Source organism: Paenibacillus sp. Marseille-Q4541, assembly GCF_018310695.1.
Classification (GTDB): Bacteria; Bacillota; Bacilli; order Paenibacillales; family Paenibacillaceae; genus Paenibacillus.
In genome coordinates this window covers 57672-102125 of the sequence record NZ_JAGXCY010000016.1, presented here as the reverse complement: position 1 = coordinate 102125, position 44454 = coordinate 57672, and the positions used below count along the sequence as shown (strand labels likewise).

Here is a 44454-nt window from a genome sequence, read left to right as displayed (position 1 = left end):
AAATCATTTGGCTGATCCTTTACCGGCTATAGGATTATTTTTGATCATGGCGGGGTTTGTGCTGATTAGTAGCTTATTTGTGCTCATGGAAAAAAGTCTGCATTTGCTGTCTTCAGCTAGAGAGTCTACCCACCTTTATGCGAATGCTTGCAGAATAGGCATGATTTTACCACTGATCGGAGTTGGGATGATGGTTGAATTCGTAATTTCAAATCATCATCTGAGCTTATGGATTATGGACACAGGGATGAATGTAATGACTGCTGAATGGATATTTCGTATCCTTGCTGCTGGTATCGTAGCTTTATTATTTATCACTTGTTGCAAATTTGTCCCTAAAGTGTTATTTGAAAAACTCAGTGGGTATTTTTTAAATCGAAGAAGGAATACACCCGATTTGGATCTTAAGAAGAGTTCTTTGCTAAGCCAGAATATCCTTGATTTTTCCTCAAGGACGGCTAGAGAAATTATGATTCCGCGTACCGAAATGATCTGTTTAAATACGGATTGGACCATTCATGAAAATCTAAAAATCGCAAGTATAGAGATGCGTACACGCTATCCGGTATGTACTGGAGATAAGGATCACATTATTGGATTTGTCCATATCAAAGATCTATTTATGTCAGGAATAGAGGATTATGCAGCTACAATCAGGCCTATTCTAAGTGTTCCAGAATCGACTTCCATTGATCTGTTACTGAAACAAATGAAGGATTCCAAGACTCAAATTTCTATTGTTATCGATGAATATGGGGGAACTTCTGGCCTTGTCACACTGGAGGATATTGTGGAAGAGATTGTTGGGGAAATTCAGGATGAGTTTGACAATGAAAGGCCGCTTGTTGAATATCTAGGTGATGACACCTACTCCGTTGATGGACTGATGTTGATTGAAGAACTTAACGCTCATCTTGATCTGAGTCTAACTGACTGTCAATATGATACTCTTGGAGGGTGGTTATTTTCGGAGTTCGAATCCTTTCCACCTCAAAAAGGGGACTGCATTATTAATGGGAGTTATCAATTTTGTATAGAAGAGATGGAGCATTTACGGATCTCAAGAATACTTCTAACAAGACAACATGTCTCAAATGAGCAAACAGGGACGTAGTATTAACAAGATTTATATAAAGAAATCTTATAAATAGAGTCTATTCCATTACTTCCTTCGAGCGTTATAATGTAGTTTACGAAGGAGTGTGGAGCTATGAGTTATAATATAACCGTTCAGTTTAAACCCGTACATGAGTTTATGAACAGCCTTCATACTTTTATTTGTCGCAAATCACATAAAAAAATTGAACTCTCTCCTAGTTGGGTCAAGCAGACGAACAGTATGCTGACAACTGAGTATCGTTCTTTTATTCACGAATGGCAAATGGACGACGAGTGGAAGTATGCCTATCTGTTGTTAGAACTTGAAGACATAAATACGGCGGAAGATTACATAAACTTTTTGGAAAACACATCGGATAAAGCATTGCTTGACCTGTTCGTATATCTTTGCAGGCGATGGGATTATGAAGTTCCAGAATTTGAAATGGCTTTGTTCAGAGTCAGGTATAAGCAATTATTATACGGATGGAATGAACAATATTTTAAACAGATGAACCCGGACATTATGAATGCTCTCCAAGCAGAATATGCCAATCGATTAGTCGCAAAAGAACAGAAGTCAGCGGATTCCTTTCTCGACGAAACGACCCGAGGACTCATGTTTGGCAAGACAGAGGGTCTCGTTCAAATTGTGCTTATTCCTCAGTACCATTTTCAGCCGCTAAATATTTTTTGGCAATACGGGAACACCATTGTATGTCATTATGCTGCTCGCATTTATCTAGGGGATGATTCTGTTATACCGCCTCAAGATTTACGAGTAATTCGGAGTCTAGGTGAGAAAAATCGACTGAAAATTTTGAAGTTTTTGCACCAAGGTCCGAGATCTTTTATTGAAATTGTTAGACACCTAGAATTGTCCAAGGGAATTACCCATGATCATATTTCCAAGCTACGCAGTGCTGGACTCTTATATGCTCATTTTGATGGAGAAAACCTGGTAGAATACAGCATCAGATCACAAGCGCTGCGTCAGGTAGAGACAAATCTAATAAATTACATAGAAGGATGAAACAAGAAATAAAAACCATCAATTTCCTTGCGCGACAAGGTTTTTGATGGTTTTTATTTTGAACGAAAAGAAAATACAAGAAATTTTTCCAAAAAAATAATCAGTTCTCTATTTACAGAACCGTAAATGATTCCTATAATATTGACTAATCGATCAAAACATACCTAGTTCATCGGAATTAAAAGCACCTGTGTTCTTGTAAGAGTGATCGGCGCCAAAAAAATTGTGTAAAGAGACGGAGAGATGTTTTATGAAAAAAAGGATAGCTTATGCGTCCTCATTATTGCTTGCTAGCTCACTTGTGTTATCTGCATGTTCAGGAGGAGAAGATGCTTCACCTGCCGATAACGGCTCCGGGACATCTGTTAATGCTCCGTCTGGTGAAGCCGGAGAGTCTCCTGCAGCAAGCACTGTGTTATCAGAACCTGTAGTCGCATCGGATATGAGCAAATTACCTCAAACCGCAGTTCAAAGAACAGATACGGTTATCGTAGGACTTACCGATCCGAGCGGATCGTTTACCCCTTATTTTTCTCAGAGCGGATATGACGGTAATGTTGCATCCCTTTTGTATACTTCGCTTGTGACATCGGATGCAGAAGGACTTCCTGTCGCAGATTATGCAGACAGTTTTGATGTATCTGAAGATGGTTTGACATACACGTTTCACTTACCTGAGAAAGGTAGTTTTAGTGATGGATCACCGCTTACATCTGAAGATGTAGCCTTTACTTGGACTCTTCTGCATGATAAGGCATACGACGGTGATACCGACATTACCCTTATGAAAGTAAAAGGCGGTCTTGCTTATAAAGAAGGTAAAGCTGACAGTATTGAAGGTATAAAAATTATTGATCCATATACGATCTCCGTTACGCTTGAGGAACCAAATGCAACAGCATTGCTTAATCTGGGTGGTAATGTACTATCGAAAGCTTACTACGGGAAAGATTATAAATTTGGTCAACTGGACTATTTACAAAAACTTCATTCCACGCCGATTGGTAATGGACCTTACATATTAGAAAAATTCCTACCAGGCCAAGAGGTTCGTTTCACAGCAAATGAACACTACTTGAAAGGAAAACCAGGGGTAGAGCACTTTATCTACAAAACTTCTCAAGGGGATACTTGGCAGTTCCTTGAAACGGGAGAAGTAGACCTCGCTTCCTACACAGCAACACAGGAAAATATCGATAAACTGAAAGGCCTTGGTTATGTAGATATACTTCCATACACACCAAGCACTTATGGTTACTTCCAATTGAATCTTGAGAATGAACAGCTGAAACAAAAAGAAGTAAGACAGGCGATCACTTACGGTTTGAACCGTCAAGCCATTTATGTAGATGCCAACCAAGGAGCAGGTGAAGTTGCGAACATTCCGGCAGCACCAATCTCATGGTCTTACACGCAAGAAGGAATCAACACATACGAGTATAATCCGGAAAAAGCGAAGGAACTTCTGGATGCAGCGGGATGGACAGTAGGCGGAGATGGAATTCGGGAGAAAGATGGTAAAAAATTATCCATCCATTATCTTGGTTCGAAGAGCCCGGCAACAGACATCTTTATCGCAGTAGCAAAAGAGAACTTTGCTGAAATCGGTATTGAGTTCCAGCCGGAAGTATTCGCTGACTTTAATGCTCTAGTATCGAAAGTAGAAAGTAAAGACTATGATATGGCTGCTTTCTCTACCCCAATGCTAACAGATCCGTCCGATGGGGTGTATCAGTTCATTGATGGCTCTCTTCCTGGGTACGACAATCCAAAAGTAAAAGAGCTATATGCAAAAGGTCTAGCTACCGTAGATACAGAGGAACGTAAAGCAGTGTATCAGGAATTGTATCAAATTCTGAACGATGAGCTACCGGTTATCTTCACATCTTATAAAAAATCCGTTTATGCAAACAACGGCCGATTGAAAAATGTAAGTATCAGTCCTTACCGTGGAATTGCACAATCACTGCCTGAATGGAAAATCGAACAGTAGAATTTGGTCTGAGAAACAAGGAGTTAGCTTATGTCCGTCCTCAGTGTGAGGCGGATATAGGCTAAACAGATAAGGAGCGTAATATGAGCACATACCTTGTCAAGAGACTTACCTACATATTTGTTATTCTTCTGGCAGCTTCATTTCTGATCTTCAGTCTGTATGCACTTACGCCAGGAGATTATGTATCAAGTAACATTAAGCTGAGCCCAGAAAGAAAAGCGGAACTCAGGCAGTTATATGGACTTGATAAACCTTTGCTTGATCGCTATGTGATTTGGATCAAAAATGCACTTCATGGTGACTTCGGTTATTCGCTTGCACAGCAGAAACCAGTACTCACCCTTTTTAATGAATACATTTGGAACTCATTTCTGCTTGCTGCCGTGTCGACCTTTTTTACATGGCTTATTGCGGTTGTCATTGGAGTCATTTCTGCTTACAAACAGTATTCATGGTTTGATACGATTGTAATGCTGATTATTTTTGCTGCCATGTCGATTCCGTCATTTTTTATTGGACTTTATCTGATCAAGATGTTTGCGGTCGATTTAAAATGGCTGCCTCCAGGCGGGATGACAACGACAGGAAGTAATGCAACCGGACTTGCATATGCAAAAGAAGTGATCCGGCATATGGCACTCCCAGTGACTGTAATGACACTCCTCGGTATTGGCTCACTGACAAGATATATTCGAAGTAACATGATTGACGTCGTTAAGCAGGACTATATCCGGACGGCAAGAGCCAAAGGTCTTACAGAGCGAAAAGTATTGTTTACTCATGCTCTTCGTAATGCATTGCTACCTGCTATCACATTAGTAGGTTTTGAACTTCCAGGATTATTCGGTGGCTCACTTATTATTGAGAAGATTTTTAACTGGCCGGGAATCGGGCAACTATATATGTCTTCCTTTTCCTTACGAGATTATCCGCTACTGATGAGCTTTACTGTATTTATTGCTATTCTAACTGTCCTCGGCACCTTGTTGTCGGACCTGCTATATCGATTGGCAGATCCGCGTGTCAAGCTGGATTAAGGGGGGCGCCGAATGTCAACAATTAGCGGGGCTACAAAAACAGGTACAGGATCTCACGTCAAAGTGAAATCTTCTTTATGGCGCCAATCCATTCGTAAATTGCTGCGGAATAAACTGGCTATTTTCGGTCTGATCGTTGTTGTATTTATGTTTCTTATTTGCTTTATCGGCCCTCTTTTTTCACCTTTTGCAGATAACAAGATCAACATGCTGGAGATGAAGAAGGCACCAAGCGCGAAGCACTGGCTTGGGACAGATAATTTGGGAAGAGATGTTCTAACTAGAGTTATGCAGGCCGGACGTATTTCCCTCACGGTAGGCCTTGCCTCCATGATGTTGTCTGTTCTCATTGGAGCGACGTTAGGGGCAGTAGCTGGGTATTATAGGGGAGTTGTGGATCAAATTATTATGAGAATAGCCGATCTGCTGCTTACGATTCCCAGTCTTCCACTCCTATTTATCATTGGTGCTCTCTTGTCAGAATGGAAAGTACCTCCAGATTACCGGATGTATATCGTTATGCTCATGCTAGGATTCGTCAATTGGCCAGGACTTGCCCGAATGGTAAGGGGGCAGATGCTGAGCTTACGAGAAAGAGAATTTATGCATGCAGCAACGGTGCTTGGGCTAAGAGATCGTAAAAAACTGTTTCATCATCTATTGCCTAATATTTATCCACTTCTCATTGTCATGGCGACATTAAGTATTGGTGGCGCTATTCTAAGTGAGTCTGTGCTGAGCTTCTTTGGATTAGGTGTAATGCCGCCGACTCCAACCTGGGGGAATATGATCGATGCAGCTAATAATTTGATTGATTTTCAGCAGCATCCATGGTTATGGGTACCTCCGGGATTTTCTATATTTATTACAGTGATTGCCATTAATATATTTGGGGACGGTTTGCGTGATGTACTGGACCCTAAACAGAAGAGGTAGGTGAACACAATCTATGGACTCCTTACTACAAATTAACCACCTTAAAACTCATTTTTATACTGACGAAGGGCCTGTTAAAGCGGTTGATGATGTGAGTATTTCTGTACCGGAAGGACAAACGGTTTGTATTGTAGGGGAATCTGGCTGCGGGAAAAGTGTGACCGCCATGTCCATCATGGGCTTGATTGAGGAGCCTGGGGGCAAGGTTGTGAACGGACAGATCCATTTTAATGGCCAAGACCTACTGAAAATGGATAAAAATGAATTTCGAACGATTCGCGGGAACGACATTACGATGATTTTTCAAGAACCGATGTCGAGTCTGAATCCGGTAATGAAGATCGGTGAGCAAATCATGGAACCGCTGATCATTCATAAAAAAATGAAAAAAGAAATGGCTAAAAAAAGAGCAATTGAGCTATTAAAAGAAGTAGGAATCTCACGGTCTGAGCAAATTGCAGAATCTTATCCTCATGAACTTAGTGGAGGAATGTTGCAGCGGGTGATGATTGCCATTGCGATTTCCTGTAATCCCAAATTGCTTATTGCAGATGAACCGACAACAGCGCTTGATGTTACCATTCAGGCACAAATTCTCGAAATGCTTCGTAAAATCAAAGAAGACTCTAATATGTCGATCCTCATGATTACTCACGATTTAGGTGTGGTAGCGGAGATGGCTGATTATGTTGTCGTTATGTACTCTGGCAAAGTGGTCGAAGAAGGAGAAGTCGTTGAACTATTCCGTTCTCCTAAACACCCATACACACAGGGGCTGCTTAAATCGAAGCCAATCATTAATCAACGTCAGGAAGAACTATACTCGATTCCAGGGCAAGTTCCGAATCCTTTAACGCTTACGGAATCTTGTTATTTCAGCGACCGCTGTGCACACTGTATGCCAATATGCGGAACGAATGAGCCGCAGCTAAAAGAGGTAGCTCCTTTGCAAAAAACCGCATGCTGGTTATACGAGGAGGTGGCTAGTCATGTCTGAAGCTTTACTTGAAGTAAAGTCTCTGAAAAAGTATTTTCCAGTGAAAAAGGGACTGATGGGCCGAACCGTAGGATATGTAAAAGCGGTTGATGATGTGAATATCACACTGTATCCGGGGGAAACGTTTGGTCTCGTTGGTGAATCCGGTAGCGGAAAAAGTACGGTTGGAAGAACGATCTTACGTTTACATGACAAAACGGCAGGGGAGATTCGTTTTCAAGGGAAAGATCTACATGCTTTATCTCCTCAAGAGTTAAGAGAGTTAAGACCAAAGATGCAACTTATTTTTCAAGATCCTTATAGCTCTCTGAATCCACGGATTCGAGTGGGGGACGCCATTGGTGAAGCTCTTTTGGATCATAATTTGGTTTCAAAGGATGAGGTTCGTGAGATCGTTACGGAAGTATTGAAGTCTTGTGGATTATCTGAATATCACTATGATCGATTTCCGCATGAGTTTTCCGGCGGTCAGCGTCAGCGGATCGGGATTGCCCGGGCGCTTGCCCTCAGTCCAGAACTTATTATTGCGGATGAACCTGTATCAGCTCTTGATGTATCGATTCAAGCTCAGATCATAAATCTGTTCAAGAAACTTCAAGTTTCTAGAGGACTAACCTATCTATTTATTTCGCATGATCTGAGTGTGGTAGAGCATTTGTGTGACCGAATTGGAGTCATGTATCTGGGGTCCATGGTGGAGACGGGAACAAGAGATGATCTGTTTCTGCGTCCTCTACATCCTTATACCAAAGCCCTATTATCAGCTGTGCCGATTCCGATACCGAAGCTTAAAAGAGAGCGTATCGTACTTAAAGGAGATATTCCCTCTCCTATGAATCCGCCTTCTGGTTGTAAGTTTCACACTCGTTGCCCCTTTGCAGTAGAACGGTGTTCTTCTGAGATCCCTTTATTCAGAGAAGTGGAGAAAGGGCATCAGGTTGCTTGTCATTTAGTATAAAATCATTTCAGTATGATGGACTTGATAATACCAAAAAAAGCTGTAAGCCGTTTCCAAAAAGAGACGGTTTTTTTATTTTGAAATTTTTTCCATAGAAGTGAAACCTGTGATAAATCTTGGCGTAATACTAATTATAACGCGCGTTAAATTACATAGTGAGGCAGGGAAATGTTATGAAAAAACACATTCGTGGTAACCGATTTAATGTTCTATTTTTGCTTGTATTTCTTCTTTCTTTGGGATTTGCTAGTGTTGCTGGTGCCGAACCCGTTAAGGAAGAAGGAGCGCTCACAACAAAACCACCAGAAGAGATGAACGATAATCAGATGCTAGCTGCGTATAAGTATTTAAGCGTATACAGTAGTGATATAGCGTCTGCTGGAGGTGGAATGGGTTCTGTTTTTGGTACAACGGGAGCTATAAGTGTTGCTGACTTTGTTGGTATTGATGCAGCCATTCAGCGCTGGACAGGAGAGCAGTGGGTTGGGGTTACGAGTAAAACCGCATCAAAAAATGCATCAAAATCGGTCAGTTTGAATGAAAATTTTGCTGTAACTAGCGGGTATTACTACCGTGTCGTATCGACACATACAGTAAGAATGGGGTCCGAGCTAGAGAAAACGACGTATACGAGTCCATCTCATCTGATGAAATAATAAATTCATTATAATGAAACGTCCCGCTTTACAGGGGATACAATGACCCAAAAAGCCCAGCACATTTATAGTGCTGGGCTTTTGATAATAGGTGCAATTTAAGGTTTTAATTCAAAGTTATTACTAGCTTGAATGGCATTGGCTGTAGCAATCATATCTTCTTTAGCTAATGTGCCAGTGATAAGTACAAAGACGAGATTGTTCCGATAAGCAATCTTATCAAAATTAGATAATGGACTACTGTCATAATAAATAGCAGCTGTCCCATCTTCAAGTGTAATTGGCTCTGGATCTCCCGTAATGACCATGTTGACAGAGTTTTTATTCTTATTGAATTTTTGATTGATTTGTATCGTTAGTAAGTTTTCGTCATCCTTGTAATATTCCAAGATTAATTCTTCTGAGTGATAAATATTGTCAGGATCCACAGGATTGTTCTCGTCTAACAGAAGCTGGTAATCTTTCTTGTCCGGGGTAAACGGAACTTCAAAATCATGATAGACAAACGTAAGTCCATCTAATGCAATTTGTCTAGAAACGGTTACTGGTTGTAAGTCATGACTGCTGATTATCGTTCCCTCTGGAAGCCCTGTTCCCTCAGGAGGTTTTGCTTCTGATGGAGCAGGGGGAGGCAATGTTAATGCACCCGTGGTATCTTCTGCTTCTTTTTCTGTATCCTTACCTGTAAAAGAAAGAATAAAGTCGTCTCCCATCTTCTCCAACTTTTCAACAAAAAGCGTATCCGCCTGAAGTCCTGCCGGAATACTGAAAATTGTTGCTCCGAGTGTGATGGAAGCAGCGATGACGCCACCGAGCTTCCAGCGCATTAATCGACGCTTTCTTCTCCCCATTTTCTGAAGTTCGGCCTGCACGTTATGCCATGAAGCCTCCATACTTTCCTTGTCTACTGAGGTGGAGGCAGCAGCGGCGTTCTCAAAAGCAAGGTCAAAAGCATCCTCAAATTCTCTGTCATACACGGTTTCCGAATCATCAGCGAACATATTATCGGACTTTTCGCTGCTCATTAGCTGCACCCCACTCTCTATGCAAGAGTTTCTTGATAGCTTCCCTGGCTCGGAAAAGGCGCTGCTTAATAACATCTTCACGCAGATCCAGAAGCTCTGCCATCTCCCGATAACTGAGGCCTTCTTTCCAGCGAAGCTCAATGAGAGATCTGTACTCCGGTTTCAGCGTTTCCATATAGCGCTCTATGGATTCTTGCATCAACTTCGTCTCTACGATCGATTCTATCGATACAGAGGTTTGTTGTACAGTCTCTACATCTAAGAAAACACTGTCTGCGTCCAAAAGGTTACGATTTTTTTTATTTTTTCTTAAATAATTAATTGCAGTATTTTTTGTGACTACTTTGAGCCAAGCTTTTAGTTTCATTTCATTTTCAAATTCAGGTTTATTTTTAATGATTTTGATGAATGCTTCCTGGATAATGTCTTCAGCCGCGGAGCGATCTTTTACAATATATACGATAAATCCGTACATCATTTGGTAGTATTCATAGTAGATCTCTCTCTGCAGGGACTCGCCTAGATCATTATAGTCCGCAGCCAACAATAGTTGGATCCGGGTAGACATGATTATCCCCTCTCTGGTAAATCTCTCTATTTTTGAATATACATTCCGTTATTTTACTATATTATGAAAATATTCTCCATAAATTTCATCTTCTACCTATCGACCGCTATTCTTAATTGCAGCACTCAGGTATGTCTATGATTCAAATTACAAAATAATGAACTAAGAAGTAATTAATGAATCTATGAAGTTTAAAATGAGCTAAAGTGGTTAAATATGGACAATTCAAAATTTCCAGAAGGAGTGTGGGAAGAATAAAAGTTTTAACGTGAGTCTTGAGGATGCAATAGCGGGGATACGAAATATTCTCAGAGAAAGAAGAGAACTGCATGAAGGTGTTCTTAAGCCATAAATATTTTTCGATGAGAAAAGGGTTGCCCCGTCTAATGAATAGACATGAAGGCAACCCTTTTTAATAGAAATTATTGTACTCATGATGGATGGATTATCGCACGCATTCTAATTAGAATGCCCAATTTCCTTTTAGGAAGATAGGTTCTTCTGTTCCATCTGCAGTAATTCCGTAAATATCCATTTCTCCTGAACCAATCATAAAATCAACATGCGTCAAACTTGTGTTGAGTCCTGCCGCTGCGAGCTGCTCCTGGTTCATGTTTTTGCCGCCTTCTAAGTTAAAAGCGTAGGCACTTCCGATCGCCAAATGGTTAGAAGCATTTTCATCAAATAGCGTATTGTAGAACAAAATATTGGTGTCCGATATTGGGGATTGATGAGGAACCAATGCAACTTCTCCTAGATAATGAGATCCTTCGTCAATGTCGACGAGATTTTGCAATGCTTCCAGACCTTCTTCGGCCGTTACTTTAATAATACGTCCGTTCTCAAAAGTTAAAGAGAATTTATCGATCAGATTCCCACCATAGCTAAGAGGTTTCGTACTGCTTACCGTACCGTTTACTCCTGTTTTCAGCGGAGCGGTGAAGACTTCCTCTGTAGGCATGTTTGCAACAAAGGTATGACCTTGTTCATTAATGCTGTCTCCTTGTGCCCACAAGTGCCCTTCAGGTAGTTCAATCGTGAGGTCTGTGCCGGGTGCTTTGTAATGTAATTTCTTATATTTTTTTTCGTTTAGGACTTTGGATTTGTTTTCAAGATTCGTCAGATGAGTCTGCCATGCAGCTACAGGATCTGCTTCTCCGATACGTACTGTCTTGAAGATGGCTTCCCAGAGCAGAGATACTTGTTCTTGTTCAGGTGCATCCGGGAATACTTTGGCAGCCCATTCTGGGGAAGGGACGGCAATCAGACACCAGCTGAATTTGTCAGCTTGCTGATATGCACGGTATTTGGCCATTGCTTTACCTCGTGCCTTTTGAGCAGCGACGATTCGGTTTTGATTAATGCCTTTGAGAAGGTCAGGATTCTCGGATAAAATATGTAGTACGGCAGCGCCTTCTTCCACCATTTCAGTCATTTCACCTGCATACCATTTCGGTTCTTTTTCAAACACTTCAGCAGAAGCAAGGTCATACTGCATGCGAGTAACCTTCTCATCATTCCATTGAACTTTGACAAAACTTGCACCGGTATCATATGCTTCCTTCACAATGAGACGTACAAAATCTTTGGCTTCAACAGGAGCATGTACAATAAGGGATTGTCCAGGTTGAATATTCACTCCGACCTTTACAGTGAGTTCAGCATAAGCTTTCAGTTTTTGGGCAAAATCAGACATTTAAAAGTCCTCCGTTTCACACTATGGGATATTTTTTTACCTTTGGTAAATAAAAGCGATGAGATTAGCATGCCCGGATGAGTTATTCCAGACTCTTTCGCAAAGCTATTTTATTATTGTACAATATACGTAATAATAATGAACTACTGCAACACTTTTTTTAAAAGAATGTTATTAGGAATATAAGGAGAGAAAAACGTGAGTTACAACATAATTAGAGCATCCATGCACAAGGATGAAGAGAAGCATTGGTTAGGGCAGACGGTTTTTACGATAGGCGATAGCAAAACTGAATATGAGATCTCTTTTTTCAGTAAGAACGGCAAAGACTGGGATTACAGCTTGCATTTTGCTGGGGAACCTGGGGTTGAGGAAGAATTTTTGAAGCTGGATGAAAGATTGGAAGTAGATGATGAGCTATATGATGATCTTCTGGATGCAGCCATTGATTCTATTCCTGAGTAAAAGGGATAAGCAGTAGGGGCTTGTTCTGGTGAAAGGTTGTTCTATTCCTGTGACATGCAGACTATAGATAGTAGGGTGAGGTTTCTTACAAAAGAGCACATATTTTCTGGCAACTTGGGAATTCTACAGATGATTGATTGCACATAGGGGCGCATTCCAATAAGAATGGGAGGTATCCGTCACATGGCATCTGAAAATCTGATTACGGAAGGCAAGACGGCTCTGGAGGAGGTTGCACCCGATCTATTGTGTCTGCGAACATTATTTGTTAATGTCCTTTTTGTCGGAACACCGGGTTCAAGGCAATGGATACTGGTGGATACAGGGATGCCGGGATTCGCAAAAGATATTATTCACGTTGCTGAAGAACGTTTTGATGGTCCACCCCTAGCCATTGTGTTAACACATGGGCATTTTGATCATGTTGGTAACGTCATAGAGCTTGAGCAACACTGGGGGACACCGGTTTATGCTCACAGGCTGGAGCTTCCTTACCTTACAGGTCTAACCGATTATCCTCCTGCTGATCAAACAGTTGGTGGTGGTTTCATCGCAGGTACTCCCTTCGTTTTACCTAACGAAGCTATTCATCTGGATGACCGCGTCGATGCGTTGCCTTCTGATCATAGTGTACCAGGTGCACCGGGCTGGCGCTGGGTTGCTACCTCTGGCCATTCACCAGGACATATATCCTTATTTCGAGAGCAGGATCGTGCGCTCATTGCAGGAGATGCGATCATAACCGTCCAGCAAGAATCGCTGTGGCATGTTATTTTTCAAGATAAAGAACTGAATGGACCTCCGGTGTATTTCACTACAGATTGGGAAGAAGCTAAAATTTCGGTTCAAAAGCTCGCTGATCTTAAGCCGGAACTTGCCATTACCGGACACGGGCATATGATGGTACAGACGGAACTTAGAGGTCAACTAGAACGGCTCGCCCGTGACTTTGACCGATTGGCACTTCCCAAACAAGGGAAATACGTTTGATAGGTTGATAAAATAGAGTGAAGAGAGAAAGTGTTTCCTTTATAAGGAAGTGGCTTTCTCTTTTTTTGCTTTACATTGAAAGTGGTATGATAGAAATTTTTTGGATAACATGATATATTCGTCAGGAGGAACTTGCTTCATATTAGATATGAAAGCGCTACATATAGGAGGCGTAAAAGAAACGATGGCACAAGAAACGCATAAGGCATATGAAGGCACATATGGCAGTTTTTCCGCTATTATTTTGAAATCTGGCCCTTACGAAGCTAGGATGATCCCGGAAATAGGGGGGAACCTTGTTTCTTTTCGTGATGTAGAGCGAGGTCATACTTACTTAAGAGAACCTGGCGAAGAACAGGCTCAGGAATTAAAAGAAAATCCAGGTATATATGGAATTCCAGTATTATTTCCGCCGAATCGTTTTGAAGATGGGAAATTTCCTTGGAACGGTAAGGTATACGAACTGCCCATAAATGAGGAAGCAACGGGGAACCATCTTCACGGATTTATGCATTATATTCCTTGGGAAGTCGTAAGTTATGGTGCGAATGACCAGGAGAGCTACCTTGTTGTCGAGCAGATTGTGCGAGAGGGTCATGAGTTCTATGGGTACCTCCCGTTTGAATATACGATTCGCCTTCGTTATACTTTGAGCCTGCTAGGTTTACAGCAGCAAGTTACGATTGTGAATGAAGGCAAGGAATCGATGCCGAATCTATTAGCTTTTCATACTGCAATACAAGCTCCATTCGATGAAAATAGTACGGCGGCTGATTATAAAGTCAAAGCAACCATTGGTGAGCGCCTTGAACTTAATGAGCGCAGTCTACCAACAGGTAACACACAGCCTTTAACGGAAGATGAAATCCTCCTTCAGACAGACGGAGCGAGTCCGTATTTTGCTGCAATGGATAATCATTATACTGCCCAGCCTCAGAATGGTCGAAATTATATGGAACTCACCAACACGAAGACAGGGGTTAAGCTTGTTTATGACGTAGGTACTTCGTACAAGCACTGGATGATTTGGAACAATAATGCCTGCAACCAGTTTTTCTGTCCTGAACCGCAAATGAACTTGGTGAATGCTCCGAATGTTACCGGGAAATCGGCCGAAGAAATAGGTCTTGTTGCCCTTGAGCCCGGATTTGTTTTTGAACAAACTAGCAGGTTGTATGTTATAAACGGTTAAGCAAGTTGCTGATGAATTGAGCAACATTCGGAGTAATTAATTCTAAAAAAACTGCCAAGGAGGAATTGCAATTGGATTACCGCATTGAGAAAGACACATTAGGTGAAATGAAGGTTCCAGCTGATCGTCTGTGGGGTGCACAAACACAACGCAGTAAGGAAAATTTTCCGATCGGTCAGGAAAAAATGCCGCTTGAAGTTATTCGCGCATTCGCTATATTGAAAAAAAGTGCAGCGAAAAGCAACTTACAGCTAGGTAAGCTCTCGGAAGATAAAGCAGCAGCGATTGGCTACGCAGCAGATGAGATTTTGGCTGGAAAAGTTGACGATCATTTCCCTCTCGTTGTATGGCAGACCGGCAGCGGTACACAGTCCAATATGAACACGAATGAAGTCATTGCAAACCTCGGGAATAAGTGGCTTGCTGAGCAAGGTAAAGAAGAGCGCCTGCATCCGAATGATCATGTCAACATGTCACAAAGCTCTAATGATACTTTCCCTACGGCACTTCATGTAGCAGGTGTTGTAGCCGTTGAAGATCAGCTTCTTCCTGCGATTCAAGTGTTGAAAGAAACGCTCCATAAGAAATCGATAGAATTTATGGATATCATCAAAATCGGTCGTACCCATCTTCAAGATGCGACTCCCATTACACTCGGTCAAGAGATCAGCGGCTGGGAAGCAATGCTTGCCAAAAGTGAGCGTATGATTGCTGCCAGTGTAGAGTCTATGAAAGAGCTCGCTATTGGTGGAACAGCGGTCGGTACTGGAATTAACGCGCACCCTAAGTTTGGTGAAATGACAGCAGAAGAGATCAGCAAAGCGACGGGTAAAAACTTTACCTCTGCAGAGAACAAGTTCCATGCACTGACAAGCCATGATGAAGTGGTTTACACTCATGGTGCAGTAAAAGCGCTGGCTGCTGACCTGATGAAGATCGCAAATGATGTACGCTGGCTCGCAAGTGGTCCTCGTAGTGGACTTGGTGAAATCTCTATTCCAGAGAATGAACCAGGAAGCTCCATCATGCCTGGGAAAGTAAACCCTACACAAAGTGAAGCACTTACCATGGTTGTTACACAAGTGATGGGAAATGATGCTGCTATCGGCTTTGCCGCGAGCCAAGGCAACTTCGAGCTGAATGTGTTTAAACCGGTTATTATTTATAATTTCTTACAATCAGTACAACTGCTTGCAGATTCCATCCATGCGTTTAATGACAAATGTGCAGTGGGAATTGAACCTAATCGACAAGCGATTGAACATAATCTGAATAATTCACTCATGTTGGTTACGGCGCTCAATCCGCATATTGGATATGAGAATGCAGCGAAGATCGCGAAGCTTGCGCACAAGAATGGCTTGACATTGAAGGAAGCAACCTTGCAGTCGGGACTGCTGACAGAGGAACAGTTTGAAGAGTATGTGGATCCGACTAAAATGATCGCTCCAAAGGCGTAATACGGAAAAATGTCAAAGAACTGTATAGATACTAGTTTATATCTGAAAAATAAGACCAGAAACCTCTACCCGGTTTCTGGTCTTATTTGGTTGCCTTTTCGCTTATAGAGCCTGTATGATTAGAAATGCTGTATGTAACTTTTAGACAGAAGGAGGAGCGGAAGTGAAAGGAATTCTATTTGCAATTCTGGGAGGAGCTTGCATTACCCTGCAGGGGATAGCCAACACCAGTATTAGTGAAGATATGGGGACCTGGCAGGCTGCCGCCATTACACAAATTACGGGATTTGTGATCGCGCTGATCATCTTGTTGTTAGTGCGTGATGGAAGTTTTGGTGAGCTTAGAAAGGTGAAGCCATTATACATAACGGGTGGACTGATGGGAGCTATCATTATTTTTAGTGAAGTGACTGCTATTCAACATATTGGTGTAACTCTCACGATATCGGCCTTGCTTATTGCACAACTTAGTCTTACTTATCTTATTGATATCAACGGCTGGTTTGGTGTCATAAGACGCAGAATTACCATTCCGCAGTTGGTCGGTATAGGTATGATGATTGCTGGAGTCGTAATCCTAAAGCTGTAAGTTAACTAGACAAGAAAGGAACATGTAATAAGATGACATTAGGAATCATTTTGGCCTTAGTGGCAGGCTCCTTTGTTGCTCTTCAGGTTATTTTTAATAGCAAAATGGGAGAGCATACAGGTTCGTGGTTAACTACGACCATCGTGCTGGGTTTAGGAGCGGTTGCGGCTCTTACGGTAAGTTTACTTTTGGAAGGAACCAGTGGATACCACATGGAAAATATGAAGACATGGTATTGGATTAGTGGTGCTATCGGTGTTGGTGTTGTATTTAGTTTGATGCAGGCAATCAAGGCGTTAGGTCCGACTTTTGCTACTTCTATTGTGTTAACATCTCAACTCAGTTTTGCGTTGTTGTGGGATTCACTCGGTTTATTTGGACTGGAAAAGATTGAATTCACTTTTAATAAGTTCCTTGGTGTGCTCGTGATCATTGGAGGGATTCTTGTCTTTAAATATGGAGAGCGTCAAAGTCAGGCTCGTAAATCAGCTGAACACAAATGATTACAACATTACTGAGTATAAATGATCTAAAAAACACAATCTTTCGTGCATTTTACGAAGGTTGTGTTTTTTTAATTTTGATTAAAGGGATATTCGAACTGCTACATCATTAGAAAATTTATGATTCCTTGTAAAAATATTCTGCTTCTCTCTTTCCAAAACCGTTTTTGATGTTATAATAATTAACAATATAAGAGGTAATATTACATTAAATGTTAGATATAAAGGGGTGCCGTGTATGCAGCTTACTGTTAATGAAGCCTTAGCTATATATCCTCTCTCGGAAGCTAAATTGGTCGCTGGAGCACAGGGAACAACCAGATTGCTTAAATCGGTTAATGTTATGGACGCTCCGGATATTGCGGATTGGATTAAATCTGGCGAGTTGTTATTTACGACAGCTTTTGTGATGAAAGATAGTGAGGAAGAAGCCGTGCTGCTCCTACGTAAGTTGAATGAACGAGGTTGTGCGGGACTCGGTGTAAAGCTAGGGAGGTTCTGGCAGCATATACCGGACCAAATTATAGCTGAGGCGAACAACCTTGGGCTGCCGCTTATCGAACTGCCTTTTCAATTTACTTTCTCTGATCAAATGAATGCCTTGTTTAAGGCTGAATATGAGCGTAATACGAAAACGTTGCAAACTGTTGTTGATAAACAGAAAAAACTGATGCAATTTGCGCTTGATCAAGATCATAAAAAAGATGTATTTGCTAAGCTCGTTAGTATTTTGGGGCACCCCATTGCGGTTGTCGGTTCGAGGGGGCATTTGCTTTTTGCAAGTGAAGAGACAAAAGAATTGAATGTGCAACGAGGATGGCCGTTTAAACCTATGTTCCAAAGAGTGAAATGGGATCATGGAAGTTGTTATCGTGTTCCAATTATTCAAAAGGACGAGGATTTCGGTTTTTTACTTATTTATACCGATGGCGCGTATGCGTTAAAGGAAGAGGAAGAACTTTTTCAGCAAGCCGCAGAAGTTCTTGCGTACGACATGGATATGACATATCGCGAACATATTAATCCGACCCTACAAGATGAGATGTGTCTTCTTATGAAGCGATATCTGGATCGCAAGATGAGTGGGGATGAGCTGGTGAGACGTTCGGAAGGACTGGGAATTCACCTGTTCCAAGGTAATTATCAATGCGTACTGACAACAGTGGAGCCGGAAGTGTTTGCCGAAGGAAAAATACTGAAGCAAATTCACCGAGAATTACAGTATAACCCGATGATGCAGCTGACGGTTTCTCAGCATATTCAAATTGACGAAGGCATCTTGTCTATTTATTTATGCCCTGGCGGAAAGGATTGTGGTGAAGAACTGTCTAGGTTTTTTCTGAGTCGTTTTGAAGATATGATCAGGCCTGGTCTATCCTCTGGAGGATCGATACCGAGATTCTGGATCAGCAAAATGAAGTATGAACTAAAATCACTTCGCGAAGCTTTTCAGGAGTGCTTGGATACACGTTCGCTTGCGGGTCGTTTTGGTATGAAAGAAATAGCACTTCAGTTCGAAACTGTAGAATTTGCTTATGTTTTTGGCCATGTGCCTGAATCTATTATGGAAAATTACTGCAATAAGGTACTGGAACCTCTGCTTATCGAAGGGGGAGATCCCAGTCAAATACTCATGAATACACTCGAAGCGTTTATAGAAAATGATGGACTTATTAATGAAGCGGCGAAACAACTTTTTGTACATCGTAATACAGTTACTTATCGTATGGATAAGATCAGCAATCTCCTGCAAATGGACCTCAAAAAATCTAATGACCTTCTCAAACTTAAACTTGTGTTTACCTTTCGGAAATTTCTACACGATCAAGAATCAACTCCAACACCTCAATATGTGAAATAGAATACGTGCATGGAACACAAATCAAGAGCTTTATGTTAGTTTATATAACAAAAATAAATAATCTATATTGTCATGTCATCCTTTAACACCATAAAATGCAAATATAAAGTGAATGAGGAGGTGTAAGTCACTGAACCTGACATTGGGAGATATAAACTCTTTCGCTAAGGAAGAGTATGTTATTTCATTCGGTACTTTATTTGAACATTCACCTTGGGTTGCTGAAGTAACATATACGAAACGTCCGTTTTCCTCCTTGGCACAAATGCATGAGCTCATGAAAGAAGTAGTGGAAAAAGCAGAATACGAAAGTAAATTGACACTGCTTCGTCATCATCCTGATCTCGGATCCCGTCTTACCATGAGTGAGCACTCTGTAAATGAACAGAAAGGTGCTGGGCTTGATGCGCTATCTGTTGAACAACGTCAGGAGCTTGCTGAACTAAATATGAGGTATACCGTAAAATTTGATTTTCCTTTTATTATCGCTGTAAAAGGCAGGTCCGCAGAAGACATTGTGCAGGCCATGAAAGAACGCTTAGAGCATGTCAGAAATGACGAATTCCGAACGGCACTGGAAGAAGTGTATCTCATCAGTTGGTATCGACTTGAGTCTTGGATCGAACAAAACATGGCAGAGGAGACGGTGTAAATGACATTCGAAGCATCGAAGGAGAGAACCATGTATTACGGTAAGGGTGATGTGTGGGTATTTCGTTCATATGCTAAACCACTCACTGGGGTTAAGGCCATACCTGAATCCGCTTTTCGTGGAAGAGAAAATGTACTGTTTGGAATGAATATCAAGGTCGCTGTAAAAGGTGAAAAGTTCATAACTTCCTTCACAGAAGGAGACAATTCACTGGTCGTTGCTACGGACTCCATGAAAAACTTTATTTTGCGTCATGCCGCCGATTTTACGGGAGCTACTGTCGAAGGATTTCTTGAATTTGCTAGCCGGCAGTTTCTTGAAACTTATCCGCAAATGACGGGTGTGCGAATGACCGCAGAGCAAGTACCATTTGAACAGATTCAAGTAGGAAATGCGGAAAGTATCGTACCAAGTGATCTCGTATTTAAGTATTCTCATAACGAAAGTGCCAGTGCTACAGTAGTTCTCGAACGTGAGAATAGCAGTATAAACGTGGTTTCGCATCAAAGCGGAGTTATGAATCTTAGACTTATTAAAGTGAAAGGGAGCGGTTTTGCGGGTTTTGTTCGGGACGAATATACGACGCTTCCGGAAACATCGGATCGTCCTCTGTTCATTTTTTTGAACATTCACTGGAAATACACGGAGACTGAAGATGGTCTGGATGATCTTCGCGGGAATTACGTAGATGCAGAACAGGTTCGTGATATAGCAGCCACGGTATTCCATGAAAACAATTCTCCTTCCATTCAAAATCTCATTTACCTAATTGGACTTAGAGTGCTTCATCATTTTAGTCAACTAGCAGAAGTATCATTTGAATCTAATAATCGCACATGGGAGACGATTGTTGAAACAGTAGCAGAGGGTCCTGGATCGGTCTTTACGGAACCTCGTCCTCCGTATGGTTTCCAAGGCTTCTCCATGACAAGAAATGATCTTGCTGATGCACTAGAAAGTGAAGCCGAAAAAGCGGGCAGTATCTAAATGGCAGGAAAACTGACGACACATGTGCTGGATACGAGCCGAGGGATTCCTGGAAGCAATATGAAAGTTGAGCTTTACGTTATCCAGGAGGAGCATGGACTTGAACGAGCAGTACTGATTGATAAAGGAGTGACCAATACAGATGGACGGATGGACACTCCTTTCTTAGAGGATCAGCTTATAGTAGGTATCTATGAACTCCGTTTTTATGTAGGAGCATACTACGAAACATTTCTTGTGAAGAGCGGTATTCGCTCGATCTGGGATGTAATTCCTTTGAGGTTCGAAATTGTGAATATAGATGAACACTACCATGTTCCCTTACTTGTTGCTCCGGGAGGATACAGCACGTACCGGGGATCTTAGCAAGTCGAAGTAGGAAGGTTTAGGTCATCGATCTGAAGAGGAGGGCTTCTGATGCCGGGACAATTTGAAGTCATCATTCAAGGTGGCCGTGTTGTTTTACCCCACGGAGTGGAGCGGGTGGACATCGGCATTCGGGGAGGAGTTATCGCTGCTATTGCTCCTGGATTGATTCCGGATGAACATACCTTGATCTATTCGGGTAAAGATCGGATCGTTTTCCCTGGTGTGGTTGATGCACATGTTCATTTTAATGAGCCTGGGCTAGCGGAATGGGAAGGATTTACGACCGGTTCAGCTGCTCTGGCTGCAGGTGGGATTACTACATATATTGATATGCCGCTAAATGGTGTGCCCCCGACGACCACGAGACGAGGCTGGGAATGCAAACAGTCTGCTGCGGCCGATAAAAGTTATGTGGATTATGCTTTTTGGGGTGGCCTTGTTCCAAATAATGAAACGGAGCTAAGCTTTCTTGCTGAGGTGGGTGCAGCAGGTTTCAAGGCTTTTATGTCCGAACCTGGAGGGGAAGGCGAGGAAATCTTTACCCGTACCGATGACAAGGCGCTAATACGGGGGATGACGATTATAGCCGAACTTGGCGGGGTTCTAGCCTTGCACGCGGAGAGTGACGAAATGACAAATGCGCTTGCCTTCGCACGAATTTCCTCAGGAAAAGTAGGGGCTGAGGATTATCTTGCTTCTCGGCCGCCTGAAGCGGAAACCGAAGCCGTTTCCCGGGCTATTGTATATGCGCGGGAAACGGGATGTAAGCTTCATTTTGTTCATATCAGCACCCGTCGCTCTGTTGATCTGATTAAGGAGGCGAAGCGTAGCGGGCTTGATATAACGGTTGAAACCTGTCCTCATTACTTAGTCTTGACAGAAGATGACGTACTAAAGCTGGGGGCTGTCGCCAAATGTGCCCCCCCTCTTCGCAACAAGGAGGAACAGGAGTTGTTATGGGAGGCTCTCCTGTCAGGGGATATTGATTTGATTGCATCAGATCATTCTCCATGTCCCCCAGATATGAAAGACACAGATAATTTCTTTCATATCTGGGGTGGGATTGCGGGAGCGCAAAGTACGCTCTTATTGATGCTGGAGGAAGGGCATGTAAGGCGTAATGTGCCGCTTACCCTAATAGCCTCTTTACTTGCATCAGAGCCTGCTAGACGCTTTGGTCTGGATACATCTAAAGGAGAAATCGCTATTGGAAAGGATGCCGATTTTGCTATCATAGATATGAATGAGTCTTATACCCTGACAAGGGAAGAAATTCGCTATCGGCATGTAATTTCGCCTTACATAAACCGGACATTCTCCTGCAAGGTCAAGGCAACATTTAGCCGTGGAATTCAAATTTATGACGATCTCCACGGATTAATAGATCAAAGACTCGGTAAGTTTATTCCAGCAGTAAAACAAAATACCATCGTTCAAGGAGGAGATATTTATGCCTGAATCTTGTCACATCACGAATACTGAGGCATATAAGGAAACTGTTTTTGAGGCTTCCTGTCATCTTCTTCATCAGTTGCTAGATGAGTTGTCCGATATTGGGAAAAGCGAAGATGGAGGAAACACTAGAGTTTTATATTCTTCTTCCTGGCTTTTAGCTCAGCAACATCTTCAATGTTTTATGCAGGAAAAAGGACTAATCACATCCTTCGATCAATCTGGGAATCTGTATGGACTCTTGGAAGGTACAGATGATAGCGCCCTTTCACAGCCTATTTTTACAGGGTCACATATCGATACCGTTATTTCAGGAGGTAAGTTTGATGGAGCCCTTGGTGTAGTAGCCGGAACGGTAGCTCTTATGTATTTGAAGGAGGTATATGGACAGCCGGCTCGTTCTCTTGCAGCAGTATCCTTAAGTGAAGAAGAGGGCAGCCGATTTCCATTTGCTTTCTGGGGTTCAAGAAGTATAACGGGAGCAAGTGACTGGAGTTCAGTAAGAAACCTGAAAGATGCAGAAGGAATTACTTTACTTCAAGCAGCCGAAATGTGTGGGTTTGGACCGGATTCTCCTTTTCCGGTAAGGCCTTTTAAACCTCATGGATACGTGGAACTACACATTGAACAGGGAGCTGTGCTTGAAAGAAAGGGGACATCTATCGGCGTAGTTACTGATATTGTCGGACAGAAAAGACTAGATGTAACCATTACGGGTGAAGCCAATCATGCAGGTACTACCCCTATGGCCTATCGAAAAGATGCACTTATTGGAACCTCCGAGATCATTCTTCAGATCCATCAGCTTGCGCTTTCATATGGTGACCCACTTGTAGCCACAGTAGGCAGTCTAGATGTGTTGCCTGGTGCTGTGAATGTAGTTCCGGGAAAAGTTGTTTTTACTTTGGACATCAGGCATACGGACAAATCGGTAATGGATCGTTTTACAAGTGAAGTACGATCCTTAGTAACAGAATCGGCTACACGAAACGGATTAACTGCTGAATGGGAAGAACATTTATCGGTAGATCCTATTCCTATGGATGGCGAGTGGGAAGAGAGTATTCAGGATGTATGCGACAAACTAGATATTTCTTACCTTAGAATGCCGAGTGGTGCAGGTCATGATGCGCAGATTTTTGCGGAGATCTGCAAGGTAGCGATGATTTTTGTGCCAAGTCAGAATGGTGTAAGTCATAATCCTATGGAATTTACGTCAAAGGAAGAGATTAACCTAGGGTTTCGAGTGCTTGTAGAGCTGCTGCACCAATATGGCTACAGGGGGAAGACAGATGAGTAAATATTCAGAATTAAACCCATCACTTCGAACAATCATGACACCTGGTCCGGTGGAGGTCGATCCACGTGTGCTACGGGCGATGTCATTTCCTATATTAGGACAATTTGATCCAGAATTCACATCTCTTATGAACGAAACCATGGAGATGGTGAGAGAAGTATTCCAAACATCGAATGAATGGAGTTTCCCTGTGGATGGAACATCCAGATCTGGAATTGAAGCGGTTCTTGTGAGCATTATTGAACCAGGGGACAAGGTGCTTGTACCTATTTTCGGACGGTTTGGACATTTACTCGTTGAAATCTCGCAACGCTGCGGGGCTGAAGTTGTGTTTATAGAAACCGAGTGGGGGAATGTTTTTGATCCACAGGTTGTTATTGATGCCATTACCTTGCATAAGCCAGATATAGTTGCCATTGTGCATGGTGAAACTTCCACTGGTCAGATGCAGCCTCTCGCTGAGATTGGCAAAGCGTGCAGAGAGCTGGATATTCTGTTTGTCGTAGATGCCGTTGCTACGATTGGCGGTGTTCCAGTCAAGACCGATGCTTGGAATATCGATGCAGTAATGGGAGGGACGCAAAAATGTATATCTGTCCCTCCTGGTATGGCGCCGATTACTTACAATAAACGGATAGAAGCAAAGCTTCTATCCCGCAAACGAATTGAACGGGGATTACGCGATCCAGCAAGCCTTGATATGGAGCTGAACACGGCTCCGATCCGAAGTAATTATTTTGACCTTAGTCAGATTCAGGATTACTGGAGCTCCGCAAGGCTAAACCATCATACAGAGGCTACATCGATGTTGTATGGTTTACATGAAGGGCTTCGTATTTTGTTACAAGAGGGACTGGAGGCTCGTTTTGCGAGGCATGAATTAAATGGCAGGGCGCTTGTTCAAGGTATCAAAGGGATGGGACTTACGTTATATGGGAACGAACAAAGCAAACTCCCTTGTGTCACATGCATAACGATTCCGGAAGGAATTGATGGTGAACAAGTTCGCAGCAAATTGTTGCATGATTTTGGGATCGAAATTGCAAGCTCTTTTGGTCCTCTCAAAGGAAAAATTTGGAGAATAGGGACGATGGGCTATAGTTGCAGTCGTAAAAATGTACTGCACGTACTTGGAGCGCTTGAAGGTGTACTGATCAGGGAAGGACATAAACTCCCAGCCGGTGAAGCGGTGCAGGCTGCGCTTTCTGTATATGCAGAAGCCAGCAGGGAGGGGATTCCATGCTGAATCAAATGCCTGTTGGAATGGAAGTGATGGTTACCTCTCCGCATGTTCTTGCGACAAGTGCGGGTGCAAGGATTTTAGCGCAGGGTGGGAATGCCTATGATGCATCCATTGCTGTCAGCATTGCGCTTGGTGTTGTGTATCCCCATATGACCGGACCTGGAGGGGACGCTTTTTTTCTAATGTATAACGAAAAGTCAGGTGAGCTCTCCGGGTATAACGGAACGGGGCGCTCGGCTAGCTCTGTTACAAGAGAAATGTTTGAGCAAATGAACATGATATCAATCCCAAGCAGAGGTGTTCTCAGTGCAGTTACGGTACCGGGGATGGTCGATGCTTGGTGGGAAGTATCTCATAAATTTGGACGTTTGCCTTGGGATAAATTGTTCGAACCAGCCATTCAGTATGCGGAGAAAGGTTGTCCAGTCTCTCATAATCTACATATGTGGATGATTCGGGATGAAGCTTATATTCGGGCAGATAAAGAAATGACAAGTGTTTATATCAAAGATGGAATTCTCCTTGCCGAAGGAGATTTGCTCATTCAGCCTCAGCTTGCCCATTCCCTCCGAATACTTCAAAGCGGTGGAAAAGAAGCATTTTATAAAGGGATTCTTGCGGAGGCCATCTCAGTTTCAGTCATTCAGGATGGCGGATTTCTGCAAAAAGAAGATTTTGAAAAACATACAGGGGAGTGGGTAACTCCTGTAAAAACGACCTACCACGAATATGAAGTATGCCAAATGCCGCCTAATTCACAAGGTTTTTCGGTACTGATGATGCTAAACATGCTGGAGAACACGACCGTATCTTCACTGAACCGATTATCTGCTCCTTACTATCACCTCATGACAGAAGTTATCAAAAAATCATTTCGCGACCGCGATCAGTATTTGACAGACCCTGATTTTCGTAACATTCCACTCGATCAGCTATTATCTAAACCTTATGCAAAACAGTTATGGGATGAGGTGACTGAGTCTGCAGAAGAAGCGACACCATTTCTCTCGCAAGCAATGGGTCAGGACACGGCTTATGCAGCTGTAGTAGACAGTGAGGGGAATGCAGTTTCGTTCATCCAAAGCCTTTATTTCGATTTTGGTTCAGGCTATATGGCCAAAAACACTGGGATCATTCTTCAAAACCGCGGTTCCTTTTTCTCACTCGATCCTGATGCCGCTAACGTGCTTGAACCAGGCAAACGAACGTTTCACACCTTAATGCCAGGCATGGTAATGAAGGAAGGAAAGCCTTATCTGCTGCTGGGTACACAAGGCGGTGAAGGTCAGCCGCAAACGCAGTTGTCGATACTGACGGCAGTACTCGACTATGGATGCTCTATACAGGAAGCGATTTCTCTCCCGCGCTGGGTATATGGGCGAACCTGGGGTGAGGATGGGGATGAGCTGAAATTGGAACAACGTTTCGGGATAGAAGTCATTCAACAACTTGAAGCGATGGGACATGAAGTTCGCCCCCTTGGCGAGTGGGATGATGTGATGGGGCAAGCTCAAGGAATTATGATCGGTCCAAATGGAATGCTCAGCGGAGCAGCTGATCCTCGCGGTGACGGTGCAGCTATAGGCTGGTGACAGCATAAGACAAAGTTACAGTCAGGGGAGGTCATTGGATGAGTACGATTCTGATTAAAGGTGCACAAATCGTTACGATGAATGGAAACGAAGATGTTTTCGTAGGTGACTTGCTCATAGAAGATAATAAGATCAAAGAAATAGGCGTGGATATCCAGGTATTAGCAGACCGCGTCATTGATGGAACGGGGAAAGCGCTGCTTCCCGGTTTTATTCAGACTCACATTCATCTATGCCAGACTCTTTTTCGGGGACGTGCTGATGATCTGGAACTCATGGATTGGCTTCGTCAGCGGATTTGGCCCTTAGAAGCGGCTCATGATGAGGAATCGGTATTCTACTCCGCCTTGCTTGGACTTGGAGAACTGATCTCAAGCGGTACGACTACGATTCTGGACATGGAAACAGTGCATTACACGGATTCGGCTTTTCGGGCAATGGCCCAGAGTGGAATGCGTGTCGTCTCTGGTAAAGTCATGATGGATCACGGGGACGAAGTGCCTCTTCCTTTGCAAGAAACAACGACGGACTCCATTCAGCAAAGTGTAGATCTGCTGGAAAAATGGAACGGATATGGCGGTGGAAGAATTCAGTATGCTTTCTGCCCGAGGTTTGTTGTTTCATGTACGGAACAACTGCTTACGGAAGTACGAGATCTATCAGCACAGTACAATGTCAAAATTCACACCCATGCATCGGAAAACCGGGGAGAAATTGAGCTTGTCGAGAGCGAGCGTGGCATGCGTAACGTCGTCTATCTTGATCACATTGGCCTTGCCACACCTAGGTTAATACTGGCTCACTGTGTGTGGCTGAGTGAAGAAGAAAAAGAAATTATTCGCTTGCGCGGTGTGAAAGTGACCCATTGCCCAGGCTCGAATATGAAGTTATCCTCAGGCATTGCTGAAATACCGGATTTGTTAAGTCGGAAAATTCATGTCGGCATTGGTGCGGATGGTGCCCCGTGTAACAACAATTTGGATATGTTTCAGGAGATGAGAATGACTGCGTTAATGCACAAAATACCGCATGGTCCAACGGCTATGGATGCTAGAACGGTACTCCGGATGGCAACGATGGGTGGTGCTGAGGTGCTGGGAATGGAGAAGGAGATCGGTAGTCTCGAACTAGGGAAGAAGGCGGATGTAATCTTGCTGGATCTAAATGATTTTCATACCTACCCTTCCTATGAAGTGGATATTTATTCTAGGGTTGTTTATTCAGCGACTAGAAGTAATGTTGACACGGTCATTATTGATGGAGAGCTTGTCATAGAAGGGCGAACAATGAGAACTATCGATCGTTCCATTGTACTGAGGGAAGCAGATCGAAGTATTGCAAGGCTCGTAAGCCGAATTCAAGAAATCTCCTAACGGTCTTTATAAAGAATATCCATGTCCAGGATACGGGCGGCCTAAGCCGCTCGTATTTCTACATTCATCGTCTATGTCAGGTTTAGAGCAAAGTACAGTTAAAGGAGGAAATCAAATGGAAATGCATGATATTTGTGAAGCTGTACTAAGTGAGCTAGGGCCGATCGTTCTTGCTACAACGGTTTATGTAGAAGGTCATGCGTATCGTAAGCAAGGGGTTTCCATGCTCTTTACGAAGGACGGCGGGATGATAGGTAGCCTCAGCCCAGGCTGTATCGAGACTGATCTAGCTTTGCGTGCGGAAGAAGTATTGCAATCAGGTAGACCTCAGTTGGGTCTATACGATATGAGGCCAGAAGATGATTTGTCATGGGGGGAGAACATCGGCTGTGGTGGACTGCTCCATATTTTGCTTGAGCCTGTGAAGGAAGATTTGAAACGTCATCTTACTTTAGCGAAATCCTATTTAGATCAAGGGTATTCCATTACAATTCGACGGGTGTGGAATGAGCCGAGGCGCTATGTTCAACATTGGATTGAGAAAAGAGAGACTTCATTCAAAACGGAGGAATATTCAAAAAGAAAAGTATATCCTTATGAATCAAAAAAGTCAGATCGCCCAGTAGACGCAAGATCAAATAAAGAGGAAGTTTATTTACTTCATTATGACCCAAAACCAAGACTTCTCATTATAGGAGCTGGTAATGATTCTATACCACTCGTCAAACTTGCTGCCAATTCGGGATTCCGTGTCACAGTCGCTGATTGGCGTGAAGCCCTATGCACAGAAGAGCGATTTCCGGATGCTTCGATTCTGATTGGTTTTCCCGATGAAATCTATCGCTCTTTCCAGATAAAGGAGCAGGATTATGTGCTGTTAATGAGTCATCAATTTCCGAAGGAACGGGCGTTTTTGGAAAAATTGCAGCACACTTCTTATCGATACCTCGGCATTTTAGGTTCCAGAACAAGAGCTTCAAGACTCCTCGAAGGATTACCGTCTTTCCCTCATCTTCACACTCCAGTTGGTATCAAGATTGGTTCAGAAGGTCCCGAAGAAATAGCCATCAGTATTGCTGCTGAACTTATTGCTGTGAAACGAAAAAAATCTAAGAATTATGATGAGGGTGAGGAGGAGTGCAGTTATGTTGACGGCAGGGATCATACTCGCCGCAGGCCAAAGTCGGCGCATGGGTAAGAGTAAAGTTGATATTCCGCTGAAAAGTGTTCCCCTTGGGTCTTACGCGGTGAATGCTGCTTTAGCATCAGATCTTGATCTTGTCATTGTGGTAGTAAGACTGGATGACTCCCTCCACTGGCTGAAGCATCTGCCATCTACCGAGAGACTTGTTGTCATAAGATGCTCTAACGCCCATATGGGAATGAGTCATTCTCTTCGTAGTGGGGTGAAAGTGGCTGAGGATAGGAAAGTCGATTGTGTTGTGATTTTACTCGCGGATCAGCCGCTGGTTCGAATGGAACATATCAATACTTTACTCTCCGTGTACTCGTTATCCTCTACACTTCACTATGTTTCAGCTATTGATGGCAATCTGGATAAGCCTCCGCTTCTTCTTTCGAATAAGATCTTTTCTGTTATATGTCAACTTGAAGGAGATATAGGAGCGAGACAGATCATTCGAAATCGTTCCTATCTGGGAGAACGAATAATACTAGATAAAGAAGTGTTCTATGATGCAGACACACCTGAAGCATTAGAGCAAATAAGCGAGCATATGGAAACTATCGAAAGTTATTAATCATGGACATACCAGATTTAAATAGAAACAGAGAATGATAGGATAGTCATTCTGTTGAGAGGAAAGGGGCTTTTGTATGGGAATGGGGACTGAAAAAATAATGTTTCCTGAGTTATGGCTGCCATCCAACTTGGAAGAGGCGAGGGATATCGCAATTCGGGTAACTCCTCATTTTGGGTGGGCGGCAGGTACCACACTATTACGAACACAGTGGGAAATGGGTACGGCCCCCATGCCGCGGCATCTCATCAGCCTTGGACAGATACCGGACCTGGACACATTTTTAGAAGAGTCGGATAGATTTCGTATTGGTGCATTCTCCAAACTTAAAGCTTGTGCTGACAATGAAGTAGTAAGAAATGTGTTCCCCTTGATTGGTCAGGCGATTGATCAGATTTCAGCCCCATCCATACGAAATTTGGCAACCTTAGGTGGTAATGTGGCTTCTGGAGTGGGGGATTCGATTCCAGCCCTACTTGTATATGGCGGAAGCTTACAGTGGATGACAGAAGCGGGACTGATTGAGAAGGGATTGGCTGATTGGCTGGAGGAATGGCGATTAGGAAAGCGGGATGCTCATGAATTTCTAACTGGGATTTATGTACAAATACCTGACTCGGAATCGGTGGCGAACGGAAGGATGATTTATTTTTATAGAAAAATCGGAAGAAGAGAGGCATTTACTCCTTCGCTTGTGACGATTGCTTTTCACGGGAAGCTGAGCAAAAGCGGAGAGTGGATTTCACTTGCTATGGCTGCGGGAGGGGGTTCGGGCACTGCAATGCGACTGACACACAGTGAGAATTTCGTTCGTAGGTATCCGGCTAAAGAGCTGTCTCTCACCAAACTTACCGAGCAAATTCAAGCCGAGTTTGTTACGTATAGTGATGCATTTGCTTCCGAAACATACCGAAAACAGACTGCTGCAAATTTATTCGCTTCTGAATTATGGAAGGAATTGAGATGAACATGGACAATTTAGTATAGCCGCATTCATTGGGAGAAGAGGAGTGGTGAACATGCTGCTAAACCGAGAGACAAGTGGGAGTAAATGGCATAAACGCCCGGATGGGAAAGAAAAAGTAACGGGCGATCTGCAATATCTCACGGACAAATCACTACCAGATATGCTTTATGGCCGTGTCAAACGAAGTGATCATCCTTTTGCCCGAATTAAGAGTGTAGATATATCCGAAGCAGAGGTTTTGCAGGGGGTTCATATGGTGCTCACTCATAAAGATGTCCCTGGTTTGAATGGTTTTGGTATTGCGACACCCGATCAGCCTGTTTTTTGTGATGAGTTTGTTAGATACACAGGTGATGCCATAGCTGCGGTTGCGGCGGATACGCCAGAGATTGCAGAGCGTGCGCTTTGCTTAATCCGCATCGAATACGAGGTGTTGTCCCCACTAAGTTCACCAGAGGCAGCTCTTATGGATGATGCACCTGATTTGCATCCGGAGGGGAACGTACTGCACCGGACTGAAGTGAAGCGTGGCAATGCGAGGTCTGACCTTCAGGAAAGTGATCTGATAATCAGGGAGGTGTATTACACCCCGCGTCAAATGCACACTTATATGGAAACGGAAGGAGGGCTGTTTGTTCCAGAAGCAAATGGCAGGCTCACGGTCTATGCTCCAACACAGCATGGATATAAAGATCGAATGCAGTTAGCTCGTATTTTAGATATGCCTGAAGAATCCATTCGTGTTGTATCAAGTCCCATAGGCGGATCATTTGGAGGCAAGGATGAACTGAATGTTCAGCCATATGGATCGCTGCTGGCTCTAAAGACAGGGCGTCCTGTCAAATTCCATAATTCTCGTAAAGAGTCAGTACGAGCGGGGCTGAAGCGTCATCCTATGAAAATAGAGATGGAAACAGGATTTACTAGGGAAGGGTTGATCACTTCCCATATTGTTCGTATTTTGTCTGATACGGGTGCGTATGCAACGCTAGGAGCTCCGGTGCTGAATTTTGCGACAGAACATTCCATGGGGCCTTATCAAATTCCAAGTGTGGATGTTGAAGGATTGTCGGTGTATACGAATAATGGAGTCTCTGGGGAGTTTAGGGGATTTGGAGGGAACCAAGCGATCTTTGCGATGGAAGGACAAATGGACCGTGCTGCTGATCTTCTAGGGCTTGACCCATGGGAGATTCGTAGGCGTAATCTGCGCATCAGTACCGATCCAGGACCATTAGGACAGCAGATTTTGGCGACAAACGGGCTGAGTGAAGTATGGGAAGCTGTACACCATTCCGCGCTATGGAAGCAGAGGAATCAAGAGGGGAAATCTCAATCTCCGCCTTGGATGGTAAGAGGAATGGGGGCGTCACTTGCAATGCATGGTGCGGGGCTTGGTTATGGGATTCCTGATCCTGCAGGAGGTAGACTGAGGCTAAATGAGTCTGGCAAGATTGAGGTTGCTTTTAGTTATGAAGAATTTGGTCAAGGGCTTGTTGCTACGCTTGAAATTATGTTGTGCGATATTTTTTGCTGCAAGCCAGAGGATTTGGAAATTGTTATCGGAGATACGGACCGAGTTCCGCATAGTGGTTCAAGTACCGCTTCCAGGTCAACGACCATGGCTTGGATGGCTCTGCAGCGATTGAAATCTCCTTTCACTGACAAAGTGATTCGACTCTGTGCGCAAGCGACGGGACTTTCCGTAGCAGAACTAGTAACAGGGCCGGGAGGGATCTGGCATCGGCTTAGCGATTCATCACAGGAGATGGAAAAAGTGATGTCTTATCTAGACATTGCAGAGCTCGTTCCTATGGAAGACGTAACATTCGATACGGAGTTTCAATATCCAACAACACCAGATGAAGTCATGGGAGGACATTTTCTCTATACGTATGCTGCGGTGATTGCTGAAGTAGAAGTCAACACATTAACAGGTCAGGTTTGTGTAGAAGAGATCAAACATATTGTGGCAGCAGGTCCTGTCATGAATCCGATGGGTTATGTAGGGCAGATTGAGGGAGGTAGTGGAATGGCACTCGGCTTTACGTTGATGGAAGATGCCGTGATGGATCACAGCATGTATTTGACTTCCAACCTGGACACGTATTTGATTCCTACCTTTCAAGATATGCAGCGGAATTTAACTGTTGAGGCTATCGAAAATTTACCTGAAAACGACCCTTTTGGACCGAGAGGGATTGGGGAGATTGGATCAGTAGCGCTTGCGCCCGCGATTGTATCGGCGATTCATCAAGCAACGGGAGTGTGGTTGAACAAATTGCCAATCAACAGAGAGCTTTTGGCTAAACCGCTACACTTTGAAACGAAAGAAGGGGTGTGGCCATGACAAAAGGGACATCACTCATGACTTGGAACGGAATGATTAATGGGGAGTTTATACAACTTGAGGTGCCAGCGACAGAACGGTTGGTTACCATCTTAAGGGATGGATTACTTTTGACGGGGACGAAAATCTCCTGCGAAATCGGCAGATGCGGTGCATGCATGGTTTTATTGAATGGAGAGCCGGTTAACTCTTGTCTCTTGATGGCCTATCAGTGCGATGGGCAAGAGATACAGACGATCGAAGGCCTTGCACCATGGAATGAAAAAGAACTTCACCCGATTCAGCAAGCTTTTATTGATGAAGGCGGATTTCAGTGTGGTTATTGTACACCGGGTATGATATTAAGTACGACTACATTGCTGAAAAATCATCCTGATCCTACGGTGGAACAGATTGAAAACGCGCTGTGCGGCAATCTTTGTCGGTGCACCGGTTATGGGGGGATTATTCGTGCCGTTCAGCAAGCCGCGGCTTCATGTAAAGTGGATAAAGAATAGTATCAATCCGAATAAAAAGAAACCCCGTATCCTTGAGGAGACGGGGTTTCATATGCTTCCTTGATCCATGCTTCAGGATATCCAGGAATTCAATTGGAAGTGAGTGAGAAAGTTCACTATAAAAGATGGAGGATATATATTAACATATAATGTTATGTAATTTATAAATTAAGATGTTGTTTCCACGGATAGACCCGGTAATTGATAAACTAATGTGAGTTATATGTGCGAATTCACAAAAATACTAGTTATTATTATTCATAACGCTGAATATGTGGTAGATTAATTGACACTAAAAGTAGAAGTGACTAAAATCAAAATAGATCAGAGAGACAAGGGAGCGATGGCTATGGGGAGTCAAGAAAAACAGTGGGATCACATTACTTTTTTGAGAAGAACAGTTGAAATTTCACGGATCGCACGCGAAAGTGGGAACACGCCTTTTGGTGCGTTACTGGTTGACAAAGAAGGAAACATTTTGATGGAGCAGGGCAATGTCGAGATCACAGAGCATCGTTGTACAGGTCATGCCGAAACCGCTTTGATGGAAAAAGCTTCTCATACATATACTCCCGAATTTTTATGGGATTGTACTTTATATACGACTGCAGAACCTTGTGCGATGTGTGCTGGGGCCATGTACTGGGGGAACTTGGGCAGAGTCGTGTTTGGGATTACCGAGAAGGAACTGCTTGTCCTTACAGGAGATGATCCGCAAAATCCAACGTTTGATCTGCCCTGTCGTGAAATTTTTGCAAGAGGTCAGAAAAAAATCGGAGTGATTGGACCTTTTCCAGAGCTGGCCGATGAAATCGTTGCGGTACATGCTGGGTACTGGAATATGACCAGAACGGAAGCTTAAAAGTAGATCACCTTACACGAATAAGAACATTGCTTTTATTAATCGAGAAAGTGGAGCGTGATTGGGATGTGGAAGAAGTCAGGTAAACGCAGTGGTAAGTCCGTTAAAGTGGGAGCTTTGTTCATTGCTTTGAGTATGGCACTAACCGCATGCGGAGGGGGAAACGGAGGAGTTCAAGACTCGAATAATGCTTCTCCCGCCACAGAGCCAGCAAGTAAAACTTCAGTAAAAGTCGTGCTGAACTGGTTTGCGAAAACGGAACACGGCGGATTTTATGCAGCGAAGGAAGATGGCATCTATGATGATAAAAACCTGGATGTGACGATTGAACCTGGTGGACCCCAAGTATCTTCTATTCAAATTGTAGCTTCAGGGAAAGCGGAGTTCGGTGTTGCACATGCTGATCAAATTTTGCTGGCACGTAAAGAAGGAATTCCGATTGTAGCTCTTGCTACCACGTTCCAGATTAGTCCACAAGCGTTAATGTATCACGAAGGATCAGGTATTTCCGATTTTGGAGATTTAAATGGAAGAACGGTATTCATTCAACAAGGGCAACCATACTGGGAGTATATTAAACATAAATACAAGCTAGATACGGTTAAAGAAGTCGCTTATACAGGTCAGCACGGCAATTTTATTGAGGATACACAATCAGCTAGTCAATCTTTTGTTAACGGAGAGCCCTTTGTCGTTGAGAAACAAGGTATAAAGGTGGATACAAAATTAATAGCTGACTCCGGCTACAGACCATATGCAGCAGTTATTTACACAACAGAGAAGTACTTGAAAGAGAATCCAGAAGCGGTGAAAGCTTTCATAGGTGGTACAGTAGAAGGTTGGAATGATTACAAAGAGAACTATGAGAAAATCAACAAAAAGATTAATGAAGTCAACACAAACCTTGCAGAAGATGAAATTGCATTTGGAGAGGAAGCGCAGCGGGAGTATGTATATGGATATGATGCAGAAGAACATGGCGTCGGATACATGACAGAAGAGCGCTGGTTAGAACTGATGAATCAACTAATGGAAATCGGACTTCTTGATCAAGAGATCGATGTAAAAACGGTGTTTACAACCGATTATTTACCTGAACATTAGATTTGTAAGAAGGCGACTATAGATTAGTAAGCTGCGGGACTTTGCTCTTTCGTTTGAGCAGAGTCCTTTTTTGTTGAACTTCCTCACACGAGAGGGAATTCCCAATTGTAACCAATCCCCGAGGTTCTGTTCTGGTATAATAATTAACGACATTTTCTATCTCAACTTCGTTTAAAGGAGAAAGTAATTCTGATGATATTATCTATACTTATATTTATGATTGCAGGACTGGCCGAAATCGGAGGGGGCTATTTAGTCTGGTTATGGCTTCGAGAGGGGAGGAATTACTGGTATGGAATTGTGGGAAGCCTCGTTCTGGTCATATACGGTATTATTCCGACGCTTCAACAATTCCCTTCTTTTGGGAGGGTGTATGCAGCATATGGAGGCGTATTTGTCATTATGGCAGTACTTTGGGGCTGGGGAATCGACAAAAAGACACCAGACCTATACGACTGGATCGGAGCGTTGTTATGTTTGGCAGGTGTGGCCGTCATGTTATGGGCTCCGAGAAACGGATAATATACAAAAAATACGAGTCTCAAACATAGGATTATATCTCAATGATATGTAATTCATAAGACCTGTAAAACAGCGGTGAGTAGAGTTGCTGTTCGAGGGTCTTTTTTTATACTTTTCTTATTGACAGTAACGGAGAGACATGAGAGAATGTACGCGCGTACATTAAAATGGAAATGAGTGGATTTACTATCGCTACACGAAAAGAAGTTGCTGAATTAGCAGGTGTGTCGGAAGCAACCGTATCCAGGGTACTGAACGGGGTTGGGCCTATGAAGGAAGAAACAAGGGCCAAGGTGCTATTTGCAGCAGGGAAACTTGGATATGTACCGAGCGCGCTTGCTCGTAGCTTCGCAAAAAATCGAAGCGGTAATCTTGGCGTAGTTTTACCTTACATTCCGAAGGCTCGGTTATTCTCAAGTTATTATTTCTCGGAAATGCTGAGTGGAATCGGAAGTATTGTTCGAGAGCATGGCTATGATCTACTCCTGCTATTTCGAAGTGAACAAGAACAACAGGAATATGAATCTTTTTTTCGGGCTCAGAAGGTAGATGCTCTCATTATACTTGGCTCGAGGGATGAACCAGGTGAAAGGGAAGCGATACGTAAACTACAGGATGCTAAGTATCCTTTCCTTGTGGTCAATCAGCATTTTGAAGGGGAGTCTTTTCCTGAAGTGGATGTGGACCATGAAGAAGGGAGCAGGCAGGCAGTAAACCATCTGATTAGGCAAGGGTGTAACCGAATTGGATTTCTAAATGGTCCTTTATCTTATTCCAACAGCGTAGATCGTTTGTCAGGTTACCAAAAAGCATTGGAACAAGGCGGTCATGACCTCACTCCAACCTATTTGTTTGAAGGTAACTTTAGTCGCCGAAGCGGATACGAGGCAGCAGAGAAGATGATAGAGCATTTGACAGAGATGGACGGTTTGTTTGTTGCAAATGATCGGATGGCCATCGGTGTGTTACAAAAGTTCAGGGAACAACATATCCCCGAAGTAAATTACCCGAAGATTGTTGCTTATGACGATTCTGATGCAGCTGAAATAACGGTACCACCGTTAAGCAGTGTAAGAGTTCCTTTTTACGAAATGGGAACGATCGCTGCCAGAAAATTACTTCAAATATGTGATGATGCTGTACAGACCAACAAGTGGTTTGACGATCCTGTACGGGAGTTGCTACAAGCAGAACTTATTGTACGTGCTTCTTCCGATGGAACACGAGTGTAATTAACCAAACGAGGAGGATTAAGTATGTGTTCAGTTCGTGTTGGGATGATTGGATATAAATTTATGGGAAAAGCACACAGCAACGCTTACCGTAGTGTTCCTATGTTTTTCCCAAAAGTGAAAAGACCAGAAATGGCCGTTATTTGTGGGCGGGATGAAGCAGCGGTAAAAGAAGCACAGGAACAATTTGGCTGGCAAGAAAGTCTGACCGATTGGAAGGAACTTGTCACCCGCGATGACATTGATCTCATTGATATTAATGCTCCAAGCAATGTACACAAAGATATCGCGATGGCTGCAGCCAAAGCAGGCAAACATATTTTCTGTGAAAAACCGTTAGCGCTTTCACTTGCTGACTCACGTGACATGCTAGAAGCCGCAGAATTAGCAGGCATCAAGCATATGATCGGTTTTAATTATCGTTTTTCACCGGCCGTACAGCTTGCGAAAGAACTAATTACGAGCGGAAGGCTCGGCGAAATTTATCATTTCCGTGCGACATTTTTACAGGACTGGATCTTGGACCCTGAGTTTCCACTTGTATGGCGTTTGCAAAAAGAGATTGCCGGTTCCGGATCTCATGGTGATCTTGGAGCTCATCTAATCGATATGGCGCGTTTTCTGGTAGGTGAGTTTAAAGAAGTCATCGGGATGAGCGAAACTTTTATCAAAGAGCGTCCAATTGCATCTGCAATGACGGGACTTACGGCAACGAAAGGAAGCACCAATTCCGAAAAAGGACCGGTCACCGTAGATGATGCAACTTTATTTTTAGCAAGGTTTGAAAACGGTGCCATGGGTAGTATTGAAGCAACAAGGTTCGCGGCTGGCCATCGCAGCACGAATTCTTTTGAAGTTAACGGCAGCAAAGGCAGTGTGAGATTTGATTTTGAACGGATGAATGAGCTGGACGTTTATTTTACAAGCGATGATGAAGATGTACAGGGATTTCGCCGGGTACTAGCTACAGATGGCGTTCACAAATATGCGGAAGCATGGTGGCCAGCAGGGCACCCGATTGGTTTTGATCAGACGTTTACCCACGAGATGGTAGAGTTCATGAATGCGATCGAAGAAGACCGTCAGCCGGTTCCTAACTTTTCGGATGGGGTGAAATGTCAGGCTGTATTGGAAGCGGTTGAAAAGTCAATAGTAGAGCGTCGCTGGGTCGAACTTAACGAGATGGAGGACATGAACAAATGAAAAAAGCACTGATCGTATGGGGTGGCTGGGATGGTCATGAGCCTGAACTTGTGTCGGCATTGTTTGATGAGTGGCTTACTGAAGCAGGTTTTGACGTAGAAAGGGCGAATACGCTGGATGCCTATGCTGATGCAGAGAAACTTCGTGAGCTAGATCTGATCGTACCTATGTGGACGATGGATACGATCGAACAGAAATATGTGGAGAACGTGTCTGCCGCTGTTATTAATGGAGTCGGTCTAGCCGGTTGTCATGGAGGGATGTGTGACTCATTTCGAACGAATGTGGATTGGCAGTTTATGACGGGAGGTCAATGGGTAGCTCATCCAGGTAATGATGGAGTGGAATATACCGTTGAGATTAAAAATAGCTCAAGTCCTCTGCTTGCAGGTATAGACAATTTTCAAGTAAAAAGCGAACAGTATTATCTCCACATTGATCCAGCGGTAGAGGTTTTGGCAACAACAAGATTTCCTCTGGCAGAAGGTCCACATAGTACGAACGGTGCTGTGGATATGCCCGTAGTATGGACCAAAAAATGGGGGCAGGGCCGAGTGTTCTATAATTCGCTAGGTCATCATGCCGACATTATGGAAATACCTTCTGTGAAAGAGATCATGACTCGGGGCCTGCTGTGGGCTGCGGAAGGAAAAGAACTTGTAAGCACAAGAAATTCTGCTGCTAAAGCGTATACAGGAATGGCCGATAACCAGCTATAAAGAAGAATTCGACATGGCGAAGGGAGATTTTACGTTGAAAAAGGTGAAGGTAGGTATTATAGGCTGTGGAAAAATAAGCGGAATTTACATGGAAAATTGCAATAAGTTTGACATATTAGAACTTGCTGCATGTGCTGATCTTGATTTGGATCGTGCCAAAGAACAGGCTGCAGCTTATCATATCCCCAAGGCAGTAACGGTTTCTGAACTTTTAGCAGATCCGGAGATTGAAATTGTTATCAATCTGACCATCCCTGCGGTTCATGCCAACGTTTGTTTGCAGGCGCTTGAAGCAGGTAAGCATGTTTATGTTGAGAAACCGCTAGCTGTTACACGGGAGGAAGGCAAGCAAGTATTGAACCGTGCTCGTGAGCTTGGGCTGCTAGTGGGATGTGCACCGGAAACCTTTTTTGGAACAGGTATTCAGACTGCGCTGAGAACAATTACAGAGGGACACATTGGAACCCCTGTAAGTGCGGCGGCATTTATGATGAGCCGTGGTCATGAACATTGGCATCCGGATCCCGAGTTCTACTACGCTGCTGGCGGAGGACCCATGTTTGATATGGGACCTTATTATTTGACAGCACTTATTCAGCTGCTCGGCCCTATTGCAAGCGTAACGGGAATGACAAGTACCGCTTTAGAAGAACGGGTGATTACGAGCGAAAAGAAACATGGGCAACAGATCAAGGTAGATACTCCTACCCATGTTACGGGTCTCATGAGATTCCGCCAAGGCGCTGTAGCGAGTATCATTACAAGCTTTGATATATTTGGCGGCAGTACTCTCCCGAACATCGAGATTCATGGTACGAAGGGGTCACTCCTCGTTCCTGACCCGAACTCATTCGGCGGTCCAGTAAAAATAAAACGTATGGGTGAAACGGATTGGACAGAAGTTCCATTACTCCCAGGATACGATAGTAATACACGCGGAATCGGACCAGCTGATATGGCTTATGCCATACGAAATGGACGCAGTCACAGAGCTAGTGGAGAACTTGCATACCATGTGCTTGAAGCCATGTGGGCATTTCATGATGCATCTACGGATGGTGAACATTACACGATGGAAAGTACTTGCGAAAGTCCGAAACCACTGCCAGTAGATCTTCCTTTATACACGCTGGATAAGTAAACAAAAGCTGTTTAGAGCCCTCTTGCATAGCAATAGGGCTTTTTCTTATGTTTCTCTAAAAGTATAATAAAGGAACTAAAGAGAACTGATTTTGATGGAACGATATGCAAAAAATATGTTTTCAAATACAATAGCAGTAATACATAAATACATGTACTTATTTTATAACTACAGGAGATGACAACATTGGGATGAATACAGAATTAGCTTCCATTACAGAGAATTATAGTACATCACTACAGAAGCAAAAGAAACTATATGAGCGCACCCTTCTCATCGTCTGTATTTCCCAAATTTTTGGAGGCGCAGGACTTGCAGCAGGGATTACAGTAGGTGCATTACTCGCACAACAAATGCTTGGAACAGATGCATACGCGGGCGTACCGGCAGCTTTATTTACACTTGGTTCCGCAGCAGCAGCTTTTCTTGTTGGGAGAATATCAGCGAAGCATGGACGACGAATGGGACTCACAACAGGCTATTTAATTGGGGGATTTGGGGCGGCAGGTACTGTTGCGGCTGCTATGACAAATCAGATATGGCTCCTATTTGTTTCCTTACTCTTATACGGATTTGGAACAGCTACGAATCTTCAGGCGCGATATGCTGGTACAGATTTGGCTAACCCATCTCAGCGAGGGACTGCGATCAGTATTGCAATGGTATCTACGACGTTTGGAGCGGTAGCCGGGCCAAACTTAGTAGGGGTCATGGGAGACTTTGCTCTATCCTTAGGAATACCTGAGCTAGCAGGTCCTTTTATTCTTGCAGGTACCGCATTTCTTTTAGCCGCGCTGATCAATTTCTCACTGCTTCGTCCTGACCCGTTATTAATTGCGAAGGCAATGTATTCTCAGCAGAAGAAAACGGAAGATCAACATCTTTTACACTCAGTGAATATAGAAAGGAATAGGCGAGGAATTCAGATTGGTTCAGCCATTATGATCCTAACGCAAATCGTGATGGTCGCCATTATGACGATGACTCCTGTACACATGCTGCATCATGGTCACACGATAGCTCAGGTTGGGCTTGTCATCGGCATTCATGTAGGGTGTATGTACCTACCATCACTGTTTACCGGAATTCTTATAGATAAGCTAGGTCGCTTTCCTATGGCAATTGCAGCTGGCGTTGTTTTACTAACAGCGGGTTTGACAGCGGCAATGGCACCAAGTGATTCTTTAATTATGCTTATTGTTGCTCTTGGACTGCTTGGACTCGGTTGGAATTTAGGATTAATTAGTGGAACAACACTGATTATTGATTCAACCCACATTACGACACGCGCTAAAATTCAGGGATCTGTCGATGTATTTATTGCCCTCTCAGGTGCTCTTGGTGGAGCACTCTCAGGAATGGTTGTTGCCGGAAGCAGTTACATGGTTCTCTCACTAGCTGGAGGATTGATATCTCTGTTATTAATTCCTATTGTATTAAGATCTAAATAATTGTTTTTACGGAGGAGCATGCCTTAGAAAGAAATCATAGGCATGCTTTTTTATGCCTACATTTCTAAAATATAACACTGAAAAACGTCTCTCATTCGCTTATGATAGATTTATGGAAGAAGACCATCATTGCTTGCGAGCCAAATTTGATTTAAATAACCAGTCAACGGATTCTGAAACAATAAATAAAGGAAAATGCAAAAAAAGTATTGTAATTCTTATAAAACCTAGTATAATACTCGGTAAAAGAGAGCAAAGGAGATGCAGGTGGAACATGAACACACAAAACCTAACCCATTCATTACAAATTGATGATTATTTAGATCTCCTAAATTATGCAACCCGTATTGAAGATGAAGCATGGAGACAGTCGATTATAGAGCAAATGAGAACCTTTATAGAGAGTCCGGTACAGAAACAAAATCTTCCTGCCCGGAGCGATCTATGGGTGCGGTTTGATGCACTGAATGATGAATTACTTGAACTTTTCAAACAACTAAAAGAAGAAACAGATCTGAAAGCAAAAGAGTATGTAACCGAGCAGATCTGGAAGCTGAAATACGAGCGAGTCATGATATCAAGGCAGCTTGAATCCATTGTTAATGCGAAAAACAGTACCCAATAAATTTAAATAGATGAGTAAGCAAAAAAAGAGGCCTGATATTGAAACGGGCCTCTTTTTTGTAATGAATAATAATTAATTAACTGTCCACAGTGCTGGTGTTGTAGCTGGTTCCCAACCCGTCAAAGCAGTATGAGGTTGAACACATTTATAAACAACCCCATTGTAAGTAACTAAGTCATTTGCTTTGTAAGCGGTTCCAGATGCCCATGCTGGAGCTGATGTGGAAGGAGCAGAAGTAGTCACTGTTAAAGCATTACTTGCAGCAGATACATTACCAGCAGCATCTTTGGCTTTTACTGTAAATGTGTAGTTTGTGCTGCCTGTAAGTCCAGTTACTGTGTATTCAAGAGTCGTTCCAGAAACGCTACCTACCAGTGTGTTTCCAGAGTAGATATCATAACCGGTCACTGCAACGTTATCTGTAGAAGCAGACCACATGAGAGACACGGAATTTGCATTTACAGCCATGGAATGAAGACCGCTTGGAGCTGTTGGAGCCGTAGTATCGGGAGTAGAAGCGCCGGCTGTTTGCACAGTCAGTACGTTACTTGCTCCGGATACATTACCAGCAGCATCTTTGGCTTTTACTGTAAAAGTATAACTTGTGTTAGCAGTTAAGCCCGTAGCATTGTAAGACAGAGTGGAACCAGAAACACTGCCAACGAGTGTGCTTCCACGGTAAACATCGTAGCCAGTTACACCTACATTGTCTGTAGCAGCATTCCAAGCAAGAGATACGCTTGTTGCTGTTGTGCCAGAAGAACGAAGGCTAGTTGGAGCTGTTGGTGCTGTTGTATCTGTAGCTCCACCACCACCGGAAATATTTGCATCAATTGTATTGTAGAAAGCGTTTCCAGTATCGGAAATTTCCCATACCGCTAGGATAATATGATACCCGCTGCGATCAGAAGGGATGTTGCAAGAATGCGTTACTGTAAAATCAGGTCTTTTACCACCATCATCAATTTTACAGAAGAGTTCAATGTTAGAACGAGTAATCGGTTGGCTTTGATCCCAACCTGGTTTTGTAATGTAGTATTTCCATTCTTTTGTTGCATGTGCTGCAGTTAATGTCCAAGTAAATGTATTGCTACCTGTGTTCATGTTTACTTTTTTCCATCTTGTTGGAGATTGTTCATTCATTTCTGGGAATACACCAGCGCCGGAGAGTTGTCCATCTGCAGGTCCTTCTGCAGGGAAGTTACCTTTGGCTTCAAGAGATTGCGGTTCATACTGTACATTACCACATCCGGTGTTTTGTCCTTGTTTACACAAGAACGCGCGACTTTGCGGAGCACTGAGATATCCGTGAGCAGAAGCGATTCCTGCAGTCACCAGACCTACCACGAGGGCAAATGCCAAGCCGAGCAAAATGCGAAAACGGAAACCTTTTCTTCCAAGCAAGCGTTGTTCTGTCAAAATAAGTTGCCTCCTTCAAAAATGGAATAACTGGAATTTATCTACCAGTTCTAATTCTTATTTTTATAGATTCCAAATGATTTGTTAAGGGTAAATAATTACAATCGTGGGATAAATATTTCAAAAATATGTCAAAATTGTTGTTTTTATTGTGAAAAATGCACTTGAATATCATGATATGTAAAATCTGTGTTAACTAATTTCAGGGAATTTGGCAAAATTACGTATCTAAGGACAGAGAAGAGTTTCTGAAACTGGAAGTAAAGAACATCATACTTGAAGCAAGCTGTGAATAAAGATATAGCAATACACTTTGATAGTAAACGAGATGAAGTAAATATATTAGGAGGTTTACAAATGACACAAAGATCACAACACTCTGGAATTTCTATTCTGGGTATGGGTACAGCACTTCCGTCATATCAGATTCCGCAAGCAGTCGTGTCTGAACTGATAACCACCTCTTTGCACGGGCGCCCGGATTTAGCTCGTTTTTCCAGGAGGATATTTAGATCTTGTGGAGTGGAGACACGTTACACTTGTGAGCCGGAATATTTTAAATCTTCAGAAGAAT

42 protein-coding genes (1 of these 42 cut by a window edge) are annotated in these 44454 nt (G+C 43.1%); 38 read left to right on the top strand and 4 right to left on the bottom strand.

Features of this window, described 5'->3' with window-relative positions; translation table 11 throughout:
- The 8 genes from KFT32_RS16475 to KFT32_RS16440 form a co-directional block, all read left to right on the top strand.
- Positions 1–1114: hemolysin family protein (locus tag KFT32_RS16475; RefSeq protein ID WP_211748321.1), on the top strand; the 1114-nt coding region annotated here is incomplete at its 5' end.
- Between the two features lie 96 nt (positions 1115–1210).
- On the top strand, positions 1211–2131 hold the full coding sequence (locus tag KFT32_RS16470; protein WP_249435933.1) for an ArsR/SmtB family transcription factor: 921 nt from the start codon (positions 1211–1213) through the stop codon (positions 2129–2131).
- A 250-nt stretch (positions 2132–2381) separates the two neighbouring features.
- The gene (locus KFT32_RS16465; protein ID WP_211748320.1) at positions 2382–4124 is read left to right on the top strand and encodes an ABC transporter substrate-binding protein; all 1743 of its coding nucleotides are present in this window, start codon (positions 2382–2384) and stop codon (positions 4122–4124) included.
- 83 nt (positions 4125–4207) lie between these two features.
- Positions 4208–5164 (top strand): ABC transporter permease, encoded by a 957-nt coding sequence (locus KFT32_RS16460; RefSeq protein ID WP_211748319.1) that lies wholly within the window; start codon positions 4208–4210, stop codon positions 5162–5164.
- Between the two features lie 12 nt (positions 5165–5176).
- On the top strand, positions 5177–6100 hold the full coding sequence (gene opp4C / locus KFT32_RS16455; RefSeq protein ID WP_211748318.1) for an oligopeptide ABC transporter permease: 924 nt from the start codon (positions 5177–5179) through the stop codon (positions 6098–6100).
- A 13-nt stretch (positions 6101–6113) separates the two neighbouring features.
- Complete coding sequence (locus KFT32_RS16450; protein ID WP_211748317.1) at positions 6114–7097, top strand: ABC transporter ATP-binding protein; 984 nt, start codon at positions 6114–6116, stop codon at positions 7095–7097.
- Positions 7090–8055: an ABC transporter ATP-binding protein gene (locus KFT32_RS16445; protein ID WP_211748316.1), complete on the top strand. Its 966-nt coding sequence runs from the start codon at positions 7090–7092 to the stop codon at positions 8053–8055. The genes KFT32_RS16450 and KFT32_RS16445 overlap by 8 nt, the downstream gene beginning before the upstream one ends.
- 173 nt (positions 8056–8228) lie before the next feature.
- The gene (locus KFT32_RS16440; protein ID WP_211748315.1) at positions 8229–8711 is read left to right on the top strand and encodes a hypothetical protein; all 483 of its coding nucleotides are present in this window, start codon (positions 8229–8231) and stop codon (positions 8709–8711) included.
- A 98-nt stretch (positions 8712–8809) separates the two neighbouring features.
- Here KFT32_RS16440 and KFT32_RS16435 read toward each other — a convergent pair whose 3' ends face one another.
- The 3 genes from KFT32_RS16435 to KFT32_RS16425 all read right to left on the bottom strand — a co-directional run bounded on the left by KFT32_RS16435 (position 8810) and on the right by KFT32_RS16425 (position 12000).
- The gene (locus KFT32_RS16435) at positions 8810–9736 is read right to left on the bottom strand and encodes a hypothetical protein (RefSeq protein ID WP_211748314.1); all 927 of its coding nucleotides are present in this window, start codon (positions 9734–9736) and stop codon (positions 8810–8812) included.
- Positions 9714–10304 (bottom strand): RNA polymerase sigma factor, encoded by a 591-nt coding sequence (locus KFT32_RS16430; RefSeq protein ID WP_211748313.1) that lies wholly within the window; start codon positions 10302–10304, stop codon positions 9714–9716. The genes KFT32_RS16435 and KFT32_RS16430 overlap by 23 nt, the downstream gene beginning before the upstream one ends.
- A 463-nt stretch (positions 10305–10767) precedes the next feature.
- Positions 10768–12000 carry an aminopeptidase gene (locus KFT32_RS16425; RefSeq protein WP_211748312.1) on the bottom strand — a complete coding sequence of 411 codons (1233 nt, stop codon included), beginning with the start codon at positions 11998–12000 and terminating at the stop codon, positions 10768–10770.
- 198 nt (positions 12001–12198) lie between these two features.
- Here KFT32_RS16425 and KFT32_RS16420 point away from each other — a divergent pair, with 198 nt between their 5' ends.
- From KFT32_RS16420 to KFT32_RS16285, 29 genes are all read left to right on the top strand, one after another.
- Complete coding sequence (locus tag KFT32_RS16420) at positions 12199–12465, top strand: hypothetical protein (protein WP_349304919.1); 267 nt, start codon at positions 12199–12201, stop codon at positions 12463–12465.
- A 183-nt stretch (positions 12466–12648) separates the two neighbouring features.
- Positions 12649–13455, top strand: coding sequence for an MBL fold metallo-hydrolase (locus KFT32_RS16415; protein WP_211748311.1), 807 nt, complete (start codon positions 12649–12651; stop codon positions 13453–13455).
- 184 nt (positions 13456–13639) lie between these two features.
- On the top strand, positions 13640–14647 hold the full coding sequence (locus KFT32_RS16410) for an aldose 1-epimerase (RefSeq protein ID WP_211748310.1): 1008 nt from the start codon (positions 13640–13642) through the stop codon (positions 14645–14647).
- 71 nt (positions 14648–14718) lie between these two features.
- The gene (gene fumC / locus KFT32_RS16405; RefSeq protein WP_211748309.1) at positions 14719–16107 is read left to right on the top strand and encodes a class II fumarate hydratase; all 1389 of its coding nucleotides are present in this window, start codon (positions 14719–14721) and stop codon (positions 16105–16107) included.
- 163 nt (positions 16108–16270) lie between these two features.
- Complete coding sequence (locus KFT32_RS16400; RefSeq protein WP_211748308.1) at positions 16271–16696, top strand: DMT family transporter; 426 nt, start codon at positions 16271–16273, stop codon at positions 16694–16696.
- Between the two features lie 32 nt (positions 16697–16728).
- Positions 16729–17199, top strand: coding sequence for a DMT family transporter (locus KFT32_RS16395; RefSeq protein ID WP_211748307.1), 471 nt, complete (start codon positions 16729–16731; stop codon positions 17197–17199).
- 238 nt (positions 17200–17437) lie between these two features.
- Entirely contained in the window at positions 17438–19060 is a 1623-nt protein-coding gene (locus KFT32_RS16390) for a PucR family transcriptional regulator (protein WP_211748306.1), read from the top strand.
- 142 nt (positions 19061–19202) lie between these two features.
- Positions 19203–19712 carry a 2-oxo-4-hydroxy-4-carboxy-5-ureidoimidazoline decarboxylase gene (gene uraD, locus KFT32_RS27270; RefSeq protein WP_249435932.1) on the top strand — a complete coding sequence of 170 codons (510 nt, stop codon included), beginning with the start codon at positions 19203–19205 and terminating at the stop codon, positions 19710–19712.
- Positions 19713–20699: a factor-independent urate hydroxylase gene (gene pucL / locus KFT32_RS27265; protein ID WP_249435931.1), complete on the top strand. Its 987-nt coding sequence runs from the start codon at positions 19713–19715 to the stop codon at positions 20697–20699.
- Positions 20700–21065, top strand: a complete 366-nt coding sequence (gene uraH, locus KFT32_RS16380) for a hydroxyisourate hydrolase (protein WP_211748305.1) — start codon at positions 20700–20702, stop codon at positions 21063–21065.
- A 51-nt stretch (positions 21066–21116) separates the two neighbouring features.
- Entirely contained in the window at positions 21117–22526 is a 1410-nt protein-coding gene (gene allB, locus KFT32_RS16375; RefSeq protein ID WP_211748304.1) for an allantoinase AllB, read from the top strand.
- The gene (locus KFT32_RS16370; RefSeq protein WP_211748303.1) at positions 22519–23820 is read left to right on the top strand and encodes a M20 family metallo-hydrolase; all 1302 of its coding nucleotides are present in this window, start codon (positions 22519–22521) and stop codon (positions 23818–23820) included. Before allB ends, KFT32_RS16370 begins: the two co-directional genes overlap by 8 nt.
- On the top strand, positions 23813–25066 hold the full coding sequence (locus KFT32_RS16365) for a pyridoxal-phosphate-dependent aminotransferase family protein (protein ID WP_211748302.1): 1254 nt from the start codon (positions 23813–23815) through the stop codon (positions 25064–25066). Before KFT32_RS16370 ends, KFT32_RS16365 begins: the two co-directional genes overlap by 8 nt.
- Positions 25060–26655 (top strand): gamma-glutamyltransferase, encoded by a 1596-nt coding sequence (ggt, locus tag KFT32_RS16360; RefSeq protein WP_211748301.1) that lies wholly within the window; start codon positions 25060–25062, stop codon positions 26653–26655. The genes KFT32_RS16365 and ggt overlap by 7 nt, the downstream gene beginning before the upstream one ends.
- Before the next feature lie 38 nt (positions 26656–26693).
- Positions 26694–28028, top strand: a complete 1335-nt coding sequence (locus KFT32_RS16355) for a 5'-deoxyadenosine deaminase (RefSeq protein WP_211748300.1) — start codon at positions 26694–26696, stop codon at positions 28026–28028.
- Between the two features lie 115 nt (positions 28029–28143).
- A complete protein-coding gene (locus KFT32_RS16350; protein WP_211748299.1) occupies positions 28144–29226 on the top strand; it encodes an XdhC family protein in 1083 nt (360 codons plus the stop codon).
- A complete protein-coding gene (locus KFT32_RS16345; protein WP_211748298.1) occupies positions 29174–29788 on the top strand; it encodes a nucleotidyltransferase family protein in 615 nt (204 codons plus the stop codon). The genes KFT32_RS16350 and KFT32_RS16345 overlap by 53 nt, the downstream gene beginning before the upstream one ends.
- A gap of 82 nt (positions 29789–29870) precedes the next feature.
- Positions 29871–30755 carry an FAD binding domain-containing protein gene (locus KFT32_RS16340; RefSeq protein WP_211748297.1) on the top strand — a complete coding sequence of 295 codons (885 nt, stop codon included), beginning with the start codon at positions 29871–29873 and terminating at the stop codon, positions 30753–30755.
- A gap of 52 nt (positions 30756–30807) precedes the next feature.
- Positions 30808–33105 carry a xanthine dehydrogenase subunit D gene (gene pucD, locus KFT32_RS16335; RefSeq protein ID WP_211748296.1) on the top strand — a complete coding sequence of 766 codons (2298 nt, stop codon included), beginning with the start codon at positions 30808–30810 and terminating at the stop codon, positions 33103–33105.
- Positions 33102–33602, top strand: a complete 501-nt coding sequence (locus KFT32_RS16330) for a (2Fe-2S)-binding protein (RefSeq protein ID WP_211748295.1) — start codon at positions 33102–33104, stop codon at positions 33600–33602. The genes pucD and KFT32_RS16330 overlap by 4 nt, the downstream gene beginning before the upstream one ends.
- A 286-nt stretch (positions 33603–33888) precedes the next feature.
- On the top strand, positions 33889–34464 hold the full coding sequence (locus KFT32_RS16325) for a nucleoside deaminase (protein WP_249435930.1): 576 nt from the start codon (positions 33889–33891) through the stop codon (positions 34462–34464).
- Positions 34465–34530: 66 nt separating this feature from the next.
- A complete protein-coding gene (locus KFT32_RS16320) occupies positions 34531–35568 on the top strand; it encodes an ABC transporter substrate-binding protein (RefSeq protein ID WP_211748294.1) in 1038 nt (345 codons plus the stop codon).
- Positions 35569–35760: 192 nt separating this feature from the next.
- Positions 35761–36090 carry a YnfA family protein gene (locus KFT32_RS16315; RefSeq protein ID WP_211748293.1) on the top strand — a complete coding sequence of 110 codons (330 nt, stop codon included), beginning with the start codon at positions 35761–35763 and terminating at the stop codon, positions 36088–36090.
- A gap of 167 nt (positions 36091–36257) precedes the next feature.
- Entirely contained in the window at positions 36258–37322 is a 1065-nt protein-coding gene (locus tag KFT32_RS16310) for a LacI family DNA-binding transcriptional regulator (protein ID WP_249435929.1), read from the top strand.
- 24 nt (positions 37323–37346) lie between these two features.
- The gene (locus tag KFT32_RS16305) at positions 37347–38525 is read left to right on the top strand and encodes a Gfo/Idh/MocA family protein (protein WP_211748292.1); all 1179 of its coding nucleotides are present in this window, start codon (positions 37347–37349) and stop codon (positions 38523–38525) included.
- Positions 38522–39244 carry a ThuA domain-containing protein gene (locus tag KFT32_RS16300; protein ID WP_211748291.1) on the top strand — a complete coding sequence of 241 codons (723 nt, stop codon included), beginning with the start codon at positions 38522–38524 and terminating at the stop codon, positions 39242–39244. Before KFT32_RS16305 ends, KFT32_RS16300 begins: the two co-directional genes overlap by 4 nt.
- Before the next feature lie 34 nt (positions 39245–39278).
- On the top strand, positions 39279–40385 hold the full coding sequence (locus KFT32_RS16295) for a Gfo/Idh/MocA family protein (protein ID WP_211748290.1): 1107 nt from the start codon (positions 39279–39281) through the stop codon (positions 40383–40385).
- 191 nt (positions 40386–40576) lie between these two features.
- On the top strand, positions 40577–41836 hold the full coding sequence (locus tag KFT32_RS16290; RefSeq protein ID WP_211748289.1) for an MFS transporter: 1260 nt from the start codon (positions 40577–40579) through the stop codon (positions 41834–41836).
- Between the two features lie 274 nt (positions 41837–42110).
- Entirely contained in the window at positions 42111–42461 is a 351-nt protein-coding gene (locus KFT32_RS16285) for a hypothetical protein (RefSeq protein ID WP_211748288.1), read from the top strand.
- A gap of 72 nt (positions 42462–42533) precedes the next feature.
- Here KFT32_RS16285 and KFT32_RS16280 read toward each other — a convergent pair whose 3' ends face one another.
- The gene (locus tag KFT32_RS16280) at positions 42534–43880 is read right to left on the bottom strand and encodes a lytic polysaccharide monooxygenase (protein WP_211748287.1); all 1347 of its coding nucleotides are present in this window, start codon (positions 43878–43880) and stop codon (positions 42534–42536) included.
- A gap of 357 nt (positions 43881–44237) precedes the next feature.
- On the opposite strand from KFT32_RS16280, the gene KFT32_RS16275 reads away from it, so the two are divergent.
- Positions 44238–44454 carry the beginning of a type III polyketide synthase gene (locus KFT32_RS16275; protein ID WP_211748286.1) on the top strand. The gene runs 941 nt beyond the window's last position, so only the first 217 of its 1158 coding nucleotides appear in the window; the start codon lies at positions 44238–44240; its stop codon lies beyond the right edge, outside the window.

What these genes read in the sequence shown, in the direction of transcription:
- KFT32_RS16470 (WP_249435933.1), top strand. Translation starts at nt 1,211, where the DNA reads ATGAGTTATAATATAACCGTTCAGTTTAAACCCGTACATGAGTTTATG.
- KFT32_RS16465 (WP_211748320.1), top strand. Translation starts at nt 2,382, where the DNA reads ATGAAAAAAAGGATAGCTTATGCGTCCTCATTATTGCTTGCTAGCTCA.
- KFT32_RS16460 (WP_211748319.1), top strand. Translation starts at nt 4,208, where the DNA reads ATGAGCACATACCTTGTCAAGAGACTTACCTACATATTTGTTATTCTT.
- opp4C (WP_211748318.1), top strand. Translation starts at nt 5,177, where the DNA reads ATGTCAACAATTAGCGGGGCTACAAAAACAGGTACAGGATCTCACGTC.
- KFT32_RS16450 (WP_211748317.1), top strand. Translation starts at nt 6,114, where the DNA reads ATGGACTCCTTACTACAAATTAACCACCTTAAAACTCATTTTTATACT.
- KFT32_RS16445 (WP_211748316.1), top strand. Translation starts at nt 7,090, where the DNA reads ATGTCTGAAGCTTTACTTGAAGTAAAGTCTCTGAAAAAGTATTTTCCA.
- KFT32_RS16440 (WP_211748315.1), top strand. Translation starts at nt 8,229, where the DNA reads ATGAAAAAACACATTCGTGGTAACCGATTTAATGTTCTATTTTTGCTT.
- KFT32_RS16435 (WP_211748314.1), bottom strand. Translation starts at nt 9,736, where the DNA reads ATGAGCAGCGAAAAGTCCGATAATATGTTCGCTGATGATTCGGAAACC.
- KFT32_RS16430 (WP_211748313.1), bottom strand. Translation starts at nt 10,304, where the DNA reads ATGTCTACCCGGATCCAACTATTGTTGGCTGCGGACTATAATGATCTA.
- KFT32_RS16425 (WP_211748312.1), bottom strand. Translation starts at nt 12,000, where the DNA reads ATGTCTGATTTTGCCCAAAAACTGAAAGCTTATGCTGAACTCACTGTA.
- KFT32_RS16415 (WP_211748311.1), top strand. Translation starts at nt 12,649, where the DNA reads ATGGCATCTGAAAATCTGATTACGGAAGGCAAGACGGCTCTGGAGGAG.
- KFT32_RS16410 (WP_211748310.1), top strand. Translation starts at nt 13,640, where the DNA reads ATGGCACAAGAAACGCATAAGGCATATGAAGGCACATATGGCAGTTTT.
- KFT32_RS16395 (WP_211748307.1), top strand. Translation starts at nt 16,729, where the DNA reads ATGACATTAGGAATCATTTTGGCCTTAGTGGCAGGCTCCTTTGTTGCT.
- KFT32_RS16390 (WP_211748306.1), top strand. Translation starts at nt 17,438, where the DNA reads ATGCAGCTTACTGTTAATGAAGCCTTAGCTATATATCCTCTCTCGGAA.
- pucL (WP_249435931.1), top strand. Translation starts at nt 19,713, where the DNA reads ATGACATTCGAAGCATCGAAGGAGAGAACCATGTATTACGGTAAGGGT.
- uraH (WP_211748305.1), top strand. Translation starts at nt 20,700, where the DNA reads ATGGCAGGAAAACTGACGACACATGTGCTGGATACGAGCCGAGGGATT.
- allB (WP_211748304.1), top strand. Translation starts at nt 21,117, where the DNA reads ATGCCGGGACAATTTGAAGTCATCATTCAAGGTGGCCGTGTTGTTTTA.
- KFT32_RS16370 (WP_211748303.1), top strand. Translation starts at nt 22,519, where the DNA reads ATGCCTGAATCTTGTCACATCACGAATACTGAGGCATATAAGGAAACT.
- KFT32_RS16365 (WP_211748302.1), top strand. Translation starts at nt 23,813, where the DNA reads ATGAGTAAATATTCAGAATTAAACCCATCACTTCGAACAATCATGACA.
- ggt (WP_211748301.1), top strand. Translation starts at nt 25,060, where the DNA reads ATGCTGAATCAAATGCCTGTTGGAATGGAAGTGATGGTTACCTCTCCG.
- KFT32_RS16355 (WP_211748300.1), top strand. Translation starts at nt 26,694, where the DNA reads ATGAGTACGATTCTGATTAAAGGTGCACAAATCGTTACGATGAATGGA.
- KFT32_RS16350 (WP_211748299.1), top strand. Translation starts at nt 28,144, where the DNA reads ATGGAAATGCATGATATTTGTGAAGCTGTACTAAGTGAGCTAGGGCCG.
- KFT32_RS16345 (WP_211748298.1), top strand. Translation starts at nt 29,174, where the DNA reads ATGTTGACGGCAGGGATCATACTCGCCGCAGGCCAAAGTCGGCGCATG.
- KFT32_RS16340 (WP_211748297.1), top strand. Translation starts at nt 29,871, where the DNA reads ATGGGGACTGAAAAAATAATGTTTCCTGAGTTATGGCTGCCATCCAAC.
- pucD (WP_211748296.1), top strand. Translation starts at nt 30,808, where the DNA reads ATGCTGCTAAACCGAGAGACAAGTGGGAGTAAATGGCATAAACGCCCG.
- KFT32_RS16330 (WP_211748295.1), top strand. Translation starts at nt 33,102, where the DNA reads ATGACAAAAGGGACATCACTCATGACTTGGAACGGAATGATTAATGGG.
- KFT32_RS16320 (WP_211748294.1), top strand. Translation starts at nt 34,531, where the DNA reads ATGTGGAAGAAGTCAGGTAAACGCAGTGGTAAGTCCGTTAAAGTGGGA.
- KFT32_RS16315 (WP_211748293.1), top strand. Translation starts at nt 35,761, where the DNA reads ATGATATTATCTATACTTATATTTATGATTGCAGGACTGGCCGAAATC.
- KFT32_RS16310 (WP_249435929.1), top strand. Translation starts at nt 36,258, where the DNA reads ATGGAAATGAGTGGATTTACTATCGCTACACGAAAAGAAGTTGCTGAA.
- KFT32_RS16305 (WP_211748292.1), top strand. Translation starts at nt 37,347, where the DNA reads ATGTGTTCAGTTCGTGTTGGGATGATTGGATATAAATTTATGGGAAAA.
- KFT32_RS16300 (WP_211748291.1), top strand. Translation starts at nt 38,522, where the DNA reads ATGAAAAAAGCACTGATCGTATGGGGTGGCTGGGATGGTCATGAGCCT.
- KFT32_RS16290 (WP_211748289.1), top strand. Translation starts at nt 40,577, where the DNA reads ATGAATACAGAATTAGCTTCCATTACAGAGAATTATAGTACATCACTA.
- KFT32_RS16285 (WP_211748288.1), top strand. Translation starts at nt 42,111, where the DNA reads ATGAACACACAAAACCTAACCCATTCATTACAAATTGATGATTATTTA.